Origin of the sequence: Novosphingobium sp. 32-60-15 (assembly GCF_002280675.1) — a bacterium.
GTDB lineage: Bacteria > Pseudomonadota > Alphaproteobacteria > Sphingomonadales > Sphingomonadaceae > Novosphingobium.
Map to the genome: position 1 here is coordinate 171,568 of NZ_NCEN01000003.1, position 57,671 is coordinate 229,238.

General features: G+C 58.2%; 54 protein-coding genes (1 of these 54 running past the window's edge). 18 read left to right on the forward strand and 36 right to left on the reverse strand.

The window, feature by feature from the left end; genetic code table 11:
- Positions 1-561: 561 nt before the first annotated feature.
- Positions 562-1,008 carry a DsbA family protein gene (locus tag B7Y89_RS03695; RefSeq protein WP_292935852.1) on the forward strand — a complete coding sequence of 149 codons (447 nt, stop codon included), beginning with the start codon at positions 562-564 and terminating at the stop codon, positions 1,006-1,008.
- A gap of 223 nt (positions 1,009-1,231) precedes the next feature.
- Positions 1,232-1,759, forward strand: coding sequence for a cytochrome c family protein (locus tag B7Y89_RS03700; protein WP_292935853.1), 528 nt, complete (start codon positions 1,232-1,234; stop codon positions 1,757-1,759).
- 99 nt (positions 1,760-1,858) lie between these two features.
- Here the strand turns inward: B7Y89_RS03700 and hemA are convergent, their stop codons facing one another.
- The 14 genes from hemA to bchF are packed head-to-tail and all read right to left on the reverse strand — an operon-like array spanning position 1,859 to position 17,271.
- Complete coding sequence (gene hemA / locus B7Y89_RS03705; protein ID WP_292935855.1) at positions 1,859-3,079, reverse strand: 5-aminolevulinate synthase; 1,221 nt, start codon at positions 3,077-3,079, stop codon at positions 1,859-1,861.
- Positions 3,080-3,111: 32 nt separating this feature from the next.
- Positions 3,112-3,891 carry a putative photosynthetic complex assembly protein PuhE gene (gene puhE / locus B7Y89_RS03710; RefSeq protein WP_292935857.1) on the reverse strand — a complete coding sequence of 260 codons (780 nt, stop codon included), beginning with the start codon at positions 3,889-3,891 and terminating at the stop codon, positions 3,112-3,114.
- Complete coding sequence (gene acsF / locus B7Y89_RS03715; protein ID WP_292935859.1) at positions 3,885-4,985, reverse strand: magnesium-protoporphyrin IX monomethyl ester (oxidative) cyclase; 1,101 nt, start codon at positions 4,983-4,985, stop codon at positions 3,885-3,887. Before acsF ends, puhE begins: the two co-directional genes overlap by 7 nt.
- Positions 4,982-5,272, reverse strand: a complete 291-nt coding sequence (locus tag B7Y89_RS03720; RefSeq protein WP_292935861.1) for a hypothetical protein — start codon at positions 5,270-5,272, stop codon at positions 4,982-4,984. Before B7Y89_RS03720 ends, acsF begins: the two co-directional genes overlap by 4 nt.
- On the reverse strand, positions 5,269-5,751 hold the full coding sequence (gene puhC, locus B7Y89_RS03725; protein ID WP_292935863.1) for a photosynthetic complex assembly protein PuhC: 483 nt from the start codon (positions 5,749-5,751) through the stop codon (positions 5,269-5,271). The genes B7Y89_RS03720 and puhC overlap by 4 nt, the downstream gene beginning before the upstream one ends.
- Positions 5,748-6,413 (reverse strand): photosynthetic complex putative assembly protein PuhB, encoded by a 666-nt coding sequence (puhB, locus tag B7Y89_RS03730; protein ID WP_292935865.1) that lies wholly within the window; start codon positions 6,411-6,413, stop codon positions 5,748-5,750. Before puhB ends, puhC begins: the two co-directional genes overlap by 4 nt.
- Entirely contained in the window at positions 6,410-7,174 is a 765-nt protein-coding gene (puhA, locus tag B7Y89_RS03735) for a photosynthetic reaction center subunit H (protein ID WP_292935867.1), read from the reverse strand. The genes puhB and puhA overlap by 4 nt, the downstream gene beginning before the upstream one ends.
- Positions 7,175-7,195: 21 nt before the next feature.
- Entirely contained in the window at positions 7,196-8,620 is a 1,425-nt protein-coding gene (locus B7Y89_RS03740; protein ID WP_292935869.1) for a BCD family MFS transporter, read from the reverse strand.
- Positions 8,620-9,336 (reverse strand): magnesium protoporphyrin IX methyltransferase, encoded by a 717-nt coding sequence (gene bchM, locus B7Y89_RS03745; protein WP_292935963.1) that lies wholly within the window; start codon positions 9,334-9,336, stop codon positions 8,620-8,622. The genes B7Y89_RS03740 and bchM overlap by 1 nt, the downstream gene beginning before the upstream one ends.
- On the reverse strand, positions 9,336-10,232 hold the full coding sequence (gene bchL / locus B7Y89_RS03750) for a ferredoxin:protochlorophyllide reductase (ATP-dependent) iron-sulfur ATP-binding protein (RefSeq protein WP_292935871.1): 897 nt from the start codon (positions 10,230-10,232) through the stop codon (positions 9,336-9,338). The genes bchM and bchL overlap by 1 nt, the downstream gene beginning before the upstream one ends.
- 10 nt (positions 10,233-10,242) lie before the next feature.
- The gene (locus B7Y89_RS03755; RefSeq protein WP_292935873.1) at positions 10,243-13,830 is read right to left on the reverse strand and encodes a magnesium chelatase subunit H; all 3,588 of its coding nucleotides are present in this window, start codon (positions 13,828-13,830) and stop codon (positions 10,243-10,245) included.
- On the reverse strand, positions 13,820-15,409 hold the full coding sequence (bchB, locus tag B7Y89_RS03760; RefSeq protein ID WP_292935875.1) for a ferredoxin:protochlorophyllide reductase (ATP-dependent) subunit B: 1,590 nt from the start codon (positions 15,407-15,409) through the stop codon (positions 13,820-13,822). The genes B7Y89_RS03755 and bchB overlap by 11 nt, the downstream gene beginning before the upstream one ends.
- Positions 15,410-15,412: 3 nt before the next feature.
- Complete coding sequence (locus B7Y89_RS03765) at positions 15,413-16,693, reverse strand: ferredoxin:protochlorophyllide reductase (ATP-dependent) subunit N (protein WP_292935877.1); 1,281 nt, start codon at positions 16,691-16,693, stop codon at positions 15,413-15,415.
- Positions 16,690-17,271, reverse strand: coding sequence for a 2-vinyl bacteriochlorophyllide hydratase (gene bchF / locus B7Y89_RS03770; protein ID WP_292935879.1), 582 nt, complete (start codon positions 17,269-17,271; stop codon positions 16,690-16,692). Before bchF ends, B7Y89_RS03765 begins: the two co-directional genes overlap by 4 nt.
- Positions 17,272-17,626: 355 nt before the next feature.
- On the opposite strand from bchF, the gene B7Y89_RS03775 reads away from it, so the two are divergent.
- Genes B7Y89_RS03775 through B7Y89_RS03805 form a run of 7 tightly spaced genes read left to right on the forward strand, consistent with a single transcriptional unit; the run spans position 17,627 to position 24,056 of the window.
- Entirely contained in the window at positions 17,627-18,397 is a 771-nt protein-coding gene (locus B7Y89_RS03775) for a cobalamin-dependent protein (protein ID WP_292935881.1), read from the forward strand.
- A gap of 13 nt (positions 18,398-18,410) precedes the next feature.
- Positions 18,411-19,829 carry a transcriptional regulator PpsR gene (ppsR, locus tag B7Y89_RS03780; RefSeq protein WP_292935883.1) on the forward strand — a complete coding sequence of 473 codons (1,419 nt, stop codon included), beginning with the start codon at positions 18,411-18,413 and terminating at the stop codon, positions 19,827-19,829.
- A 56-nt stretch (positions 19,830-19,885) separates the two neighbouring features.
- Positions 19,886-20,788: a chlorophyll synthase ChlG gene (gene chlG / locus B7Y89_RS03785; RefSeq protein WP_292935885.1), complete on the forward strand. Its 903-nt coding sequence runs from the start codon at positions 19,886-19,888 to the stop codon at positions 20,786-20,788.
- Positions 20,788-22,101, forward strand: coding sequence for a BCD family MFS transporter (locus B7Y89_RS03790; protein ID WP_292935887.1), 1,314 nt, complete (start codon positions 20,788-20,790; stop codon positions 22,099-22,101). Before chlG ends, B7Y89_RS03790 begins: the two co-directional genes overlap by 1 nt.
- Positions 22,098-23,306 carry a geranylgeranyl diphosphate reductase gene (locus tag B7Y89_RS03795; protein ID WP_292935889.1) on the forward strand — a complete coding sequence of 403 codons (1,209 nt, stop codon included), beginning with the start codon at positions 22,098-22,100 and terminating at the stop codon, positions 23,304-23,306. Before B7Y89_RS03790 ends, B7Y89_RS03795 begins: the two co-directional genes overlap by 4 nt.
- Positions 23,303-23,785 carry a TspO/MBR family protein gene (locus B7Y89_RS03800; RefSeq protein WP_292935891.1) on the forward strand — a complete coding sequence of 161 codons (483 nt, stop codon included), beginning with the start codon at positions 23,303-23,305 and terminating at the stop codon, positions 23,783-23,785. Before B7Y89_RS03795 ends, B7Y89_RS03800 begins: the two co-directional genes overlap by 4 nt.
- Positions 23,786-23,801: 16 nt before the next feature.
- Positions 23,802-24,056, forward strand: coding sequence for a hypothetical protein (locus B7Y89_RS03805; protein WP_292935893.1), 255 nt, complete (start codon positions 23,802-23,804; stop codon positions 24,054-24,056).
- Between the two features lie 375 nt (positions 24,057-24,431).
- Here B7Y89_RS03805 and pufC read toward each other — a convergent pair whose 3' ends face one another.
- From pufC to B7Y89_RS03855, 10 genes are all read right to left on the reverse strand, one after another.
- Complete coding sequence (gene pufC, locus B7Y89_RS03810) at positions 24,432-25,499, reverse strand: photosynthetic reaction center cytochrome PufC (RefSeq protein WP_292935895.1); 1,068 nt, start codon at positions 25,497-25,499, stop codon at positions 24,432-24,434.
- Positions 25,496-26,470, reverse strand: a complete 975-nt coding sequence (gene pufM / locus B7Y89_RS03815) for a photosynthetic reaction center subunit M (RefSeq protein WP_292935897.1) — start codon at positions 26,468-26,470, stop codon at positions 25,496-25,498. The genes pufC and pufM overlap by 4 nt, the downstream gene beginning before the upstream one ends.
- Positions 26,471-26,484: 14 nt before the next feature.
- Positions 26,485-27,309: a photosynthetic reaction center subunit L gene (pufL, locus tag B7Y89_RS03820; protein WP_292935899.1), complete on the reverse strand. Its 825-nt coding sequence runs from the start codon at positions 27,307-27,309 to the stop codon at positions 26,485-26,487.
- Positions 27,310-27,412: 103 nt separating this feature from the next.
- Positions 27,413-27,595 carry a light-harvesting antenna LH1, alpha subunit gene (pufA, locus tag B7Y89_RS03825; RefSeq protein ID WP_292935900.1) on the reverse strand — a complete coding sequence of 61 codons (183 nt, stop codon included), beginning with the start codon at positions 27,593-27,595 and terminating at the stop codon, positions 27,413-27,415.
- A 67-nt stretch (positions 27,596-27,662) separates the two neighbouring features.
- Positions 27,663-27,818 carry a light-harvesting antenna LH1, beta subunit gene (pufB, locus tag B7Y89_RS03830; protein ID WP_292935902.1) on the reverse strand — a complete coding sequence of 52 codons (156 nt, stop codon included), beginning with the start codon at positions 27,816-27,818 and terminating at the stop codon, positions 27,663-27,665.
- Between the two features lie 133 nt (positions 27,819-27,951).
- Positions 27,952-29,397 (reverse strand): chlorophyllide a reductase subunit Z, encoded by a 1,446-nt coding sequence (bchZ, locus tag B7Y89_RS03835; protein WP_292935904.1) that lies wholly within the window; start codon positions 29,395-29,397, stop codon positions 27,952-27,954.
- Complete coding sequence (bchY, locus tag B7Y89_RS03840) at positions 29,394-30,956, reverse strand: chlorophyllide a reductase subunit Y (protein ID WP_292935906.1); 1,563 nt, start codon at positions 30,954-30,956, stop codon at positions 29,394-29,396. Before bchY ends, bchZ begins: the two co-directional genes overlap by 4 nt.
- A 3-nt stretch (positions 30,957-30,959) precedes the next feature.
- Positions 30,960-31,961 (reverse strand): chlorophyllide a reductase iron protein subunit X, encoded by a 1,002-nt coding sequence (locus B7Y89_RS03845; RefSeq protein WP_292935908.1) that lies wholly within the window; start codon positions 31,959-31,961, stop codon positions 30,960-30,962.
- On the reverse strand, positions 31,958-32,923 hold the full coding sequence (gene bchC, locus B7Y89_RS03850; RefSeq protein WP_292935965.1) for a chlorophyll synthesis pathway protein BchC: 966 nt from the start codon (positions 32,921-32,923) through the stop codon (positions 31,958-31,960). Before bchC ends, B7Y89_RS03845 begins: the two co-directional genes overlap by 4 nt.
- Positions 32,924-33,046: 123 nt before the next feature.
- On the reverse strand, positions 33,047-34,174 hold the full coding sequence (locus B7Y89_RS03855) for a methyltransferase (RefSeq protein WP_292935910.1): 1,128 nt from the start codon (positions 34,172-34,174) through the stop codon (positions 33,047-33,049).
- Between the two features lie 82 nt (positions 34,175-34,256).
- Between B7Y89_RS03855 and crtD the strand changes: the two genes are divergently transcribed.
- Positions 34,257-35,819 (forward strand): 1-hydroxycarotenoid 3,4-desaturase CrtD, encoded by a 1,563-nt coding sequence (gene crtD / locus B7Y89_RS03860; protein ID WP_292935911.1) that lies wholly within the window; start codon positions 34,257-34,259, stop codon positions 35,817-35,819.
- Between the two features lie 23 nt (positions 35,820-35,842).
- Positions 35,843-36,688, forward strand: coding sequence for a hydroxyneurosporene dehydrogenase (locus B7Y89_RS03865; RefSeq protein ID WP_366415609.1), 846 nt, complete (start codon positions 35,843-35,845; stop codon positions 36,686-36,688).
- 7 nt (positions 36,689-36,695) lie between these two features.
- On the opposite strand, the gene B7Y89_RS03870 is transcribed toward B7Y89_RS03865, so the two are convergent.
- From B7Y89_RS03870 to B7Y89_RS03895, 6 genes are all read right to left on the reverse strand, one after another.
- On the reverse strand, positions 36,696-36,857 hold the full coding sequence (locus tag B7Y89_RS03870) for a hypothetical protein (protein WP_292935912.1): 162 nt from the start codon (positions 36,855-36,857) through the stop codon (positions 36,696-36,698).
- The gene (gene bchO / locus B7Y89_RS03875) at positions 36,854-37,744 is read right to left on the reverse strand and encodes an alpha/beta fold hydrolase BchO (protein WP_292935914.1); all 891 of its coding nucleotides are present in this window, start codon (positions 37,742-37,744) and stop codon (positions 36,854-36,856) included. The genes B7Y89_RS03870 and bchO overlap by 4 nt, the downstream gene beginning before the upstream one ends.
- Positions 37,741-39,498: a magnesium chelatase subunit D gene (locus B7Y89_RS03880; protein ID WP_292935916.1), complete on the reverse strand. Its 1,758-nt coding sequence runs from the start codon at positions 39,496-39,498 to the stop codon at positions 37,741-37,743. Before B7Y89_RS03880 ends, bchO begins: the two co-directional genes overlap by 4 nt.
- Entirely contained in the window at positions 39,495-40,511 is a 1,017-nt protein-coding gene (gene bchI / locus B7Y89_RS03885) for a magnesium chelatase ATPase subunit I (protein ID WP_292935918.1), read from the reverse strand. The genes B7Y89_RS03880 and bchI overlap by 4 nt, the downstream gene beginning before the upstream one ends.
- 48 nt (positions 40,512-40,559) lie before the next feature.
- Entirely contained in the window at positions 40,560-41,831 is a 1,272-nt protein-coding gene (locus B7Y89_RS03890) for a DUF3422 domain-containing protein (protein ID WP_292935920.1), read from the reverse strand.
- A 160-nt stretch (positions 41,832-41,991) separates the two neighbouring features.
- A complete protein-coding gene (locus tag B7Y89_RS03895; RefSeq protein WP_292935922.1) occupies positions 41,992-42,897 on the reverse strand; it encodes a cobalamin-dependent protein in 906 nt (301 codons plus the stop codon).
- Between the two features lie 233 nt (positions 42,898-43,130).
- Between B7Y89_RS03895 and B7Y89_RS03900 the strand changes: the two genes are divergently transcribed.
- A complete protein-coding gene (locus B7Y89_RS03900; protein ID WP_292935924.1) occupies positions 43,131-43,532 on the forward strand; it encodes a BLUF domain-containing protein in 402 nt (133 codons plus the stop codon).
- A 61-nt stretch (positions 43,533-43,593) separates the two neighbouring features.
- On the opposite strand, the gene B7Y89_RS03905 is transcribed toward B7Y89_RS03900, so the two are convergent.
- The 6 genes from B7Y89_RS03905 to B7Y89_RS03930 form a co-directional block, all read right to left on the reverse strand.
- Positions 43,594-44,508 carry an alpha/beta hydrolase gene (locus B7Y89_RS03905; RefSeq protein WP_292935925.1) on the reverse strand — a complete coding sequence of 305 codons (915 nt, stop codon included), beginning with the start codon at positions 44,506-44,508 and terminating at the stop codon, positions 43,594-43,596.
- Positions 44,509-44,650: 142 nt separating this feature from the next.
- Positions 44,651-45,412 carry an arsenical resistance protein ArsH gene (gene arsH, locus B7Y89_RS03910; RefSeq protein WP_292935927.1) on the reverse strand — a complete coding sequence of 254 codons (762 nt, stop codon included), beginning with the start codon at positions 45,410-45,412 and terminating at the stop codon, positions 44,651-44,653.
- Positions 45,409-46,488 carry an ACR3 family arsenite efflux transporter gene (gene arsB, locus B7Y89_RS03915; RefSeq protein ID WP_292935929.1) on the reverse strand — a complete coding sequence of 360 codons (1,080 nt, stop codon included), beginning with the start codon at positions 46,486-46,488 and terminating at the stop codon, positions 45,409-45,411. Before arsB ends, arsH begins: the two co-directional genes overlap by 4 nt.
- Positions 46,489-46,491: 3 nt before the next feature.
- Positions 46,492-46,926: an arsenate reductase (glutaredoxin) gene (arsC, locus tag B7Y89_RS03920; RefSeq protein ID WP_292935931.1), complete on the reverse strand. Its 435-nt coding sequence runs from the start codon at positions 46,924-46,926 to the stop codon at positions 46,492-46,494.
- An 8-nt stretch (positions 46,927-46,934) separates the two neighbouring features.
- Positions 46,935-47,297, reverse strand: a complete 363-nt coding sequence (locus B7Y89_RS03925) for a metalloregulator ArsR/SmtB family transcription factor (RefSeq protein WP_292935933.1) — start codon at positions 47,295-47,297, stop codon at positions 46,935-46,937.
- A 157-nt stretch (positions 47,298-47,454) separates the two neighbouring features.
- Positions 47,455-48,822 (reverse strand): HlyD family type I secretion periplasmic adaptor subunit, encoded by a 1,368-nt coding sequence (locus B7Y89_RS03930; RefSeq protein ID WP_292935935.1) that lies wholly within the window; start codon positions 48,820-48,822, stop codon positions 47,455-47,457.
- Between the two features lie 219 nt (positions 48,823-49,041).
- On the opposite strand from B7Y89_RS03930, the gene B7Y89_RS03935 reads away from it, so the two are divergent.
- The 6 genes from B7Y89_RS03935 to B7Y89_RS03960 form a co-directional block, all read left to right on the forward strand.
- Positions 49,042-51,240, forward strand: coding sequence for an ATP-binding cassette domain-containing protein (locus tag B7Y89_RS03935; RefSeq protein WP_292935937.1), 2,199 nt, complete (start codon positions 49,042-49,044; stop codon positions 51,238-51,240).
- A gap of 202 nt (positions 51,241-51,442) precedes the next feature.
- Positions 51,443-52,018 (forward strand): hypothetical protein, encoded by a 576-nt coding sequence (locus B7Y89_RS03940; RefSeq protein ID WP_292935939.1) that lies wholly within the window; start codon positions 51,443-51,445, stop codon positions 52,016-52,018.
- Positions 52,019-52,049: 31 nt separating this feature from the next.
- Positions 52,050-53,735, forward strand: a complete 1,686-nt coding sequence (locus tag B7Y89_RS03945) for a hypothetical protein (protein WP_292935941.1) — start codon at positions 52,050-52,052, stop codon at positions 53,733-53,735.
- Positions 53,732-54,085 carry a PilZ domain-containing protein gene (locus B7Y89_RS03950; RefSeq protein ID WP_292935943.1) on the forward strand — a complete coding sequence of 118 codons (354 nt, stop codon included), beginning with the start codon at positions 53,732-53,734 and terminating at the stop codon, positions 54,083-54,085. The genes B7Y89_RS03945 and B7Y89_RS03950 overlap by 4 nt, the downstream gene beginning before the upstream one ends.
- A gap of 238 nt (positions 54,086-54,323) precedes the next feature.
- Positions 54,324-56,228: a TolC family protein gene (locus B7Y89_RS03955; RefSeq protein ID WP_292935945.1), complete on the forward strand. Its 1,905-nt coding sequence runs from the start codon at positions 54,324-54,326 to the stop codon at positions 56,226-56,228.
- 158 nt (positions 56,229-56,386) lie between these two features.
- Positions 56,387-57,671, forward strand: part of the annotated coding region (locus tag B7Y89_RS03960) for a calcium-binding protein (RefSeq protein WP_292935947.1) (this coding region is incomplete at its 3' end). Its footprint extends 5,951 nt past the window's final position; 1,285 of its 7,236 annotated nt are in view.

The following is a 57,671-nucleotide window of genomic DNA, read 5'->3' on the forward strand; positions in this document are numbered from 1 at the left end:
TGATGATTTTTGCCGATCATGATCGTTGATCAAACAATAGTACTGAGCATGCGCATCCGTGCGTTGTCATTTCGATCCAGCATGGGGGCAATCATCCGCCTGCGCCGGCAGCGGGTTGAACGTGGATGATATGCAGCCAAGCCCCGGCCCATCGCGCTCGGGTGAGCTACCCCGCGCAATTTCCACAGTCATAGCCTAAAGCCGTAGCAGCAAGGCCCGCAACAAGGACATGGCGCGCGCTTGGAACAGCCGCTTTTCCTTGTCATCTATCATACCGAATGGAATTAATTTCTGTCTGCACAGATGATTCCGTATCGCGAAAGGACCTTGCAGGACACAGATTGGGCGGGCTATTTGGCGGACTGAGGAAAGCCGCATGAAACCGTTGATCCAAGCCCGTATCGATGCCAGCACATGAGGCTCAGTACCTTGCGTGACGCGTTTGTTTTCGCTCTGTTTGCTCTGGTAGCGCCTGTGCCCGTCGCAGTAGCGCGCGAAACAGCATTTCCTGCCATGTCAGAAGAAGTGTTGGCACCCAAGACCCTGCCAAAGTCCTACGATGTGACCGTCATCGTCTTTTCCGACTATGGCTGCCCTTATTGCAAGAAATTGCACGGCACACTGGCGCAACTCCTGGCGCGAGATCCGAAGGTGCGCATTGTCTGGCGCGATTGGCCAATTTTTGGCGGAGCTTCGCTGTTGGCAGCGCAGGCGGCGATCGCCAGCCAGTGGCAGGGCAAACATGCCGCTTTCAACGCGGCTCTCTTCGCACAGCCCGGAAGAATTACCGAAGCTTCCGTACAGGCTGCCGCAAAGGTCGCCAAAGTAGACTGGACGCGGCTACAATCGGACATGAAGACGCGCATGAAAGAGATTAATACCGTGATCGCGCGCAGCAATGCCGGGGCACAGGCTTTGAAATTTGAAGGCACGCCGGGCTTGCTGATCGGCAATGCGCGGTTCGGCGGAGCGGCCTCTCTCATCCAACTCATGGAAGCGGTGGCGTAAGCCCGAAAAGACGGGGTGGGTTGATGTGAGCGGCGTGATGACTGAAGCGCAGGTCCGCGCGAAAAAACTGCCGATCACCCCTAGGCAGCTTTGCCTCCGGTATAGCAAATTGTTGCTCAGCGCCTGACCCTTATTACCGTGTTGCGTCACAGGTTGTGCTGTGTTTAATTATCTTAAGCGTCGTTGCGAACGCGTTGTAAGTTTTTCGGAAAAGGGGATGCAAATGAAGCTGAAATTTCAATATCTTGCGCTGACCGCCGCGACCATGCTTCTCGCCTCGTGCGGTGGTGGCGGTAGCGAAGAAAAGGCAGCAGCGGATTCGGCGGCAAAGCCTGCGGAAACGACCGCAGCCGCGGCGGCCCCTGCCGCTGCTGGCGCTGCAAGCGCCGCTGCACCCACCGCGGATTCAACCGACACTCTCGATGGAGCCAAGTTGGCGTCGGTCACGCCTGACGCAGCGCACGGCAAGCAGATCTTCATGCAGTGCAAGACATGTCATGCTGTTGAAGCTGGCAAGAACATGATCGGGCCATCACTGGCGGGCATCATCGGTCGCGCTGCTGGGACTGTTACAGGCTTCAACTACTCCGCCGCCAACAAGAACAGCGGCATTACGTGGAGCGAAGAAAAGCTGTTCCAGTATCTGGAAAAGCCAATGCGCGTTGTTCCAGGCACCAAGATGGCGTTCGCAGGCCTGCCAAAAGCGCAAGACCGTGCGGACGTGATCGCCTATCTCAAGGCACCAAACTGATTAGCACATATGCAGCGTAATGCTGTAAATATTGCTCAAATCAAAGGGCGCGGACCTTGCGGTTCGCGCCCTCTCATTTTGTTAGGCTTGATTGCCTGATCAGGCAGCGATGGCGCGCCGGGCCAATTCGCATTGTGACCAGATGTCGCTCAGTGCTTCGATCAAACGATCAATATCGCCATCACTGTGCACGGGTGAGGGGGTAATGCGCAACCGTTCGGTTCCGCGCGGCACGGTGGGATAATTGATCGGCTGAACATAAATGCCGTGATTGTCCATCAACCAGTCGCTGATGCGCTTGGCCTTATGCGGATCACCAACCATTACCGGGATGATGTGGCTGGGGTTTGGCATGTGCGGAATACCCATCGCATCAAGACGGCGGCGCACCACGGCCACGCGGTCCCGTTGGCGGGCGCGCTCCATCTGGCTTTCCTTAAGGTGCCGGATGCTGGCTGCGGCTCCTGCAGCAAGGGCAGGGGGGATGGCCGTGGTGAAGATGAAGCCGCTGGAAAATGTGCGGATGAAATCGCACAGCGCAGAAGATGCGGCGATATAGCCACCCATCACGCCGAACGCCTTGCCCAGTGTGCCTTCGATCACCGTAATCCGGTCCATCAGACCTTCTTGTTCGGCAACGCCGCCGCCGCGCGGACCATAAAGGCCCACGCCGTGTACTTCATCAATGTAACTCATCGCACCATGGGCTTCGCATACGTCAAGGATATCCTTGATCGGCGCGATGTCCCCATCCATCGAATAGACGCTTTCAAACGCCACCAGCTTTGGCACTTCGGGGCCATAGGCTGACAGCAGTTCGTCAAGGTGCTTTGGATCGTTGTGGCGCCACACTTTGCAGGTGGCGCGCGAATGGCGAATGCCTTCGATCATCGATGCGTGGTTCAGCGCATCGGAAAATACGACGCAGCCTGGAATCTGCGCGGCCAATGTGCCAAGGCCTGCCCAGTTTGAAACATAGCCGCTGGTGAACAGCAGTGCCGATTCCTTGCCGTGCAGATCGGCAAGTTCGCGTTCAAGCAGCACGTGATGGTGATTATTGCCCGAGATATTGCGCGTGCCACCTGCGCCAGCGCCGCATTCATCCAGAACCTTGTGCATCGCATCCAACACTTTGCGGTGCTGGCCCATGCCAAGATAATCATTGGAACACCAGACTGTTACGTCTTGTGTCTTATCGCCCACATAACGGGTGGCGTGCGGATAGGACCCGCAGTGACGTTCAATCTCGGTAAAAACCCGGTAACGCCCCTCTTCGCGGACCGCATCCAGTTCACCCTTGAAATAGGCTTCAAAATCCATAGCCGTCCGTCCTCTTGCTTATCCTTATAGGGTCAATTCGCCGTCCGGCGCGTTGGCAGGGCCCAGCCCCACAGCGCGCCATCCCGAAACGGCAGTGCGAGAAACAAATGCTCAAGTGCACCCAGCGCCGTCAGCGTGAACAGCAGGCTGGCACCCGCCGCTTCAGCACTTCCGGAAGGCGCATTCAGTGCCACGTTACCCAGCCAAACCGCCGTGGCGACAATGGCCGCAATCGATGCTGCCAGCATCCAAGTATAACGGCGCGGGCCGAAATAGCTTTGCAGATATGCCAGATGGGGTGGCAGGATCTCTGTGCTCATATTGGGCACGCCAAAGAAGATATTGATTTTGGTGCTCAACCGCATGACCAACATAAGGCCAAACACCATCGCGCCGGCCTGGTTGGTGGCAGACCAACTGGTTAAAATCAGCCCCACAGCCGTGCTGGCCAATGCAACCTCATGCCAGATCAGCGCAGATGTGGCGTGGAAAAACCGCTTCCAGCCGCGCGCATCCGGCGGGCAGGGGGTGCGGCGGGGGCCGGTAATCGCGCCCGTCAGAAAGCTGATCTCATGCCAAGACCAAATCAGGATAGCCCCTGCAAATGCCGCATAAATCCCGGCAATTGTTTCAAGGTGCATTGAAAAGAGGATCAAGGCCAGTCCGCCAACTGCGGCAACCCCTGCCAGCGCAATGCTGCGTGCAAAGGTGCCGCGGTCACGGTTATCGATCCACGCAACAAAGCCCGTCGCGAAAAACCAGATCGCGATGGTTGCCACTATGGGCAGAATATGGCCACTCCAACTTACCACGCTGGCTGCAACCGGATCGTTGCGGGCAGTGCATTGCTGTGTGTGCGTTGAAGGTACATTTTTGCAAAGCTCAACCCGGCGCCCGCCATGCCCGATGCGCGCATGGCCAATCCGACGAGGCCGCCGCGTGCCTTTCCGGCTTCGATGCGGCGGCTGGCTGCAAGCAGGTTGTCCATGTTGCGGCGGAAGGCAGGGGCATCGGTATCGAGTTCCACCGGGAAGACCTGGCGGCTGATCTGTGTGCAGATTGTGAACACGCGGTAATCATAAGCGGTCGGATCAAGTCCGAGCGCTTCATGGAACACCGGGCGGGCGTGATCGCGCACATACATCGTGGCGTAGACTGAAAGCAGGAAGAAACGTACCCACAGCTTGTTCATGCCTTTGAGCAGCTTTGGATCGGCGCGCAGCAGCATGGCAAAGGCCTCACCATGGCGAAACTCGTCGTTGCACCACTGTTCAAACCAGTTGAAAATGGGGTGGAACCGCATTTCAGGCTTGGCTGCAAGCTGGCGGAAGATCGCGATGTAGCGTGCATAGCCAATCTTTTCAGACAGATACACGGCATAGAAAATGAACTTGGGCTTGAAGTAGTGATACTTCTTGGCCTTGGTCAGAAAGCCAAGGTCAATGCCGATGCCTGAATCCTTCAGCGTTTCATTGATGAAGCCTGCATGGCGGCTTTCGTCGCGTGCCAGCAACTTGAACAATTGCTTCATGTCCGGGTTCCTGGTGCGGCGGGCGATTTCGGCATAAAGCACGCAGCCTGAAAATTCCGACGTCAGTGAGCTGACGAGAAAATCGGTAAATTCAGCACGCAGGGCCGGTTCAAGGCTTTCGATCGCGCCGTCAAAGCTGACGTCCTTCTTGAAGTGGTGCTTGTTGGGATCGCTGACCATTTCAGCCATCAAGGCGTCCCATTCCGCACGGACGGGGGACACGTCAATCGCGTCAAGCGCTGCAAAATCGGTGGTGTAAAAGCGGGGGCTGAGCACGGTTTCGTGCGTCGCCATAGCCATCGTGTCTGGCTTGGCAAATGCTTGGCGCGCAGCAAAAGCGTCGGGTGCGGCTTTGATCGCAGTATGGGCGTTCATTTCAGGCTCCCAGGATTGAAACTGACTTCGTAAAGTTCGGACAGATCGAAATAAGCGGCCAGGCGTGTCCAACCGCGCATCAGCGGACCGGCACGCACGACAGTAGCCACTCGATCAAACACCACACTTTGCCCGAATGTGATGCGAATGGGATCACCATGAACGCGAACCCGGTCGCCGGGATAAATGGCGATATCGTTGGCCAATTCGACGTGCGCGTGGAAGTTTTCCTCGCTCTGCTCGATGGAAATGCGGCAGGGCACATCAAAGGCGCGGGCTTGCTTCATGCGCGGGCGCTCTTCAAAAAGCGGGCAAAGGCCTTGCGGTTTTCAGGGCCGAATGACCCCAGTTCTATTGACCGTCCGGTGGCCGTATCGACAAGCGACAACGAGCCATTGTCCCAGCGCGTCAGGGAAAACGGGGCTTCGGCTCCAAGGCCGCTCATCCGGCGTTCGCGCGCAAGGCCGCGCATGACGCCGCGAATAAATCCGCCACCGTCGTTTTCGCCAAGCAAGACTGCCAGTGTTTCCTTGGTATCGGCATCAATGACGGCAACTGCGCCGTCTTCACGATCAGCGAACGACAGGTTCCTGGTTTCGACTGCTGCAACGCCTGCTTGCGCGCGTACAATTGAAGGCACTGCTTCACGCGGAAAAACTCCAAACGAGACGGCAGCAGTCAGCATCAGCGTGATGGAAACCAGCCCTCCGGCCAGCAGTAAAACTTGCCGGGAGACTGTCGATTCGTGATCGTGGACGAGGCTCATGCCGTAGCTCCTTGTAAGGCGTTAGCCATCGCAGGTGCAGTCTGGTTGCGGCCTTGCGCAGGCTTTGCCTTAGCAGGTTGGAGATTTGCGGCATTTACAGCAATCTCAACCGGGGCAATGGCTGCACATGCACGGGCCAGAATGTCTGCCGCGCGAGCCGCATCAGGCAAAGCCCGCAGCATCGGTTGCGGCTTTGCGAGTTGCATGGGCCGGGCATGTGGCCACAGGACAGCATAACCAAGGCGATGTTTGCCCAGCAACGTCAGGGCAATATCACCATGGCCCGCCGGTTGGGGCCGCAGGTTTGCCGATGCGATCTGTCCCAGCGGCAGGTTGATGCACTTGTTCAAGGCGATGCCGATGCGCGCAACCACGCGGCGGTTGGTGATGGTATAGACCGTGGTCCGCCCCACCAGCACCGCAAACAGCGCCAGCAGTGCATGGACGATTACGCCAGCGATGACGCTGGTGACCGCGCCGAACATGCTGCCGCTGGCAATGCCAACGAGCGCCAAGATGGCGAAATAACCGGCAACATAACGGGTATAGAGTGCACTGCGGGCAAAGGTGCGCCAATCGGGCGAACCCTGCCACAGGATCTCTTCGCCAGCCGGAAGATCACCGGGAAGGCCCCGGATCGGCTCATGATCATATTCGGTCATATCAGCGGCTCCAACCGGTCGGCGTTGGCATAGAGATAGCCGGTGCCGAAGTAGGCAACGATGCGCTCTTCTTCATAGCGCGTGATCTCGCCGGCAGCGGCAGGAACCGGTGCGCCGGCAAAATCGGCAGCGTTTACAGCGTTCAGGATGACACGGTCACGGCGGACAATCGCCATTGCCATTGGCGCCAGAACAGTGGTGGTGCCGGTGTCGATGGTAAGATAGCGGATGACGCTTTCCGCGCGATCGACCCACAGATCAGTTACGACACCTGCCTTGGCATCATCAGCGCCATATACCGGAAGGCCACGCGGATCAGTGCTGAGTGGCGCAACATTCATGCCTGCCAGATCACCGATCGGAATGATGCGCGGATTGCCATGCGCATCAAGGTCGGCAAACTTGGCGCGGTTGGCATAAGAGCCAGGACCGACGCCAGCAGCAAAGACATCGCCTTCTGGCGTATAAGGTGCACCACCAAAGTTTTCGCGACGCTTGGCCGCGATGTTCACCGGCTCACGGTCCCATGTCGGGAACGATACTTTGCCCTTGCCGAACGGCAGGATGAATGTTTTCGCTTCGGCCGTGCTGATAGGTCCGCCTTCGGAATCCGGACTTCCGGTAATGGAATCTTCCAAAGGATAGCCTTCTCGCCGGTCTTCACGTCGCAACCACACGACGAGCAGAAGGAAGAAGAGTGCAAAGGTGCCAAGGGCAACCTCGGCTGCATCAATCGTGCCTACAATATTACCATTAGTCATCGTAGTATCCTTCCCGTCGTCTCATGTGGGAAATTCTGTCAGGCCGAAGCCTGCGTCGGCTGTCCGCTTTGTCAGCGTGCTTTGACCGACAAGCGGACCAAGCACGACAAGCGTGGCAAGCAGCAGACAAATTTCGATTGCGTAGATTGTGCCGTAACCTGTGGCACGGTGGGCCAGTGTGTGACCCAGCCCATCGGACACGGCCAAGCTGGAAATCAGATCGCGCAAGATGCCACCCATAGCGATCGCAACGCCAGCGCAAGTGGTTTGTACCGCACCCCAAGCACCAAGCGCGAGGCCGGCAGTATCATTGCGGGCAAGCGCCATTGCGGCTGTCAGAGTGCCGACCGAGAACATCCCGGCGCCTGCACCAATGCCCAGTGAACCAAGTGCCAACGTTACAGGGCTATCGAGCGGGGCAGCAAAGATTACCAGCAGGAACGCCGTGATTCCTACGACCACGCCGTACCCCGCAATCCGCAAGCTGTCTGTGCCACTGTCCAGCCAGCGCCCGGAAAAGGCAAAGCTCGCCATTGCACCCAGCGCCCAGACCCCGGTCAAACCTGTGGTGGCACCAACCGAAAGCCCGAGGATTTCGCCGCCATAGGGTTCGAGCAGGGCATCCTGCATGGCAAACGCCGTAGAGCCGAGGCCGACCGCGCACAACAGGCGCAGCGTGATCGGTTCAGCCATGAATTGCGCCCAGACCTTCGCAAATGGCAGACGTGGTGTGAGCGCTGATGCAACTGCCGGACTGCGCGCCTCCTGCTTCCACAAGGCAACCAGATTCAGCACAAATGTGAGGACTGCGGCAGACTGGATCACTTGTACCAGACGCGTTGGCGTGAAATCTGCCAGAATGCTGCCGATGATCAGCGATGCTACCATCATCCCCACCAGCAGGGCGAGATAAAGCAACGCCACGGCGCGCGGGCGGCGGTCTTCGGGGACCAGATCCTGCGTCAGAGCAAGGCCCGCGGTCTGCGTGACATGCATGCCGGTGCCCGCCAGCAAAAAGGCCACGCTGCTGGCGACAACGCCCAATACAAACAATTCCGGCCGCGCCATCAGCAAGAGCGCGAACGGCATGATGGCCAGTCCGCCAAACTGCATCAATGTGCCGAACCAGATATAAGGCACGCGCTTCCAGCCAAGTACCGAACGATGGACGTCCGACCGATGGCCGATCATGGCGCGGAACGGTGCCACCAGAAGCGGGATGGCAATCATCAGCGCCACCAGCCAGGCCGGGATGCCCAGTTCGACGATCATGACGCGATTGAGTGTGCCGTTGAGCAGCACCATGACCATGCCGACGCTGACCTGAAACAGTGACAAGCGCAGGAGGCGTGACAGCGGGATTTGCGCGCTGGCCGCGTCTGCAAACGGCAGCCAGGTGAGTGCCACCCGGCTCCATTTCACAGCAAGGGCTTCGCGCTGTTGCATCACAGTTTTACCAATTCCATGGCGTGTGACTTGTAGAAACCGCTGGAAATCCGGCCGCTACGGCCAATTTTCCATCCCTTCAGGCGGGACAGGCGCTGGCGCAGATCGTCTTCGGCCACCGGCACGATGGCGGGTGAACGGTTCGACCGGGGGAACACTTTGCCCACTGTATGCATCGCACCGAGCAGAGGTGTGAACGGTGCAAACGTGAACAGGATCGATCCGTGGCACTGTCTGGCAAGGCCGGTCAGCGTATCAACCATGTCTGCGGCGGTGTAGTGGATCAATGAATCCATGGCGACGACATGATCGAATGTGCCCAGCGCAGGATCGAGCATATCGCCGACGTGCCAATCAATCCGGCCATGGCCCAGATAGGATGGTGCACGTTCGCGAGCGATTTCCACAAGGCCGCCGGCCACATCGATTGCAGTAACCACGGCACCCCGGCAAGCGGCTTCGACGCTGAGCGATCCGGTGCCGCACCCTGCATCAAGCAGATTGGTGCGGCGCAAATCAGCAGGCAACCACCCGAGCAATTGCGCGCGCATTGCATCACGTCCTGCACGCACTGTCGCGCGGATGCCGCTGACTTTGGTGTCAGACGTCAGATCGATCCATGCTTTGCGCGCCGTTCCATCAAAATAGGCAGCGAGCTTTTCGCGCTGCATATCATAACGGGTTGCCGATTGACGGGAGGGTGCCTGCGTAGCCATCATTCAAACCCCAGAAAATCAAAGATATCGCGATCTTTCATTGCCATCGCTTCGAGCGGATCGACGCCATCCCAAAGCAATTGGGCAAGGCGCAGATATTCAAGCTGGGCACCGATCACTTCGGGTGAATCGTCCATTTCAAACAGCGTGCACTTCTTCAGGCGGCTGCGACGGATCGCATCCAGATCTTTGAAGTGGGCCAGACGCTTCATGCCGATGGCATCGCTGAAGCGGTCGATTTCATCTGTTGCAGCAGAGCGGTTGGCGATGACGCCTGCCAGGCGCACATTGTAATTCTTGGCCTTGGCACCGATGGCGGCAACAATGCGGTTCATCGCAAAGATGGAATCGAAATCATTGGCGGCAACGACAAGGGCCCGTTCGGCATGCTGGAGAGGGGCCGCAAAGCCGCCACACACCACATCGCCCAGAACGTCAAAGATCACCACGTCGGTGTCTTCAAGCAAATGGTGCTGCTTCAGAAGCTTGACAGTTTGCCCGACGACGTAGCCGCCACAACCGGTTCCGGCAGGAGGCCCGCCAGCTTCAACGCACATTACGCCGTTGTAGCCTTTGACCACGTAATCTTCTGGCCGCAGTTCCTCGGCGTGAAATTCCACGCTTTCCAGAACGTCGATAACCGTAGGGATCAGCGACTTGGTCAGGGTGAAGGTGGAGTCATGCTTGGGATCGCAGCCGATTTGCAGCACGCGATGGCCGAGCTTGGAAAATGCAGCTGAAAGGTTCGACGAAGTGGTCGATTTGCCGATTCCGCCTTTGCCGTAGACGGCAAAAACCTTGGCGCCCTTGATCTGGTCCTGCGGGTCCATTTCCACCTGCACGGATCCTTCGCCGTCTGGCGGGCTGAAGCGTGCGCGGGGGTCTAAAAGGTTCATGTCATTCTCCTCATTCGCCCGCAAACACGCCCTCAAGGCGGTCCTCGAGTTCATCGTTGGCGATGCGCAGGGCTTCGAGAGTTTCTTCGTTCGGTTCCCAAAGCTTGCGCTCACATGCTTCCAGCAAGCGACTGGCGACACGGGCGGAGCTTTTGGGGTTAAGTTTTGAAAGGCGCTCGCGCATTTGCGGATCGAGCACGAATGTTTCGCTGATTTGCTGATAGACCCACGGTGCAACCTGGCCTGTTGTGGCAGACCAGCCGACAGTGTTCGTCACATGCATCTCGATGTGGCGCACACCTTCGAAGCCGTGCTGCAACATGCCTTCGAACCATTTGGGGTTCAGTGTGCGGGTGCGGGTTTCCAGATCAATCTGTTCCCCCAGAGTGCGCACTTTTGTGCTGCCCTGGGTTGCGTCAACAATATAGACCGGAGCCGTTACGCCGCCTTTGGCCCGCGTGATGGAACGGCTAACGCCTCCAAGGCCATCAACATATTGATCAAGATCGGTGATCCCGACTTCAACGCTTTCAAGGTTCTGGAAAACGAAATCGACACCGCGCATTGCGCTTTGCATCAGGGCGCGCTGCTGAACTGCAGCGCCTTTGACGCCGTATGCAAAGCCTTTGCGCGATTCAAACGCGTTGGCCAGTTCATCGGGGTCGCTCCATACGCCACTGTCGATCAACTGGTTGACGTTGGCGCCATAGGCCCCTTCCGCGTTGGAAAACACGCGCAGTGCGGCGGTCTCCATATCGCAGCCATGTTCGGCCTGATGGGCCAGACTGCGCTTGCGGACAAAGTTCATGTCCAAAGGTTCATCAGCGGTGGCAGCAAGCAGGGCCGCTTCGGCCAGCATCCGGGTTTGCAGCGGCAGCAGATCGCGGAAAATGCCCGAAAGTGTCACCAGCACGTCAATGCGGGGGCGGCCAAGTTCAGCCAATGGTATCAGTTCAGCGCCGGACAACCGGCCATAGCTGTCAATGCGGGGGCGGGCACCCATCAGGGTCAGAGCCTGGGCAATCTGCGCGCCCTCGCTCTTCATGTTGTCGGTGCCCCACAATACCATCGCAAGGCTTTCGGGATAGGGATCACCTGAAGCCAGATGCCGCGCGATAAGCCGTTCGGCCTGTTCGCGGCCCTGTTCGCAAGCAAACTTGCTGGGCATGCGGAACGGGTCAAACCCGTGGATATTGCGGCCGGTGGGCAGGATTTCAGGGTTGACCAGAATATCGCCGCCCGGAGCAGGTTTCAGATAGCCACCATCCAGCACATGAATGACGGCGCCCAGTTCATCGCATGAATCAAGGGCTGCGTTGATCTTGGCGCGATCCGCCGTGGGGTCGGATTCTACAATCGCATCAAGCAGTTCTGCACGTTCGGCACCATGCGAGTGCTGGCCCAGAATGTGCAGGCCGTGCGGGATCAGCGTCCGTTCCAGCTCGTAGAGGCTACCGCTCAGGCTTGAGATATCATCGGCTGCAATATCAAGCCGCGCGCACTCATCACGGATCATCAATTCAAGCGCGGTGCGCTCTTCGCCATCGGGGGCTGCGCGCCAGCGCTCCACGCTGACTTTAAGATCGGCAAAGCCCTTGTACAATCCGGCCCTTGCCAACGATGGCGTGAGGTAGCTGACGAGGGTTGCGCCCGAGCGGCGCTTGGCCAGAATGCCTTCGGACGGGTTATTCGATGCATAAAGATAGAAGTTGGGAAGATCGCCCAGCAAGCGTTCGGGCCAGCAATCGCCGGTCATGCCGGTCTGTTTGCCGGGCATGAATTCAAGCGCGCCGTGCGTGCCGAAATGCAGCACCGCGTGCGCGCCAAAGTCCTGCCGGATGTAGCGATAGAAGGCGGCGAATGCGTGTGTCGGGGTAAAGTTACCCTCAAACAGCAGGCGCATCGGATCACCTTCATAGCCAAAGGTTGGCTGCACGCCGACAAACACGTTGCCGAACTTCGCGCCAAAGACCTGGATATGCGAGCCGTCCGACTGGACCTTGCCGGGGGCGGGGCCCCATTGAGCTTCAATTTCGGCCAGATGCGGTTCACGGCGAACATGATCATCAGCGCTGATCCGCGCAGCAACATTGGCATCGGCGCCGTATTGTTTGGCATTTCCGTGCAGGATAGCTTCGCGCAAAGCCTCCACACTGGCGGGCAGGGCTACATTATACCCCTCATCGCTCAACCGTACGAGTGTGGCGAACAGCGATTCAAAGACGGCGAGGTGTGCAGCAGTGCCGGTGGCACCTGCGTTTGGAGGGAAATTGAAGATGGCAATCGCCAGCTTGCGCTCGGCACGCTCGGCCCGGCGCAGGGCTATCAGTTTGGAAACTTTGGCGGCCAGCGCTTCAGCGCGTTCGGGGCACGAACGCATTTCGCTGATCTGGCCATGCGCTTCAAATTCGCAGGCGCGTACGCAGCCGGTACAGATTGTACCGCCGGTATCGGCCCGCCCACCAAAGACCGAAGGCAGGATGGCTCCGTCCAGTTCAGGCAGCGCGACCATCATTGTGGCTTCAAGCGGCAAGAGGCCAAGGCGGCGTTCGCGCCATTCCACCAGCGTCTGGAACTCTACTGCATGCGCCGCGATATAGGGCACATCCAGCTTTGCCAGAGCCGCAATGGCACCTTCTGAATCATTGTAGGCAGGTCCGCCAACCAGCGAAAATCCGGTGCAGTTGACGATCGCGTCAACAGTGGTCACGCCGTCCTTGGTGAAGAACTGGTCAATCGCCGGGCGTGCATCAAGTCCGCTGGCAAAGGCAGGAATAACGCGAAGGCCAGTGGCTTCCATGGCGGCAATCAAGCCATCGTAATGGCCTGAATCATTGCCGAGCAAATATGAGCGCAACAAGAGCAGGCCGACTGTTCCGTTCGTGCCCTTTTTGGTGGGCAGCAGGCGGATGCTTTCCGACATGCGCTGTTCTGTGCGTGGGTGATAAACGCCGACTTCCGGATATTCGCGCGGCTTGGCAGCGGTGGTCATGCCGCGCCGCGTAAGGCGGTCGCCTGCTGCATAGCGGTCAATCAACGCGCGGGTCATCGCCACGACATTTTCCTCAGACCCTGCCAGCCAATACTGGAGCGTGAGAAAATAGGCGCGGACGTCTTGTGCAGTACCCGGAATGAAGCGCAGAATTTTGGGCAGGCGGCGCAACATGCGCATCTGGCCGGCACCGGAATTGCCGCCGGGCTTGCTTGATCCGCGCAGCTTTTTCAGCATGGCCAGCGGCCCCTTGGCGGGCGCGTCCATGCGATAATTGCCCATACGCGTCAGGCGCACGACTTCACCGGCTGACATCAGGCACACCATCGCATCGCAGTTTTCGCGGCGCTCTTCGAGTGTGGGCAGGATGGCGCGGATATGGTCGTCCAGGAACAGCATCGTCGCGATCACGATGTCGGCTTGCGAAATGGCATTCTTCGCTTCGCCCAGCGCATGGGCATTGCGGTCCCAGTCCGTCGCAGCATGGATGCTGATCGAAATGTTGGCGGCGGCCAGCTGTTCGTCCGCTCGTTCAACCGCACCTTTAAGGTGATTGTCGAGCGTTACGATTGCAACGCGCACGCGGGGGGCTGAACTAGCGGGCATAATGAGCCTTTGCATCATAGAGTGTCGCCAAATCGATTTCTGCCCGGCCGGATGCCGAGGCAAAATTTTCAGTATTGCGACGGGCCTTGCCGCGAACGAAGAAGGGGATCTTCTTCAATTCACGTTCGGCCTCAGTGGTCCATGCGGCAGTCCCTTGGGCAGGCTGAATGGTTGAAGGGGTGTCGAGATCTTGCGCGGCTACAAGCGCAGTGTCTTCAACAGGTTGGGCCGCGTCAGCGGTCTTGGGCAGCGTGCGATGCAAGTGCGATGCACCGGCATCATCGGAAAATTCGAAGTCATCGCGGAACATCGTGAGCAGATGTTCCTCAAGGCCCATCACCAGCGGATGAACCCAGCTATCGAAAATGACATTCGCGCCTTCAAAGCCCATTTGCGGGCTGTGGCGCGCGGGGAAATCCTGCACGTGGACAGGCGATGAAATGACGGCGCAGGGAAGGCCAAGCCGCTTGGCAATATGGCGTTCCATCTGTGTGCCCAGCACCAATTCTGGCGTAGCAGCGGCAATGGCGTCTTCAACAGCCAGATGATCGTCAGTGATCAGGGCTTCAACGCCATATCGTGCAGCAGCGGCACGCACATCACGGGCAAATTCGCGGTTGTAGCAACCAAGGCCGCAAACTTCGAAACCCAACTCCTCGCTGGCAATGCGCGCAGCGGCCACGGCATGGGTGCCATCGCCAAAGATAAAAACGCGCTTGCCGGTCAGATAGGTTGAATCGACCGAGCGGCTCCACCACGGCATGCGCGATGCATTGTCGGCAAGGGCCGGGGCTGGATCAACGCCGGCAAGCGTTGCGACTGCGGCAATAAATTCACGCGTGGCGCTGACGCCAATTGGTACGATGCGCACAGCGGGCTGGTTCAGCGTACGCTCAAGCCAGCGCGAAGCTTCGTCGCCAATCTCGGGGTACATCACGATGTTGAAATCAGCCGCACCCAGCCGGATGATGTCCGCTGGCGATGCACCCAAAGGCGCCACACAGTTCACCGCAATGCCCAACGCATCAAGGATCTTGCGCACTTCTACCAGGTCATCGCGATGGCGGAAGCCAAGCGCGGTTGGACCCAGAATATTCACCAGCGGCTGGCGGCCTTCGCGCGGGGCGGGGCGCAGGTCTTTATCAACCAGCTTGCGCACGATTTGATAGAAGGTTTCTGCCGCGCCCCAGTTTTCCTTGCGCTGATAGCTTGGCAATTCCAGCGGGATCACGGGGCAGGGCAAATCCATGGCTTCGGCAAGGCCAGCCGGATCATCCTGAATAAGTTCAGCGGTGCATGACGCGCCAACCATCAAGGCTTGCGGCTTGAAGCGGTCTACGGCTTCGCGCACGGCATCCTGAAACAACGTCGCGGTATCTTTGCCCAGATCGCGGGCCTGGAAGGTGGTATATGTAACCGGCGGGCGCTTGGCACGCCGTTCGATCATCGTGAACAGCAGATCGGCATATGTGTCACCCTGCGGCGCGTGGAGTACATAATGCATGCCCTCCATCGCGGTTGCCACACGCATCGCACCAACGTGGGGCGGGCCTTCATATGTCCAGACTGCCAGTTGCATTGCCTAGACCTTCAAAATGTCGCGCCGCCGCAGCGGGCGGGCAAAGAGTTCAGCAAGATCGCCTGCCTGCTCAAAGCCGTGGATGGGTGAGAAGACGAGTTCGATCGCCCACTTGGTGGAAAGTCCTTCGGCCTCGAGCGGATTGGCAAGGCCAAGACCGCAGACTGTCAGGTCGGGGCGATCAGCGCGGACCCGGTCCAGCTGACGATCCAGATGCTGACCTTCGCTGATCCGCGTACCTGCAGGAAGCAGCGCCACTTCGCGCGCAGTATGGTCCCGGTGTAGATAAGGTGTTCCTACTTCGACAGGAATCATGCCCAATTCGTTCGAAAGGAACCGCGCCAGCGGCACTTCCAACTGGGAATCAGGCAGGAAAGTAATGCGCTTGCCGGTCAACCGCTCGCGGCTGTGTTCAATCGCCCGCTTTGCGCGTTCGCGGCCCGGCGCAATAACCCGGTTGAAGTGCATCGGATCAACGCCAAAGGCCTCTGCTGCTGCGCGCAACCAGTCGGTTGTGCCTTCGGCGCCGAACGGGAACAAAGCGTCCAGCCGTGTTGCTCCACGATCTTCCAGCGCCAATGCAGTTGCACCAAGGAAGGGTTGAGCCAGAAGATAGAGCGTTTGCGGGCCCACGGCGGGCAGATCAGCCACTTTGCGGGCAGGTAGGCTGCCGACATTGGTGATACCCAATTCTGCAAATAAACGCATGAACTGGTCTTCGACGATGTCGGGCAGAGCGCCAACGATCAGCAGGTTTGGCGCAGCATCACCATTGGCCGCCGGCATTTCTGGAACCAGCGTGGCAAGGCAGGCATCTTCGCCTTCGGTGAAGGTCGTTTCGATCCCGCTGCCTGAATAGTTCAGGATGCGCGTTTGCGGAGCGTTCAAAGCGTCAAGGCGCTGTGCGGCCTTGTGCAGGTCCAGCTTGATAACTTCTGACGGGCATGAGCCGACGAGGAAAAGTGTCCGGATATCAGGGCGGCGCTTCAGCAGTCGCTCTACAATACGGTCAAGTTCGTCGTGGCAATCGACCAGGCCTGCCAGATCGCGCTCTTCCATGATTGCTGTGGCAAAGCGCGGTTCGGCAAAGATCATCACACCCGCAGCTGATTGCAGCAGATGCGCGCAGGTGCGTGATCCGACGACAAGGAAGAATGCATCCTGCATCTTGCGGTGCAGCCAGATGATCCCGGTTAAGCCGCAAAATACTTCACGCTGGCCGCGTTCGCGCAGGACCGGCGCGCAATCAGCGCCTTGGACGGGGATGAGGACTTCGGTCGTCATGCTGATACCGCCATCTGTACTGTGGGAGCCTGGATGGCCGTCGCTTGCAGCCGCGCGGCGCGCAGCTTCAGCAGAAATTGCCCGGCGTTGATGAGATACGTCGCATATCCTGCCAGCGCGACGAGCATGCGCTGCTCAACCGTGCCAAACCCGCCGAAAAGCATGGCCAGATAAGCCGTGTGCAGGGCCAGAACGAGCATGGAGAAAACGTCTTCCCAGAAGAAAGCCGGTACAAACAGCCACTTGCCGAAGACGACTTTTTCCCAGATCGAACCGGTGATCATGATCACGTATAATGTGACGGTCTTGGCTACGATCGATGCATCAGCAGCCCATGCGCCTTCGCCTGATGACAGATAGCGCACCACGAGCACTAGGCTGATCAGGAACACGACAAACTGGAAAGGAGCAAGCAGCCCCTGGACCAGCGTCCACCGTGTCGAGTCGCGACGTTCGCGCTCTTCAGGGGTGTAGAGAGCCCCATGTGCCTTTGCGGCTCCGGCTGCCTGATCAAACCCCTTACCGCGTGGGCGGTTAGTGGGTCCGGTTGGGCCGGTATGGTATGCATCCCCTCGCATGGTGCGTGGTCACCTTGTTTGTCCGAGTGGGAAGAGTACGCCCTCATTGACGAGAGTGTCAATCTATCTTGACGACAAATAATAATGACACTTTTCGGTTTGTCAGTTCCGGTAAAGACGGGTACGCTTTTACTCCCGGTCGGAGTCGGGTTGTTCACCAATACCGACCAGGCAGGGCGCAAACCGCGCCGATACCACACCGGGAGAGGCCGTTATGGCAACGGTAATGGGTGCAGGATCACAAAGCCGGCAAGGCAGGTCTTCATCGACCGCGCGATCAAATAATGGCCGAAGCCACGCGTGGACTCACAACACCAACGGGCACATTGCAGGTCGGTCACCTTCACCTGCTCCGTTGGACAATTTGATCCAGGAACAAATAATTCCGCGGCTTTTGCTGGCGCATTCTCACGCCGGACCGCGCCAGAATGGCGATGGTCAGGGGACGGTCAGCGCAGAAGATGCTGCCAAGTTTGCATCGCTCCCGCTCGAACTCGAAGCGGACGAACTGCTGGCCGTTGTCGAAGGCTTTCTTGCACGTGGCGCTGCTGTTGAATCCATTTTTGTCGATTTATTGGCACCTGCCGCCCGCAAGCTTGGGCAGCAGTGGGAAGAAGATGGCTGCGATTTTCTGGACGTCACGATGGGTTTGTGGCGGCTTCAGGAGGTCATGCGCGAAGTGGCCGTTTGTTATCCTTCAGCGGTAACTCCAGAAGAGCCGCCGCGTTCAGCCTTGTTTGCGCCCATGCCCGGCGATTGTCATAGCTTTGGTGGATTGATGATCGAAGAGGTCTTTGCCCGGGCAGGCTGGCAAACCGACGTTTTGATCGAATCCAAACGTAAGGAATTACTGCAAATAGTGGCCGAACGGCATTTTGATCTCGTAGGATTGACCGTCAGTAACGATTGTCCTACCGGCAACTTATCAGAAATGATCTTGGCTATTCGTAGCGCATCAAGGTCTCCCGCAATCCAAGTTTTTATTGGCGGACGAATGGTCAACGACAATCCCGGAATAGTTGCTCTGGTAGGTGCTGATGGCACTGCAACAGATGCGCGTTCGTTTTTGGCGTTGGCTGAGGTGAAAATCCTAGGATCGGGCCGGCTCGATCTTTCAGTCGCTTAGCCCGACGCAGGACATGGCAGCGCGAAAAAACAGCCTCGAAGGTAAACAGCCCTTCGCTCGTCTGGATCAGCACTTCAAATCGCTGACTGGCGAAGTTGCGGCAAAATTTGCCATGCTGGCAGGCGATATTGCGCTTATCATTGATGATGCGGGAGCGATCATTGATGTTACCGCCGATCCTGTTGAATTTCCTGATTGTAACGCGTGGATCGGGCGTTCTTGGGTCGATACGGTTACAATCGAAAGCCGACCCAAAATAGCAGAGATGCTGGCCAATGCAGACCGGGGTGTTACCCAGCATTGGCGCCAGGTAAATCACATCGCCAGTGATGGCAGCTTGCCCGTGCGCTATGCCGTTGTCAGCATGGGCGCGGGTGCGGGATGTATTGCGTTTGGCCGTGATATGCGCGACGCGGCCGGGCTTCAGCAACGGTTATTGCAAGCGCAACAATCGCTTGAGCGTGATTATCTACAACTGCGCCAGCTTGAATCGCGCTACCGTCTGCTGTTCGATCAATCAGCCGAACCGGTCATCATCATTGATGCTGATACTTATCGTGTTCGTGAAGCCAATCCGGCAGCGCATAAGCTGTTTGGCGCGAAGCCGGGCACATTGCAGGGCGGAAAGTTCACGGCATTGTTCTCGAAACCCGCGCGTGAACCGCTTATTGCGTTTCTGGGCTCGGTAATGGTTTCAAGCAGCGTACAGCCGATTGACGCAGAACCCGTTGACGGCGGCGAAAAAGTACTCCTGTCGGCAAGCGCATTTCGCCAGCGTGGCGGCCACTTTTTGCTGGTCCGCTTGGCAAGTTCCAACCGCATAGCCGGTGAAACCTCTGCTGCAACGCTCAGCGTTATCGAAGCTATGCCTGATGCGTTTGTATTGACCGATGCCAATATGGTCATTCAGGTCGCCAATGCGGCGTTTGTTGAATTGGTCGGCGCAGCTACGGTCGATCAGCTTCGCGGTCGGCCGCTCAGTGAATTTGTCGGTCGGCCCGGGATTGGCCTCGATCTCATCGATGGCCAACTTGCCAAGCACGATATCGCCCGCAACGTCAGCACAGTGATTGGCGCGAAGGATGGTTTTGAGGGTGAGCCTGTCGAACTGTCAGCCGTCCGCACCGATGGTGACGATCCCGTCCACGGCTTCGTGATTCGCCCGATCGGCCGTCGCCTGCGCGATTTGCCAGCACCAAACGATACCCCGCGCTCGGTTGAACAGTTGACCGAGTTGGTTGGACGCATGTCCTTGAAGGACATCGTGCGTGAAAGTACCGATTTGATCGAGCGGTTGTGCATCGAAGCAGCGCTTGATTATACAACGAATAACCGCGCCTCTGCCGCTGAAATTCTCGGTCTCAGCCGGCAAAGCCTCTATTCGAAGCTCCATCGCTATGGTCTTGGCAATCTGGTTGACGCGATAGATTGACACATCAAGTGTCAAATTAATTTGACGCTTTTGTCTGTCAGGCGTAGCCTGATTTCATGGCACAATCAGCAGTCTCTACCACTCTGACGCCGCCTCCGGCGGTCCGCGATGTCGTGGAACTTCTCAAACCCATCACGTGGTTTCCACCAATGTGGGCACTGTTGTGCGGCGTGGTTTCGTCGGGCGTCCCGATTAGCAGCCGCTGGGCATTTTTGCTTGCGGGCATCGTCCTGACGGGGCCATTGGTATGCGGCACAAGCCAGGCGGTTAACGATTGGTTTGATCGCCATGTTGACGCCATCAATGAACCCAATCGCCCGATTCCGTCTGGCCGCATCGCTGGAAAATGGGGCCTTGCCATTGCCGTGATTTGGACTGTGCTGTCATTGGCAGTTGCTGCAATGACCGGTCGCTGGGTTTTGGCCGCGACTTTTGTCGGCCTGATCTGCGCATGGGGTTACAGCGCGCCGCCGTTCCGCTTCAAGACCAGTGGCTGGATTGGTCCCGCTGTTGTCGCCCTGACATATGAAGGGTTAAGCTGGTTTACCGGCGCCGCCGTTATGGCAGGTGCGTTACCTGAACCCCACGTCCTGGCCACGCTTGTCCTTTACAGTGTGGGTGCTCACGGCATCATGACACTTAATGATTTCAAAGCGGTAGAGGGTGATCGTGCCACTGGCTTACGCTCGTTGCCGGTAGTGCTCGGTGAACGCCGGGCAGCCTTGTTGGCATGTTTCGTCATGGCCGTGCCGCAGGCAATCGTGGTCGCGCTGATGCTGGCGTGGGGCCATGTAATTTCGGCTACGGTCGTTTCCGTCTTCCTTGTTGTGCAATTGGGCTTGATGCCGCGCTTGGTTTCGGCCCCGGCGCGCAATGCGCCCTGGTATAACGCCACAGGCGTTTCGCTTTATGTTTTGGGGATGATGGCCGCATCGCTCGGCCTTGGGGGATATGTCTGATGCAGCGCGGTTTTGGCTGGCTATCGATCATTCGGCTGGGCCTCGTTCAGGCTTCAATCGGGGCGATGGTGATGCTTGCCACATCATTGCTTAATCGGCTGATGGTGCTGGAATACGGACTTGCTGCAGCGATCCCTGCAGGGCTTGTGGCGTGGCATTATGTGGTGCAGCTTTCGCGCCCGATCTGGGGCCATGGTTCCGACATGGGCCGCCGCCGTACGCCTTGGGTTTTGGCCGGTATGGTTGTGCTCGGCCTTGGTGCGTTGCTGGCGGTGCATGGCACAACCATGCTTGCCCAAGACCGGACGCTGGGCCTGACCTTGGCCATCATTGCATTCACACTGATTGGGGCAGGGGTGGGTGCCGCTGGCACATCTATGCTGGCAATTCTGGCATCGAGTGTTGCGCCCGAACGGCGTGCCGCAGCCGCAGCAACCACGTGGATCATGATGGTGATGGGCATCGTCATTTCCGCAGGAACAGCCGGCGCACTGCTTGATCCTTATTCCGAACAGCGGTTGATGATGGTTGCCAGCGGTGTTGTTCTGGCCGCAATTGTCGTTTCGAGTATGGCGATGGTCCGCTTGGAGAAACCCTCGTTGCGGCTTGATTTGCGTGACAGTGACGGACCTCCGCCCAGTTTTGGCGAGGCTTTGCGCGAGATCTATGTAGAGCCTGAAGCCCGCCGGTTCACCGCATTTATCTTCGTTTCGATGCTGGCCTACAGCATGCAGGATTTGATCCTCGAACCCTTTGCCGGGTTGGTATTCGCCATGACGCCAGGCCAATCGACCAGCCTTTCCGGTTTGCAGCATGGCGGCGTATTGATCGGCATGATCGTAACCGGATTGGGCGGCAGCGCCTTTGCCGGGCGCAAGCCAATAGAATTGCGGATATGGACGATGCTGGGCTGCGTTGGCTCGGCGTTGGCTCTTGTCGGGTTGGCCTTGGCGGCCCGGTTTGGTCCGGGTTGGCCGCTGACCGCCAATGTTGCGGCGCTCGGCTTTTTTAACGGTGCCTTTGCTGTCGCAGCCATCGGATCGATGATGGGGCTGGCTGGTGCAGGCAAACGCACGCGTGAAGGCGTGCGCATGGGAGTTTGGGGCACTGCGCAAGCGATTGCGTTTGGCCTTGGCGGGCTATCTGGCGCGATGGGTGTCGATATTGCCCGCAATGCGATGGGGCGTGATGGCATGGCCTTCCAGCTCATTTTCGCCGTGGAGGCAGGCCTGTTCATCCTGTCCGCATTGCTCGCCATGCGCGTAGCAACGGTTCGGCAACGGACCGAAAACCAAAGGTCTGTTCAGATATGACACAGGATCAAAACGCGGTCGAGTTCGATGTTGTCGTGATTGGCGGAGGCCCGGCAGGAGCAACCGCAGCGTGGGATCTGGCGCGCGAAGGGCGCTCTGTCCTTTTGCTGGACCGCGCTGGCCGCACCAAACCCTGCGGCGGCGCTGTGCCACCCCGATTGCTCGAAGAATTCGAAGTGCCGCAATCCTTGCTGGTGGCGCGTGCGCGATCCGCGCGCATGGTTGCGCCATCAAACCGCGCAGTCGACATGCCCGTGGGCGAAATCGGCTATGTCGGCATGGTAGACCGTGATGTGTTTGACGAATGGCTTCGTGCGCGCGCAGCAACCGCGGGTGCAGAACGGCGGATCGGTACGTATGACCACATCGAGCGGGACGGTGGCCAAGGCGCAGTGGTCTGTTACAATACCGAGCGCGGCGGTGAAATGCACAAGGTCCGCACGCGGCTGGTCATTGGCGCCGACGGAGCGAGATCGGGCGTCGCGCGTGAGAGCATTCCAGGCGCAGAACGCAACAAATGCGTATTCGCCTATCACGAAATCGTGAAATCGCCCGCCAGCACGCCCGAAGGCTTTGACGGCACACGGTGCGATGTCTTGTATCAGGGCAAATTGTCACCCGATTTCTATGCCTGGATTTTCCCGCATGGCGAAACTGCCAGCATCGGCGTGGGAAGTGCCAACAAGGGCTTTTCCTTGCGCGGGTCAGTCAAGCAGTTGCGCGATGATATGGGATTGGAAGGTTGCGAAACAATCCGTCGTGAAGGTGCGCCAATCCCGCTCAAGCCATTGAAGCGTTGGGACAATGGCCGTGATGTGCTTGTCACAGGCGACGCCGCTGGCGTGGTCGCGCCGGCATCGGGTGAGGGGATTTATTACGCGATGGTGTGCGGGCGGATTGCGGCACAAACGGCGCAAGCCTTCATCGCCACGGGCAATCCCGCTGTTCTTAAACGCGCGCGGCGCAGCTTCCTGCGTGAACATGGCCGCGTGTTCTGGATTTTGGGGATGATGCAGTATTTCTGGTATTCCAGCGACAAGCGGCGTGAGCGGTTTGTCGATATGTGTGCAGACCGTGATGTCCAGCTTTTGACGTGGCAGGCCTATATGAACAAGAAGCTGGTACGCGCCAATCCCATGGCCCACGTGCGGATCTTCATCAAAGATTGTGCGCACCTTTTGGGTCTGAAGCCTGTCGCGCAATGACGCGCAATTGGATTTTGCCGGTCAGCGTCGCGTCGTTGGCCGCATTGGGCGTTGCCTTGTTGGGTGGTACGATCACGGATCTTGGCCCATGGTACGAATCCCTGAACAAGCCTGATTGGAACCCGCCGCGCGCGGTGTTCCCAATCGCCTGGACAACAATCTTTTCATTGGTGGCAGTGGCTGCCGTAGCGGCGTGGCGCGCAGCGCCCAATTCGCGGATGTCGGACACGGTCATCGGGTTGTTTGCGCTCAACGGCTTTTTGAATGTGCTGTGGAGCCTGCTGTTCTTTCGTCTCCAACGCCCTGATTGGGCCTTTGCCGAATTGGCGCTGCTGTGGCTGTCGATTGCGCTGATGATTGTCTATTGCAATCGCTTTTCGCGCTTGGCGGCCTTGATGCTGGCCCCATATATAATCTGGGTGACGATTGCCGGGGCCTTAAACTGGCAAATCATCCAGCTTAACCCTGCCTTCGGTTAAGGGCCTGATCGGCATCATGTCATGGTTTGAGGCACTTTTCGCCAGTGGGCGGGCCGCAGATATCATCCTGGCCGTTTTGGCTGTTGAAGCCGTCTGGCTCGTTTGGCGCGGGCGGGATTGGCACAGTGTGGTGCTGATGCTGCTCCCCGGCACACTGATGATGATCGGCCTGCGCAGCGCGCTAATCGGTGCTGATTGGCCGTGGATCGCGCTACCGCTCGCCCTGTCGTTCCCCGCGCATCTGGTCGATCTGGCAGCCCGAAAAAACTGATCCCACGCGCGACAGGGCAGGGGAAGACCAACCGCTAACGGCTTCTCTTGTTACGTCACCGTGAACATGTTTAGCTCCGCTGGCCTACGGCTCAGGGGCCATCTCTCCATGCAAGCCGACGGTGCGTATTCAGAAATGGATGCTGACACAAGTTCAGCATGACGGTTGTTTGTTCACGTTGCCGAACCGGATAATTGCCAAGCAAGTTCGGGGTCCAAGGGTGTCGCTTTCCTTCCGGAAGGGAAGGTTTGGGGTGGATTTAAGATGGGTGCGTTTGCAAAAGGCACAATCGCCAAAAAGAAAGGGTTCGGCGGGCCAAGCCTGCCGAACCCTTAAAGAGCATCCCCACTGACAGGGACGCTATCCCTATATAACTTACTGCGTTGTGGTCGCTGCCACTGGTGCCGCAGCAGGGGCTGCAACGGCGGGAACAGTAGCCTTTTCAGGCCCCCAAAGTGCAGGATAGTCCTTCGCCATCTGGTATCCGCCCATGGGCTTGTTCTTGCCCTGGTGGCAGGTGGTGCAGTTCACCTTGAACGGATCACCTTCTGGTCCCTTGCGTTTGGCAGGGAACACACTGGCAAGCGGGCTGATGTAATTGCTGTTCACATCGCGCACCATGCGCACGCCGTACCATGCGGTTGCACGCTGCGGATTGCTGCTCGACCAGCTCTGGAACGAGTTGGCATTGTGGCAGAACGTGCAGTTTACGCCCAGTGATTTGGACACGTGCATCATCAGCGCATAAGACTTTTCGGTATCCATCGTGGATGTCTTGTTCGCCGCCGTTGGATGCATACCTGCAGAGTTGACGCGGATATTCTGGTCAACCTTGGGATCACCGGTGAGGTAAGACGCCAATGATGCATTGGGCAGCGAGGCATAAGCAGAGGCGGGAATGGGATCATTCTGCCCGTGCTTGTTGCCGATGATACCGTTCTTGGCACCGCCTGGCATCGTCCAATAGTTGGCAGGTACTGGCTGGCCGCGATGGCATGTCCAACAAGTCACACCTGTCTTGGCAACGTGCTGGCCCCATTTCTGGTTCAGATTGCGCGTCATCTGCAACATCTTGCGCGCTACGACTTTGGTATAAAGCTCGTCCGAAGCCATATTGGCCGGATTGTGGCAATAGTTGCAGCCCTGTTCCGGCGCGACCCACTGTGTCAGAGCAGCCATGGTATAGGAGAACTGCTCTTCTGACACATCGCCCAGAACTTGCACGTTCTGATAGGCAGCGCCTGCGCGCGGGCCTTCGGTTGATGGCATGTCATAAGGGGGAGGTGGCACGACATCGGCGTCAGCAGGCTTTGCGTTCACCTTGATGGTGTCCATGCCCGTGCCACGATAGCCGTTCTGGGTTGAAGTCTTGGGCGCCAATTCGCAGGCGCTCAGCGCGAGCGAGGCCAAAGCCACGCCCGCGATTGCTAGGATCCGTTTCATTGTCCTGCGCTCCCCAATGTAGTGGGATCGACCACGCCGGTATCAGGATAGGCCGGAGCATAACCGTGCTCTTGCGCCCACAGATACCAGTTATCTACGACCGTACCGGTCAGCAGGATACCAATCCCGCCTGTCAGCGTCGTCAGCACGGCAAACCACCACGCCCAACGGTGGATTGATTCCATCGTGGCGTTGAAGCCCATCGTCCAGCGCCAGAACAAAGCGGCGCGTTCCGATGCGGTGCCACGATCGGTGATCTGTTCAATCTCGCGCTCACCGCCGTAACGGCCAACCGCAAGGATCGTCGCGCCGTGCATCGCAAACAGAAGCGTTGATCCATAGAGGAACGCGATCGAGAGTGCGTGGAATGGGTTGTAGAACAAGTTGCCATACCGGATTGAAAACGCTGCAGTCCAATCAAGATGCGGGAAAATGCCAAACGGTACGGCTTCCGACCAGCTGCCCATAAAGGCGGGACGGATGAAGCCCAGAACCAGATAGAGCCACACTGCCGACAGGAACGCCCATGCAACGTGCGATCCCATGCCCAAAGCGCGCGCTCGGGTATATGTCCGTACCCACCACAGCAGTATCGATGATGTCAGCAGGAAGCCTGCAAGGATCCACCAGCCGCCCTTGGCCAATGGCACAAACGGGCTGAAGCCATATTCGGGGCCGGGTGGTTCAAGCGAAAGCCATGGCAGCATGCGCACGAACTGGATGGGGTCCCAGTTGACCGAGGCGAGCATGTTGAGCCCGATAATCTCGATCGCGAAGAAGCCCAGGATCAGCGATGCAACGCCAGTCCAGCCGAGATAGACCGGACCAAGCTGTGCATGGCCGATCAGCCCCATGATGTGATTGAAAGTGGTCGCCTGGATGCGGGGTTCGTTGCCGGGGGCCAGGGCTACGCCTGCCTCCGGCTCGCCACGCAGCTGGACCTGGGTGAATATGTTTTGATAGGTCGCCATCGCTCAATGCTCCTTCACGACCAGATCGGCAGGTTAAGCCACCAGGTCCACCATTCCGGCCAACCTTTGGTCCACAGCGGGCCACTGATGACAATGCAGACCGCGCTCCAAAAACCGGCGTTAAGCGCCAGCAGCAGACCAACACGGTGAATGCCCAGCGTACCCACCGAATAGCCGATGAGATCACGGAAAAACGAATCTTCGTATTCCGGCGACTTAACTTCACCACCCTCGGGTGGGTTGACCGCCGACAGCACCAGCGCACCATGCAGCGCAAGCGCCAGTGTGGTGGTGAAGAAGAACGATACGGCAAGCATGTGAGCCGGGTTATAATGGAAGTGCAGATACTGGTATCCCGTGTTGGAAACCCAATCGAGATGGCTGAAAATCCCGTAAGGGAAGCCAAAGTGCCAGCCGCCGAGAAGAACCGGACGGATCACTACCAAGGTGAAATAGGCAAAGATTGCCATGCCGAAAGCGACGGGCACATGATAGCCCATGCCCAGCTTGCGGCAGATCTCTACCTCGCGCAGCGCCCACGATGTGAACGACACGAGCGCGCAGACCGTAATGACCTGCCAAAACCCGCCTTCTTTAAGCGGCGCCAGCGCCAGCCCGTATTTAAGGTCGGGTGGCGCGATCGAAATCAGCCACGGGTTCCATGTCGAGCCTTGTGAGGCCGCATAAAAGATGAGGGCAGTGCCGAGCGATGCGAAGATCGCAGTCACTACGCCGAAAAAGCCGACGTAGAACGGGCCCACCCAGAAATCGAACAGGTCGCCACCGATTAAAGTGCCGCCGCGAACGCGATATTTTCGCTCGAAACTCAGGAGTGCCATTGCTCTACCCCTCCCCACCGTCGCGCGGCGGGCTTATGTGATTAGTATGATGAAACCCCAGAGGCGGCGGTGATTAAGCCACCGCCTCTTGAATGGGGAGCCGTCAGGTCGACGCCGGTGCGGCGGCAGCCATTGCAGCGCCTTGCGCCGAATTCGGACCGTCGAGCCAGTTGAAGGTGTCGGTGCTGAGCAGGATGAAGTGAATCACCAGTGCAAGCACGAACAGGAATGCAAACAGTGCGACAAGCGCCCTGCGCGGATCGAAAATAAGCCAGACTCTCCACATGGTCTCTATCCTTGTGTAAGATGGTAGTATCCCACGACGCATTGTGCCGCAGGATTAGCGGGGTGGTTCAGAGCCAGGGCTTCCACATCCACACAAGCGCATGAGCGGCAACAGCAACGGCGGTGAAGCCGATGAAGCTGGTCATGAACAATTTGTGGAATTCCTTGGCTTCTTCTGGGGTGAGGTAGGTTCTCAGCCCGAAGCGATCATCAGGATCACTCATAGCCCAATCTCCAATTCGTTGTTGGTGATAAAGAGGCAACTGGCCTCTTTTGGTATCCGCGCGGAGAATTCCGCTTGGATGGGGTGGTCCGGCAGTCCCTTGCGGGGAGCCAGAAAAAGGGGTGCTGTGCGCATCATGCGATTTGCGCCTCAAGCAGGGCATCAGCCAGACGTTCAGCCGATACGCGGGCCTCGCCAGCGCGGCGGGCTGCGGCTTCTGCGGCATCACGCAAACGCTTTGCTGCTGAAATGCGGATCAGGACCGGCTGCGCTTCAACCAGTTGGTCAAGCTTGGCTTTGGCATCATCATCCCATGCCAGTTCGCGATGGTCGCGCGCGGGTGTGGCTACAACCTTGTCGAGTTGCGTGGAGAGCGGCAGGATGTGGAACAGCGCATCGAACAGCGCATTGCACACTTCCTGGATAAGATACGTCGCGCCCGAATAGCCCATGAAAGGCGTGCCGATGTGGCGCCTGATGGCTGCGCCGGGGAAGCTGGCCGGGATATAAATCCCGCGTCCACCGCTTTCGGCCATGTACATGCGTTCATTATAGCTGCCGAACACGATCAGCGGCGGGTTGGTATGAATGGCTTCGCGCACGTCTTCGTTGCGCGGCTTCACCCCGGCACAGCGGGAAAACGCGAAATTGCAAGGCAGACCCATATCTTCTTCAAGGAAGTTACGAATCCCGCGCGCATAAGTCTCATTGGCCACGATGCCAAAGCTGGCAGTGGCAAAGAAGTCCTGCGTCACCGATCGCCACAGATCCCACAAAGGCTTGATTGTGGTGTGCTTTTCGCGGGTGATGAACGGTTCGGGGTCCAGCCCCAATTCCGCGCCCAATGCGCGCAGGAAACTGGTCGTGCTCGAAAGTCCGATTGGTGCCTGGAAGAAGGGCCGCTCCATCAGTTCGCAAAGATTGCGGCCAAATTCGCGGTAAAGGCACACATTGGCCTGGGCATCGGCAAGGCGGCGCACATCGGCCAGATGGCTGCCCAGCGGGAAGGCCATGTTGACTTCGGCACCGATGCCCTCGATCAGGCGGCGGATTTCCGCCAGATCGCTGGCCATGTTGAACATGCCATAGGCCGGGCCGATGATATTGACCTTGGGTTTTTCACCCTCTTTGACCGGCTTCATTGCCGGCACGGCTTTCGGGCCGAATTCTGTCCACAGCCAGCTGAGGGCACGGTCGGCCGCTTGCCATTGGTCTTCGTCAATCGTGCGCGGCAGGAAGCGTTTGATGTTCGTGCCCAACGGCGTCACACCACCACCGATCATCTCGGAAATGGAACCGGTGACAACTACGGCGGGAAGCTCGGGATCGAGCGTTTTCCACGCCCGCATCATCGCCGCTTCGGTGCCGGTCTTGCCCAGTTCTTCTTCGCCAAGGCCGGTGACGACAATCGGCAATTCGTGCGGTGGCAGGCCGTCGGTATAGTGCAGAACCGAGGTGACCGGCAGGTTCTCACAACCTACCGGACCATCGATGATCACCTGCAACCCTTTGATTGCTGTGAACACATAGACTGCGCCCCAATAGCCGCCAGCCCGATCATGATCGAGAACCAGTGTCATGAGCCTACAGCCTCCGCTGCCTTGCGTGCAGCTTCATTCAGCGCTGCATATTTCTTTTTGAATTGCGGGCGGTCCTGCGGGACATCTTCCCACACGCCTGCGCCGATTCCGGTACCAACGCCGTCGAAAAACGCGGTCATCTTGTCAAAGCGGGCCTTGTTGGCCATCGCCGCGTTCACCACTTGGACCAGGCTGCCAGCGCCAGCCACACCCATCAGCGGACGGGCCGAGATCAGATTGGTGAAGTAGAGTGCCGGAATTGCCTTTTGTTTGGCATGTTGCACAACCGGCGTAGTGCCAATGGCAAGGTCAGGGCGGAATTCTTCAACCGCAGCAATGTCTTGTTCAAGGCTGGCGCGGAAGTTTACGCGTACGCCCCGGCTTTCCAACCATTCGCGATCAGGATCAGACCAGCGCGTACGCGGGCAGGCGCTACCGACATAAGGCACATCCGCACCGCTTTCGATGAGCAGGCGGGCAACCAGAAGTTCAGAGCCTTCATAGCCTGAAACCGTGATCCGGCCTTTGATCGGATTTGCTGCCAGTGCGCCACGGATGGCAGCAACAAAGCGGTCCTTGGTCAGATCGATCGTGTGCTGCGCAATGCCGCAAGCAGCACCGATTGCGTCAAGCCATGCTGCGGTGCCATCAGCGCCCACGGGGGCTGAGCCGATGACCGAGCGCCCGGCGGCTTCAAATTCACGCACACTGGCGGTGTAAAACGGATGGATTGCGGCAACGGCTGCACAATCCAGTGCAGAATAAAGTTCGCGCCATTCGCGCGTTGGCACGACCGGACCTGCGGCAAGGCCCAGCGGCTCAAGCATCTGGCCAATACCCATCGGATCGACCGGGAACATTTCGCCCAGCAGCGTAATCGTCGGCTTGTCCGGGCGATTGGCGGGGGCAGGGACGGGGCCTTCTTCCACTTCGCTGCGGGCATAATTCAGCATGGCACCGGCCAGCACGTCTTTGGCTTCGGCATGGGTTGGAATGCCAAAGCCCGGCACATCAATGCCAATAATCCGCACACCGTTGATCTGCTTTTTCAACAGACGCAGCGGAACGCCGCTGGCGGTAGGAACGCAAAGATTGGTGACGACAATCGTATCGTAAAGTGCAGGATCAGCGAGGTTCTCGACCGCTTCCTTGATGTCTTCAAACAGCTTGCCGGTAACCAGCGATTCCGAATTGAACGGAACGTAGCCGACGGTGCGGCGCGCGCCGTAAAAGTGTGATGTGAAGGTCAGTCCATATACGCAGCAGGCCGATCCCGAAAGGATGGTTGCTGTGCGCCTCATGCGCAAGCCTACGCGCAAGGACCCGAAGGCGGGGCACATGCTTTGCGGCTGATCGTGAGGGCCAACAGGATAATCGGCAGCATAACGGGTAAGAAGTTCGCTTCCCTGCGCCTTGTTTGTGGCATCACGCAGGACATCGGCCTGTGCGTGGCATGCGCCACCCTCGATCGGCGCAGCTGCAGCCACAGCGGAATCGGCAGGTGCATCGAAATCGAGCCGGTCAGGTTCACGCGCCCTGTCTGAGGTGAGGGTGGTCATGACTCAAACCTCGTCATAAATCACCTCAAGCGAAGGCTTCGTTTCATATGTCCCGCCGCGCATGTCAGCCTGTGTCGCCGGAAGCAGCTCGACGTTGCCACCGGTTTGTTCGGGGGAAAACAGGCCCAACAATCCGTCCTGGTCGAGAGGGCGGGGTTGGCGCGGCGGTGCCTGTGCAACATTGGCGGCAAGCTCTGCAAAGAGGCTGCCCCACTGTCCGTCAGGCTTTCCGATGATTTGATAATTGGCGGATTTGCGGCGGATGTCTTCGTCTGCCGGGATCGCGCAAAGTACAGGAATGTCGACAGACTCGGCAAAAGCCTTGGCCTCGCCCGTGCCATCATCCTTGTTGATGATCATGCCGGCCACGCCGACATTGCCACCCATCTTGCGGAAGTATTCAACCGCCTTGCACACGTTGTTGGCAACATAGAGCGATTGCAGATCGTTCGATCCGACGACGATCACCTTCTGGCACATGTCGCGGGCAATCGGCAGGCCGAACCCGCCGCACACCACATCGCCCAGAAAATCGAGCAGCACGAAATCAAAGCCCCAGTCATGGAAGCCCAGCTTTTCCAGCAATTCAAAGCCGTGGATAATCCCGCGACCGCCACAGCCACGGCCCACTTCCGGCCCGCCCAGTTCCATCGCGAAAACACCGTCACGCTGGAAGCAGACATCTTCGATGCGCACTTCTTCGCCAGCCAGTTTCTTGGCCGATGACGTTTCAATAATGGTTGGGCAGCTTTTGCCGCCGAACAGCAGGCTGGTGGTGTCCGATTTCGGATCGCATCCGATAAGCAACACGCGCAAACCCTGTTGCGCCATCATGTAGCTCAGGTTTGACAGCGCAAAGCTTTTGCCCGAACCACCTTTGCCATAAATGGCGATGATCTGGGTTTCCTTGCGCACTTCACCGGTGTGAACCGGATCGGGTTCGATTGCGGCTTCATCCCGCAGGCTTTGATCGCGCTGGACCATTTCATTATCGAGCATAGTCATGCGCATTTGCTCCAATCGAGGACCATCTTCAGACAGTCGGCATCGAGAAAGGCATCAGGATAGGCACCTTTCGCATCTTGCGCGGGTCGCACATCGGTGATCACGCCGGACAGGTCGAGCGCGCCACTTTCGATAAGGGCGCGGGTTGATGCCAGATCATCCGGCCCCCATTCTGCGGCCACACGGAAACGCGCTTCCACCTGGAAGGCAGGCGCAAACGCGAAACTGGGGCGGTTGGCGTAAAAGCCAGCCAGAACGATTTCACCCTTTTTGCCCAGCCGTCCGACCAGCGCATCAAGGCCATCGGCATCGCCGCTGACATCATAGATCGAGGTGTAATTGCGGCGGTCGTCATCTTTCGGGGCGATGACGTTATAACCCACAGCGCCCGTGCGGCGGGCCGGATTACGTTCCCACACGGTCGGGGCAGGCGCGCCCGATGCAATTGTCAAACGTGCAAGCAAGCGTCCCAGTGCGCCATGGCCAATGATCAGGTCAGGTGCGTCACCACCCTGCATGGCGTGAAGCGCCGTGGCTGCCAGTGCGAACAAGACGCCATCTGCGCCCAGTGTTTCGGAAATCGGGAAGGCGCGGGCTGAAGGTACGATTACGCGCTGTGCCGTGCCGCCAAACAATCCGCGTGCATCGGCATAGCAAGTGGCGCCGGGAACAAACACCCAATCACCAATGCGGCCTTGTGCATCGGCACCGGAGTCAACAATTCGGCCCACCGATTCATAACCGGGCACCAATGGATAGCCCATGCCGGGGAAGGCGGGCATCTCGCCGCTCCACAGCAGCTTTTCTGTTCCGGCGCTAACGCCGCTCCAGTGAATGTTGATCAGCACGTCTGATGGGGCAAGGCCGGTGAAGCCTGAAATAGCGGAGTCCGAGCCGGTTAAAGCTAGCTTGCGAAGCGCGATCCGCCTCGGAGCCTCTAATATGACCGCCAGTGCGTCCATATTCCGGTCCATCCCCTTTCCGGCCATCCGGCCACGCCTTCGTATCCGGATGGGATACTGTGAGGCATGCTTCACAATACCCTAACAGCAAAGGGTGTCAAACAGTTTGGACGGTTTTATGTGTCAAGTTGAGCTGACAATGAGACTGGCAATAATAGGCTGCCGGGTTTTGACCTGCTGCCACCGTGCGAATCCAGCACTTTGCAGCATTTCGCCGTATTCATCGGCCGAGCGTGGACGGCCAGAATTCATCGCCCAGAGGTACATCCCGAAATAGGCATCCCCCATCGCTTGTGCGCCGGGTGTCTTGGCCATGGGTTCGGCAATGATCAGGCGTCCGCCAGGGGGTAGGGCGCGGCGAATTGCGCGCAGCAATTCAAGGCTTTGCGCATCATCATGGTCATGCAGAATGCGCACCAATGTGATGCAATCATACCCCTGCGGGATCGAGTCGTTGAAAAAATCCCCGGGGTGCAGCGCGACTCGCGAGGCGAGGCTCGCCGACTCGATCAAACGTGCAGTGCCCGCAATAACCGGCGGCAGATCGAACACGCCAAGCGCCAGATCGGGGCAGGCATCCGCCACCGCGCGCGCAAACGCGCCATGCCCGCCACCCACATCAAGCAAGCGTTTGTGCCGGTCAAAACGATAAGCCGCTATCGCCTCGCGCGCGACCATGTCCTGTGATGTTGCCATCAATTCCGAATAGCGATTTGCCGTATCCCCGGGGATTTGCGCGCCATAGCGCCAGAAGTCGGCCAGCGCCGTCGGCTTTGAACGGTCACGCTGCAACAAGGCAACCGGATCAGCCAGATCGGCATAGAGCAGCGGATGATGGCGGATCATTGCCAAAGCACCATCGTTCGTGCGCAGCGCTGCGCCTTGCTGGCCAAGCATCCACCAGCCCGGTGATACTTCCTGTGCCAGATCAAGCGCCGTGGCCGCCCTTACAAGCCGCAGCGCGGCATCGCGGCTTAACCCTGCATGCGCAGCAATTGTTGCAGCATTGCAGGGTTCCTTCTCGAGCAGGTCGAGCAGCTTGACCTCGACCACCGCCAGCAACACCTGCGTATAGCTAAACCCCGCAACAAGATCGAAAACTTGCGCCGCTCGCCGCCGCGCCACGAAGCTGAAGGGCGGCACACGCGCGGCCCAATCCTGGAAGCCGACGCTGCCCAGAACACGGTTGCGTAAGGCGATCCAGCGCCGCTTCCATTCCGGTGGCCCCAGCCCGGATTGCTCACCGTTCATTTTCATATGTCCAAAAGATTGGACATTTAAAGTGTAAAGGTCAATTGTATTCCCTCAACGGGCCATTGTGGGAGTGCCGGCCTTGGCATCACAAGTTGCAATCATCGGTGCAGGCATGGGCGGGCTGGTTTCGGCCTGCCTGCTTGCTGCGCGTGGTGTTGGCGTCACGGTGATTGAAAAGGCAGAACATCCCGGTGGAAAGGCGCGGCAAATCGCGGTTGATGGCAAGCTTGTCGATGCCGGGCCAACCGTGTTCACCCTGCGTGATGTGTTTGAAGACGTGTTCCGCGATTGCGGCGCAAACCTTGCCGATCACGTGGCGATTCGTCCGGCTGAGGTCATTGCCCGCCATGCGTGGGGAGCTGGTGCCCGGCTTGATCTGTTTGCCGATCCTGCACGTACCGAAGCGGCCATTGGCGACTTTGCCGGGGCCGGCGCCGCCGCTGGTTTTCGCAACTTCCGGGCCGAAGCTGCGCGCATCCACGGCATACTCGACAAATCGATGATGCGCGGCAGCAAAGTGTCGTGGCCGCTTCCGCTGATGTGGCGCATCGGCCTTTGGCGGCTGGGTGATCTGGTCGCGATCCGCCCTTATGAAAGCATGTGGAAGGTATTGGGCGAACATTTCGCTGATCCGCGCCTACGCCAATTGTACGCGCGCTATGCTACATACTGCGGTTCGTCTCCATTCGATACGCCCGCCACCTTGATGCTTGTTGCCAATGTCGAGGCGCAAGGCATGTGGCTTATCGACGGCGGGATGAGCGCGCTGGCCGACGCCTTGATGAACTTAGCCAAATCGCACGGTGCGCAGTTCCGCTTTGGTGTGGCCGTAGACCAGATCGAAACGGCGCAAGGCCGTGCATCGGGCGTCATTCTGGCCGATGGGCAGCGGATTGCGGCCGATGCAGTCATTGCCAACGCCGATCCTGCGGCCCTTGCTGCAGGCCGCTTTGGTCCGGCAGGGGCAAAGGCGGTCAGGGCCTATCCTGCGCGCAAGCGGTCTCTATCGGCCATGGTCTGGCTCGCCCATGCGCGCACCAGCGGCTTTCCTCTGGTGCGGCACAACGTATTCTTCTCATCTGATTACCCGCGCGAATTTGCCGACATCAAGTATGGCTCACCCCCAGATGATCCCAGCGTCTATGTCTGCGCGCAGGATCGTGGGGCCGATGCAGCGGCTATCCAGCCTGATGGCCGCGAACGGTTGCAGATCATCGTCAATGCCCCCGCCAATGGCGACAGCCACACGTATACAAACAAGGAGATGGACCGATGTACCGAGGCCATGAGGCGCAGCCTGCGGCGCTGCGGTCTGGAACTGGAGGAGGCGTGGCCGCATACGCTGCTGACGCCGAACACATTCGAGACGTTTTTGCCCTCGACCGGCGGAGCGATCTATGGACGAGCCTCGCACGGCTGGGCGGCATCCTTCCTCCGGCAGGGTACGCAGACCCGGATCCCTGGGGTCTTCTGCGCGGGTGGAAGCACCCATCCGGGGGCCGGGGTCCCGATGGCCGCCTTGTCCGGGCGGCTGGCGATGAAGGCAGTGATGCAAGACCTCGCTTCGATGCGCAAATTCCATCCGGTGGCTACGGGTGGTGGTATGTCGATGCGCTCAGCGATGATGGAAAGCACGGGCTGACGATCATCGCCTTCATCGGCAGTGTGTTTTCGCCCTATTACAAAAAGAGCGGCCGACCCGATCCGGTCAATCATAGTGCACTCAACGTGGCGCTTTATGGCCCCGGCGCGCGCTGGACCATGACTGAACGCCCGCGTGAAGTAGTGTCTCGTGATGCCGATATACTGGTCATCGGCCCAAGCACCGTACGCTGGACGGGCGATGCGTTGGAAATTGACATCGTTGAACGTGACAAGCGGCTTGGCATCCCGTGGCAGCGCAATGTGCGCGGAAAAGTCCGCGTCATCCCCGAAGCGTTGAACGCGCGCGCATTTGCGCTTGATCCCTATGGGCGGCACCGCTGGCATTGCCTTGCGCCGCGCGCCCGGATCGAGGTGGATATGATACAGCCGGGCCTGTCATGGAAGGGCAGCGCTTATCTGGATTCCAACTTCGGTAGTGAATCGCTGGAGGAGGGCTTCCGCGTCTGGCACTGGTCGCGCGCGCACAGCCGTCATGATGGCGGTCAGCCCGATCATGGGCGTGGCGCGGTGGTGTGTTATGAAGGCATCCGCCGTGATGGCAGTGCCTTTGCCAGCGCATTGCGGTTTGGCCGTGATGGAACACCGCAGGAGGAAGACGTTCTGCCCCCGGTTGCGCCGTTGCCAAACACTCTGTGGCAAATGGAACGCAAAACACGGGCCGATCGCGGCCATGCCAGCGTGATCCGTACGTGGGAGGATGCGCCGTTCTATGCGCGGTCCACACTGTCCACGCGTTTGTTTGGTGAACCCGTTGTAGCGGTGCAGGAAAGCCTTGATCTGGACAGGTTTGCCAATCCGGTTGTGCAGTTCATGCTGCCTTACCGGATGCCAAGATCACCTACCTGAGCGGGCCTTATAAGGAGCTGTCGTCTGGTTCAGATGGCAGCTTTGCCTGTTTGCTCTTTTCCTTATCGGCCGCAATCTCGCGATTGACTGACCATAGCTGGTAGAAACCGAAGCCCAGGGTGATAACGCCGGTAAATACCAGTTCCACCCATCCGAAATGTTCGCTCATGCAGCGCCTCTTTCTTGTTCGGGCCGTGCTGCGAAATCGCGGATAAGCGCGGCAGCGGTCTCGGGCCGTTCCTCATGGGCAAGATGGCCAAGTTCGGGCAGCACCTCAAGCGTGCAATTGGGCATGATCCGCGCGGCTTTTTCAACCGAGGCCAATGGAACGGCGCTGTCGCCGCGTGAATGGACCAGCAGCACCGGATTGGGCACACCGGGCAGCATCGCGCCCAAGGCTTCCAGATCCCAATTGGCCATCATTTCCAATGCGCCGCCGCAGTGATGATGATTGCCCAGTAATGTGGCGTAATGGGCAATGCCCGCAGCGTCGATTTGTGATCCGGTGGCCTTGCCCAGAAACTTCTGCGGCTCTCCTGCGCGTCGTGCTGTGGCGGCAAAAATGCGCGGAACGAACGGGTTGATGAACAGCATTCGCGCCAGTTGCGGAAATATGCGCGCAGCCAAGCCGGGAAACGGCATCAGCGCCGGATTGAAGCCGACCACCGGCACTGTCAACGCGCTGTCCCGGACGGTCTGCAATGCAATCGCTGCACCTGCTGAATGTCCCGCGATCAGCACCGGCGTTTGGCCAAGTGCAGCGAGCAAATCGGCCAGAGCGCGGGCCATGCCTTTCAAGGTCAGACCGCCAGCAGGTCTGCCCTTGGTAAATCCATGCCCCGGCAAATCGGGCGCGATCACGGTGAAGTCGCGCGCCAGAAGCGGCATGACATCGCGCCAGCTATGCGTGGCAGCGCCCGTACCATGCAGCAGCAGCAGTGCAGGGCCATCGCCCATCACTTGCACGTGCCAGACCAGCCTTGGCGTTTCGACAAATCGGCTTGCGGCACGGTTGGGCCATTGCCTTCCGTCGGTTTCCCAGCGCAGCGCGCTCATCGTCTTACCCTTTTTGCAGGGCGCAGTTCGGGCTGTGCAGTGGCCAGCGCTGCCTGCAACTTTCGCGCATCGGCCATCGGCAAAGGCAAATAGCGCGCGCGCATTGCTTCTGCCAGCTTCTCTGCATCAGCGCGGGGACGGGGCGAAATGTCGATAACCAGCGCATCGCACCCCGATGCAGCCATATTGCGCGCCGCCGCCAGTGCATCTTCGCGTGCTTGCGGGCGGCCCGGTTTGCCGTCGGCGGCAATATTCGCGCTGCCATCGGTCAGAAAGACAAACATCGGCGTGCGCCCGCGCGAGATTATGGCATCGCCCAATTGCCGCGCCAGCGTAATTCCGGTGGCCAGCGGTGTGCCACCACCGCCCGGCAGTTCGGCGAGCGCGCGTTTGGCGCGGGTCAGGGAACGGGTGGGCGGCAGCAACACGTCTGCACCGCTGCCGCGAAATGCAATCAGCGCAACTTCGGTCCGTTTTACATATGCCGCCGCAAGGATCAGTTCGACCGCACCTTTGGCTTCTGCCAACCGTGCCACAGCCGCCGAACCGGACGCATCGACGCAGAACACGGTCACAGTTGTTGAACGTTCTTCAAACCGGCGCACCCGCAAATCATCGCGGCGAAAGCGGATCATGCCGCCTTCACGCACCGACGGTTCGCGCTGGCGGATCGGTTGCCAGGGGATAGCCGCGCGCAATGTATCAACCAAAGCCAGCCGTACGCCACCACCGGGCATACCCGGCCGCGCGCTCAAAGGCCGTCCGCGCAACTTGGAGCCTGTTCGCCGCCCCGTCCCGCCACCACGCGCAGATCGCATCGCACGGCCTGATGCAATTTGGTCCAGAACATCGCGCGGGATAGCCGCTTGTGCGGCTTCCAGCACACGGTCTTCGGGCGGCGCGTCATCCTTTTGCTGATCTTGCGGATCATCATTCTGGCGCGGTTCGTCGTTATCGGGTGGTGGGGGAGGCGGCGGTGGTTGATCTGCGTCGCTCTCAGGTTCAGGCGGCAGGCGTGTGGCGCGCGGTGCCAGGACCAGCCGTGCCGCCGCTTCCAGATCGGCAAGTTCAATGCTGTCGCGCCCAGCCAAAGCCGCATGCGCCCGCGCGGTCGCCGCTGCAAACAGCAAGGGCCTGATCGAGGCCACGCCCAATGCTTCAGCCGTCGCAGCCAGTACCACCAATGCATCATCGGGCAGGTCTTCGACCGCATCCAATGCAAGAGCGTTTTCGCCAAAATGCGGCGCAGCCGTCATCATCCGAACGCCGGAAAGATCACATTCAAACGCAACCCGCTCCAGCAACGACAGTGGCGGGCGTTCATCGCTTTCCACGCCGTCATCCAGCAGGATCAGGGTAAGCGCCTGAGCCGGACTTGGCGCGCTATCAAGTGCTTGCGCCAAACGGCCAGACAAATCCTCGCGCAAACGTTCAGCCATCGGCACCGTCAACACACCGCCTGCGGCTTCGGCCAAGAGCCCGCGCTGGCGGACGACTTGGCCAGCGGCAAGGCTGGCGGCAACATCGGTGCCTCCTGCCAGCCGGTCATCATCAATATGGCCGGGCAAGCGGCGCCACGGCTGGTCTTGCGGCATTTGGGCGCGCAGGGTTTCGATCACCAAGTCGCGCGCCGGACCACCACCGCGCAAAGCAATTCCGCCCAGAGCATGCGGTGCCAGTGCCAGTAGCCGCGCGGCGAGGTAGGCGTCGTGCAAGGGGCCTGACCCGGCTTCGCCGTTCGGAGCAGGCGTCATCCGAAGTGTTCGGAAATGGCCCGTTCAATCCGGGTGGTCGATCCGGTTTCGTCGAGAATATCGCGGCGCAACCGATGACGCAGCGCCATCGGTGCGATTTGCAGCAAATGTTCACGGCGCACAGTCTTGGCACCTTTGAGTGCGGCGATGGACCTGGCAGCGCGCATCAACGTCAATTCGCCGCGCAAGCCATCAACGCCCACCGCGCTGCATAACGTGGCGGCATCAACCAGCACATCGTCAGGCACTTCCATAGTCGGCAGTTTGCGCTGTCCACGTGCAATCTGGCGCAGGATCTTGTCGTCTTCCTGCGCCCAACGTTCACCAAACTCCGCCGAATTGCCATCATGTGCCGCACAACGGCGCATAATCTCCACGCGGTCATCAATGGCGCGCGGGGTGCGCACTTCCACGGCAAGTCCGAACCGGTCAAGCAGTTGCGGGCGCAGTTCACCTTCTTCGGGATTGCCGCTGCCGACCAGCACAAACTTTGCTTTATGACGGACCGAAAGTCCTTCGCGCTCAACCACATTTTCGCCGGAAACAGCAACATCCAGCAGCAAATCAACCAGATGGTCTTCCAGCAGGTTGATTTCGTCAATGTAAAGGAAACCGCGATGCGCGCGGGCAAGCAGGCCGGGTTCGAACACCTTTTCACCGGTGCGCAGCGCGCGTTCCAGATCAAGCGAGCCGAGCACGCGATCCTCTGTTGCGCCCAGCGGCAGATCAACAAAGGGAACCGGCTGCTTGTGGGCTTTGACGCCGCCAGCCGTTGCGGCGCAAGGCACCGGGCAGATGCGCGGACCATCAGCGGGGGCACAGCCAAAGCGGCAGCCATCCATGACCATGATCGGTGGCAGAAGCCCTGCAAGTGCGCGGGCGGCGGTGGATTTGCCGGTGCCACGATCGCCAAAAACCATGACCCCGCCAATGGAAGGGTCAACGGCCGCGATCAGAAGCGCCAGCTTCATCTCGTCCTGGCCGACAATTGCAGAGAAAGGAAAACGTGCCATGTGTCCAATACTCTGGACAAGTCCAACCGTCAGGACAAGCGGTTTCTCTTATTGTTCGAATTTGCCCAACAATCGTTTCTTCAAGCTGCGCATAGTGAACCAGACGGTGGCCACCACCGGCACGACCAGCACACCGACAACGGTATCGCCCGATACGCCCAGCATATGATGCGGCACGGCGTGGAGCGCATATTTGATAAGCCCCAACAGATAATAGCTTAAAGCAACCGCCGAAAGGCCTTCAACCAGTTGTTGCAGGCGCGCTTGCATGGAAATGCTGCGTTCCATGGATCTCAGCAATGAAGCGTTCTGGTTCTCGATCCGCGTATCAATCCGCGCACGCAGCAGCGAGGCCAATTGCTCTGTCCCCTTGGCCAGACGCTCGATCCGCTCGGTCGTGGCAAGGCAGGTGTTCATGGCCGGGCGAAAGCGGCGCTGAGTGAAGTCGGTCAGCGATGCAAACCCCTCAATCGGGCGGCTGTCGATCTGTTCAAGCCGTTCTTCAACGATCTGGCCATAAGCGCGCGTTGCATCCAGCCGGAATGACATGGACGTGGAAAACGAGGCTAGGTCCAAGGACAGGCCGGACAATTCCTCCATCAAGCTGTCATCGCGCGATTCGTTGTTGGCAATGCGATCAGCCAGATCACGCAGACGCACTTCGGCAGCGTCCAGTTTGGGCCAACATTCGCGCGCCACAGGCAAGCCCAGCAGAGCCTTGTTCCGATAATTGCCCAGCTCCTGCATCCGCTGCAACTGGCGGGTGAGGTCGCGCTGGTCAGCGCCATTGGCAGCAACAATCAAGCGCCCAAAGCCATCATCCATGATGCGGAAATCGGACCAGATGCGGATGGTGCCGCCCAGCGTGCTGGACACCAGTTCATCCCGGTTGAGCGAGAGTTTTTCAAGCAGAGCAGCCACTTCGGCATCGGTGTTACCCAACCAGACGCGGGTGCTGCGCACAATCTGACCGGGCAATTGCAGCGCCCATTCAATCGCGGCGCTGATGTCGGTATCACTGGCGGGATCAAGAAAACCGGCCTCATCGCAATTGCTGGCAAAGAGCGTCAGGCTGCTGCCTTCGCTTTGCCGCTCCCACGTGAAGGATACTTTGGCGTTGATTGATCCTTCGCGATGCGAGGGGTTGCCCACCAGATCCTTTTCGCCAGATTGCGCCTCTACGGCGGCAAGTTCGGCGGCGCGTTCATCATCGGATACGGCCAGAACCCATTGAATGATATGGCATGGCACCGGCAGCATCGGCCAGCGGCGCAGATGCATTTCACCCACGGCCCGTCGTCTGAGTTCATGATCGCGCACAGTCGATTTCCCCCCGGCTCGTGGCGCGAATCCGCAGCGGGATTTCGCACGTCAACACCGTCCCACAACAAAACTATGGCAACAAGCACTGGTCGCCAAACACATTCAGCATGTGTTACGCCGCCGTTACGTCAACAAGCGTCCAAGTGGCGATTGGCCGTCAGCGAGTGTGTTCAGCGCGGCTTGCAGTAATGGATAGATCAAACAGCTTTTGCGCGGTTACGACAGCAGCGGGCGCATTAGGGGCCGTCGCGTCTGCACCGACTACGCTTACCAAAGCGGGGTTTGCGGTGAAAGATGGGCCGCCAACCATAATGCCAATGTCCCGATTTTGTGAATGCTTGCGCAGCTTTGTGATGGTCGCTTTGAGGCTATCGATCATTCCGTCCGATGCCAGCGTCAATCCCGCCACGGCAAACCAGCCTTCAGTCACCGCTGAAACAATGTCCTCGACCGTTCCGGACAATTCGGTGTGGACTTCCCACCCTGCGGCCACAAGAAAGCGTTCGACCATGGTCACGCCGAACGAATGTTGATCCCCCGGAGTCATCGCCATCAGAACCGTTCGCCGACGGTCCCATGCGGCAAATTCATGCGTATTGTTAAATATCGCCAGCAGCTTTTGCAGTCGCGCAACGCCTAGCGTTACATCGATAAAGTCGCATTCGTCCCGATCCCACATTTCGCCCAAATGGCGTGCGGTCGGTTCCAGCAATTCAACAAAAAGCGTCTCCATCGACAGGCCGCGATCGCGCAACACAACAATATAGGCAACGGCGGCTTCCAGATCACTGCCCAAGATGATGTCTGCAAGATCAGTGATATCGCTACTGCTCGGAGCAAGAGCCTTGATCACGTCTTCAATCGGCGGAGCATCAGGAACAACATCGGCGTGAATGCGGAGCAATTGGGGTATTACGCGGTTTGAAATCAGCCGTGCCAGCTTTACCTGGCGTGCAGCAACATCATCTCGGCGGTAAATCTCTGATGCAATGAAATGCGTCTCAAGCCGGTGAAGGCTCTGCCGGTCAATCGCCGGAAACGCAGACCTCGCCACCTGTCCCATGGTGCTTCCCTTTTTTTATGCTGATCCCGTAATCAGAGTCGGCAAGACACCACAAGAGTGATCGGCTGTCGAGGCCTGATCAACCCTATGCCCCCTTGGGCAAAACTATGTCTTGTTTGCATTCCATCACGTGGAACGGGGCGGTGTGCTATAGCCTCCGGGGAGGCGGACCATCGGACGCTTGTTCCGGTCTGTGCGATGGCGTAGCGTTTTGAGATGGAGGCACTTGGCCAATGGTGACGCAATTGATTTATATGTCGCAGCCGTTCGGGTACGACAGCGCTACGCTTTCGAGCATATTGGCCACCGCCCGCCGCAATAATCCGCAGCACGCAATTACCGGTGCGCTGATATGTCGCCAGGACATTTACCTCCAATTGTTGGAAGGACCCGCCCAAGCCATTGATAGTCTTTTCGAAAGCATATTGACCGACAATCGGCACATGGACGTCACGTTGTTGAGCCGAGCCGAAGTCGAAGCGCGGATGTTCCCGGATTGGGCCATGTTGCATGATCCGGCGCATTCCTGGCATTGGTCGACTGAAGAAGTGAGCAAGGGCGCAATTGTGAATGCCTCGTCCGACGTCTTGCAAGGCATCTTTCGTCAAGCGCGGGACGGTAATTCAGTTGATTGAACGTCGACATGGCCTGAGCAATTTAAGAGCCTCACGTGAGGCCTGATCTGCGTATCCCGATTTACGGGTTTGTTCCTGCAAGGAATTTCTCAACCGGCTGCAATGATTGCGTGGGATCTTCTTCAAATGGGACATGGCCGAGATTTGGCAAGCGTACGAGTGTCGCATCGGGCATAAGTTTAAGATAATCGGCGGCATTGGTAACCGGAATCATGCCATCTTTTTCGCCCCACAGCAGCAGCGTTGGTGCGGTAATTGTTGCCAGTTTTGGCGCCGGGTCTTGCAGAACGGTTTGCTCCATGCGCGCCAAAATTGCGCGCCGGACGCCCGGCGCCAGCATCATGGCATGATAGCGTGATAAACTCGCATCGCTCAGCTTTTGTGGCTGCGCATACGCAGCCGCCAAATTGGCTCTCAACATGGTGCGCGGCAAAACATAGGGCAGTGCCTGCATAAGGAGCGGGACTTCGGGGGCTTTGCCGTATTCAAACCCGGGGCTGGCAAACCCGTCAGGCGAAATCAGCACCAATCGAGAAACCCGGTTCGGATGCATTGCAGCAAAGGTCCATGCAATCCGTCCACCCAAGGAATTGCCGATTATGTGGGCCTGCTTGACACCAAGTTGGTCCAGCAATGTGACCAGAATTCGCACGGATCGTTCGTCGCTGTAATCCCCTGTAGGATCCGGTCCGGTTAGGCCGAAGCCGGGCAGATCGAAACGAATGACCCGGTAACGCAAGGACAGCGCCTTTGCCCAAGGCTCCCATGTGTCAAGGCTGGAGCCAAAACCATGCAGCATAATGATTGCAGGAGCGTCCCGTGGTCCGGTATCGCGTAACCGCAGGCGTACACGGTCTGCGTTGCGATAATCGCCGACATATTTCGCGGCAAGCAATTCGCGTGGTTTGTCAGGTGAATAAAGCCACGCTGTTAGCCCTGCCAGCGCCAACAAAACGACACCAAAAGCCCACCGCATGATTGTGGACGCCGAGTTCCTGCTACCAAGGTCCGGATGCTTCATATGCCAGTGCTACCCGACCTTGGATCGAACTGACATCTACAAAACACATGAGCCAACGAGAAGTCGGCGCGTCCTCAATTTGCCTAAGTCGCTCTGGTTAATCAGATTTGGCCAGACCTGCAGTTTCTACGAGCGTAGCGACGGGTTCATTGCGGTCCTTGCGTTCGGAATAGCGGTCAACCAATTGATCGGCATGCGGGCGCAACAGTACGGTGAAGCGCACCAGTTCTTCAACCACATCAACAATCCGGTCGTAATACGCAGATGGCTTCATGCGACCGGCTTCGTCAAATTCTTCATAAGCTTTGGCGACTGACGACTGGTTGGGGATGGTGACCATCCGCATCCAGCGTCCAAGAATGCGCAAAGTATTGACGCTGTTGAATGATTGCGAACCCGCGCTCACCTGCATCACCGCAAGCGTGCGGCCCTGTGTGGGGCGCATACCTTTATAGGCGAGAGGCAGATGATCAATCTGCGTTTTCATGATGCCGGTGATCTGCCCGTGGCGTTCAGGGCTGCACCATACCTGGCCTTCAGACCAAAGCGAATGGGCGCGAAGTTCGGCAACTGCGGGGTGGTCATCATCCTTTACCTGATCGGGCAGGGGCAGGTCGGACGGATCGAAGATGCGCGTTTCGCAGCCGAAGTACCGCAGCAGCCGAGCACTCTCTTCAACAACGAGGCGGGAATACGAGCGTTCGCGCAAGGAGCCGTAGAGCAGCAGGATGCGCAGCGGAGGCGTCAGGTTGCCCAAGCCGAGCGCGGGTTTGAGATGCGCATATTCAGATCTGAACGCGGGCAGATTATCAGGTTCGGCAAGGTGGCGCAGACGCTGATGGGGCGTATGATCTGTCATGCTGCTTTACCGGTGAACCGGTCCTTTGTGGCATTGGCTAACGCGACGAGCGACAGCATCACCGGCACTTCTACCAGTACGCCAACCACGGTTGCCAACGCGGCGCCACTCGACAATCCGAACAGGCCGATGGCGACCGCAACGGCGAGTTCAAAGAAGTTTGAAGTGCCAATCATTGCACAAGGTGCCGCGATGTTGTGCGGGATTTTCCAGGCGAAGGCCCAAGCGTAGGCGATGCCAAAGATGCCGTATGACTGGATGATAATAGGGATGGCAATCAGTGCAATCAGCATGGGATTGGCGACAATTGTGCCCGCTTGAAATGCAAAGAGCAGAACCACGGTGGCGAGGAGCCCGATGACAGACCATGGCTTCAGCCGCGCTGTAAAGGCGTCCACTGCCGCTTCGTCGCCGCCATGTGATGCGATCACGCGCTGACGGGTAAAAGCGCCAACGGCGAGCGGGATCACGACATAGAGCACGACCGACAGCAACAGGGTTTCCCAAGGCACAACGATGTCTGTCACGCCCAGCAATATGGCAACGATGGGGGCAAATGCTGCGATCATGACAAGATCGTTCACGGCAACTTGAACCAGCGTATAGGCCGGATCGCCCTTGGTCATTTGCGACCAGACGAAAACCATCGCGGTGCAAGGTGCTGCACCCAGTATGATAAGCCCCGCGATATATTGCTGCGCATCCGCTTTGGGCAAAAGTCCGGAATAAAGGTGATCAAAGAACAGCACCGCAAGAGCGGCCATGGTGAACGGTTTGATCAGCCAATTGATGACGAGCGTGATGATCAATCCGCGCGGTTTGCGGCCGATATCGCGGATGCTGGCGAAATCAACACCCACCATCATCGGGTAAATCATCGCCCAGATCAGCACCGCGACCACAAAATTCACCGACGCGAATTCAAGCCCTGCCAACGCCGAGACGGCAGTCGGAGCAACATTGCCAAGGACAATGCCGACAACGATGGCCAGCCCCACCCACAGCGATAGCCAGCGCTCGAAGATGCCCAACGGAGATGAAACCGGTGCGCTGGCTGTTTGAGCATCACGTGCCATGGCTTAACGCTCTGCCCTTACGCGATTGCCAGCGGCATCAATCACTTGCTCGCCGTCTTCCTTGGCAAATGCAGCGCGTTGGCCTTCGGGGAGAAGGTCGAGCACTTCTTCTGAAGGACGGCATAGCTTTACGCCCAGCGGTGACACCACCAGCGGACGGTTGATCAGGATGGGGTGCTCGATCATCGCATCAATCAATTGTGCATTTGTCAAATCAGGATTGCCGAGGCCAAGCTCTGCATATGGCGTACCCTTTTCACGCAGCAGTGCACGTGCCGGAATGGCTGCGCGAGAAAGCAGGCTTTCAAGCATGGCGCGCGAAGGCGGCGTTTTGAGGTATTCAACCACATGCGGCTCAATCCCGGCATTGCGGATCATCGCCAGGGCATTGCGCGATGTGCCGCATTCGGGGTTATGGTAGATGATGATGTCAGCCATAAAGGTCCTCAAGCGTTTTGAGTTGGGAATGGGTTGCAGTTCAATTGCGTGAACAGATCGCCGCACATTTCGGGCGCGCCCTGGCAGCAATCCTGCAGCAGAAACACGAGCAGGCGGCGCATGCCGGGGTAATCGGCGCGGTATCGGATAATACGGCTTTCACGGGTAGATTGGACCAGACCTGCGCGTTCAAGCGTAGCCAGATGATGCGACATGGTTGAGGGCGGCACGCCCAGTTTTTCGGCAATGGCTCCTGCGATCATGCCATCATGTCCGGCTGTTACCAGCATGCGAAACACCGCCAGCCGCGTTTCATGGGCAAGCGCGCCAAGCGCATCGATAGCCCAGTCTTGCGGTTCCAGTTCGCTCATCGATTCCACCTTTTGAGTAAAATCGAAATACGGGTGCTGGAGCGCAAGTCAATCTACATTTCGACAGTTATCGAAACAATCTGGCCTTGGCCATCAAAGCGGGTGGCAGATTTCCAGTGAAGCTTGCAACGTCATGCAGCCAAACCACGCTGCCCGATCATTCCCGCAAAGCAGAATTCTTGATGCGGATGAGCGGGCCCAAAATGTAATCGAGGATTGTCTGCTTACCCGACAGAATGTTTACCTCGGCGGTCATGCCCGGCAACACAGGGCGGCCATTGCCAAAGTTTGTGGCATCGGCGCGCAGGCGTGCGCGGTAATAGGGTTCACCACGCGGGTCCTGCAAAACGTCGGGCGACACGTCATATACTTGCCCGGTAAGGCTGCCGTATACGGCGGAATCATAGGCCGAAATCTTGATTGACGCTGGCAGCTTTTCCCAGACCTCGCCACGATCTTTGGGGGCGATGCGCGCTTCGATCATAATGATCTTATCCACCGGCACGATCTCGGCAAGCGGCTCTCCCCCCCTGATGACGCCGCCTACGGTCTGGATGAACATCTTGTTGACGACGCCCTCCATCGGCGCGCGGATCTCTTCGCGCTGCGCCTTGTCCTGGAACGCCAGCATGGCTTCATCGGCTTTGGCCAATTCGAGCCTAAGGCGCGATGCCTGCTCTTCAGTTTCCTGTACCATGCGGGTCCAGACTTCGCCTTGGCGGGCTGACGCCGACGAAATCTGTGCGCGTGTCTCGGGTATCTGGTTCTGCACGTCGGCTATGCGCGTGCGCAGCGACAAAAGGGCCGAGCGCTTTTCCAGCACGTCCCGTTCCGAAATGGCTTCGGCTTGATACGCCCTTTCCAACTTACCCAGTTGCACCATCAACAAGGCTTCTTCGCTGCGCAAATTGGCCAGTCGTGCACTAAGCGATGAAAGCTGGGCACGTTTGGCATTGGCTTCACCCGATGCAATGCCGTCAACTGATCCGCGCTGTTGAATACGTGAGGCAAACAGGGCTTCTTCGGATCGCGCAATTTCAGGGGCGAGCGCGGCAAGCGCAGGCGGTGTCACGAAATAGCGCGCACCGCCAACTTCGGCATCCATCCGGGCAAGCATGATCTTTTTGGCAGTGACATCAATCCGCGCGTTTTCAAGGTCCGATGCCGTAATCTGGTTTTTGACCAGCATAAGGATCTGGCCTTTTTCAACGCGCTGGCCTTCTTGCACAAGGATCTGCTGCACAATCCCGCCTTCAAGGTGCTGGATAACCTGATTTTGCACCGATGGCAGAACCCGGCCAGAGCCGCGCGTCACTTTTTCAATTTCGAAGACACTGGCCCAGCTCAAAAAGCTGATGATCATCACGCCAAGCACGACCAGAAGCCTGCTTGATCCGCGTGTCTTGATCCGGCCGCTCCACGGTTTCAGCGCTGTTTCCTCAGCGCTCAGGCCCATGACTTTGCCGGAAAACGCATTGGCCAATTCGCGGCTCGATACGTTTTCGTATAGGAAGGCACCGCCCATCTTGCGAATAATGCGGTCTCGAATTCCTGCAAACGACATTAACGTGGCCCTCGTGTGATCGTGAGCAGTTACGCCTGTTTATGCTTAAAGGCTGAAAACTCCGGCGTATGGGAATCTGCGTATTACCCTGTGAACCCCAATTTACCTTTGTTTGGTTAATTCCCTGACAAGGAAATTGGGGCTCCACCACACATGCAAACACCCGTTGCCAGAGTTCAAATGAGTTTGCTGGACCGCGCTTTCTTGTTCTTCATCGGCAAGGCACCGCGGCACGGCCAGCAGACTCATGAGCGGCAATTCTTGAACCCGCTGACGGTCATGGCTGCTCTGGAACGGCTTGCCGCGCATTGCGGATATTCGGCCAGCGCCGACATGCTGACGGCTGCGCTGCCTGTGAAAGACGGCTTTTTCGATCCACGCTATGTGCCCATCGCATTGGGCAGGATTGGCATACAGACGCGCGATTTTGGCGCGGGTCTGGGTGATATTGGCGTAGAAGATTTGCCCTTGCTGGCGATGGCCGGTGGCGATGGTGCCATTATCGTTACAGGCGCTCCAAGCCGAACCACCTTTACAATTATTGACCGTGACGGTGAACGCGAGGTCCTGCGTAGCGACTTGAGCGTGCTGGGTGATACCACCCTGTTGGCGTGCGGCCACGGTGATCCGCAGAACGGTTTGGACTTTGAGGACGAGCGCAGCTTTGTCCGCAAAAATCCCCGGCTTTGGATGCTGGGCGTTTTCATGTCAGAGCGTCGCCGCCTTGGGCAGATGGTCCTGACGGCTGCTTTGCTTAACTTGTGCGGCCTGGCGCTGCCTTTGTATATGCGGGCAATTTACGACAACGTGGTCCCGAACCTTGCGATTGAATCGCTTTGGGCACTGTCGGCTGGCGTCGTATTGGCTTTGGTGTTTGAATTTGCGTTCCGCCAGATCCGCACCAGCTTTGTTGATGCCGTCGGCGTACGGGTTGCGCAGATTGTGCAGAACCGCGCGATGAACAGTTTCATGAGCGCCAAGGTTGGCCGCCAGAACCTGAGCGTCGGATCAATGATGAACGCCTTGCGCGACGTTGATTCCATTGCACTGTTTGTGCCGCAATTGATCGTTACCTTCTTGATCGACGTTCCGTTCTTTCTGGCGTTTGTCGCGCTGATTGCGTTGATCGGCGGCTATACCGCGTTTGCGCCTGTGATTGGCGCTGCTTCGCTGCTCGCCATTGGTATGGTGGCAAGCTTTGCGGCAAGGCTTTCGGCCACGCGCTGTTCCAAGCTTATGCATGCGCGCAACAACCTGGTGGTTGATGCCGCTGGCGGGATTGAAACGATCAAGGCGAATATGGCCGAAGGACACTTCCTTGGCCGCTGGGATAAAGTTTCCGATCACATTGGCGTGACCGCAAAATCGGCGCGCAAATGGAATGATCTGCCACAAGCCATGGCTACTTTGCTGGTGCAGCTCGTCACGGTCATGGTCGTGATCATCAGTGTTTTCCAGATCAAAGCCGGTGTCATGACAACCGGCGCACTGATTGCAGTCAGCATGCTGACCAGTCGCGCGATGGCACCTGTCACAACAGCGGTGTCACTGTTGTCCAAGGCGCAGCAGGCGCGGACGCAACTGGCGGGTCTGGCGGATCTTCTGGAGCTTGAATCCGAGCGTGAAATTCCCGATCCGGGTGTTCGCCAGCAGACGATCAAGGGCGATTTCAGCCTGTCTTCGGTCAGCTTCAAGCATGAAGACAGCATAGCGTTCGCGTTGCAGGATGTGTCTTTGACCATCAAACCCGGCGAGAAGATCGCACTGATCGGCCGCTCGGGTTCCGGCAAATCGACACTGCTTCAGGTCCTTGCCGGAATGCTTGAGCCGCGATCTGGCCAGTATCTGATCGATGGTTATAGCGCTGCGCATTATGCGGTTTCGCAAATTCGCCAACAGGTGGTGTTGTGCAGCCAGGATGCGCAATTGTTTGATAGCAGCATCTGGGACAACATCCTGCTGGGGCTGGACGAACCGTCGGCAGACGTTGTGACCAAAGCGGTGCGCGCGGCAAATCTCGACAGCTTTGTCGAGCGTAGCGTTGAAGGGTACAACCGCAAACTGGGACCAGGCGGCAAGAACCTGTCGGGCGGGCAACGGAAAAGCATTCTGCTGGCCCGGGCGCTCGTGCGTGATCCTGCCGTTTTGCTGCTGGATGAACCGACCGAAGCGATGGACGTAGGCAGCGAAAAGACGGTCATGGCCGGCTTGCAGCAAGCAACGCAGGACAAAACCCTGATCATCGCCACGCATCGCATTGCGCTGCTCGATATCGTGGACCGGGTGATCTGGCTGGATAACGGCAAGATCATAGCGGACGCACCCAAGGCAGAAGTCATCGCCAAACTGCAATCCCGCCCCATGCCGAGGGCCGCATGAAGCATCAGCGGCACATCCAACTCGCTAAGACAGCAGGGAAAACCTAGTGGCAGGCGCATCATCAGATGGGGAAGTCAACCATTGGCCAGCGTTCGTGGACGTGCTCACGACGGTGATCATGGTTGTCACGTTCCTGCTCGTCATCATGAGCGCGGCCGTTATGGTTCTGTCACAGCGCGTCGTTGCGCAGTTGAAGACCAGCATGGCGGCCGAAATGGCGGCCAGCGGAAAAGCGAAGGGCGCTACGACCGCTCAAAGTGCGGCCAGCGCGCAGCAGAAGTCTCAAGGAACGCAGATCGATGCCGAAAAGGGCACTTCAGTGGCCGAACTCGGCGATGTTTTGCGTACGCAGAACCCGGTGACGGGACGCGACGAGCTGACCATTCGCACACGTGAAAGCCCGGACCTGCTGAAGGTCAAAGTAAAAGCCATGGAGCAACCCAAGGACACGACCGGTGTCGAGGTTAAAACCGCCGATACGCTTTTGCAGATCGACTTTGAACCAACGGCCATCAGGTACAGCGCGGACAATACAGACGCTATCGTCAAGTTTGTTGAAAAGCATGCCAATGGCGGCATGAAGTTCGAGATTTGGGCGCTGACGCCGCAAGATGCCTCATTATCGGAAGCGCAGCGGATCGGCTTTTATCGTGCTGCTGTCACACGCAATTTGTTGGTGAAGGCAGGCATCAAACCTTCCAGCATCGCAACCCAGGTGCGCGTAACCGATTTGCGGTCGAAGGAAGGCCATACTGTTCGCGTCGTCATCAAACCCTGAAGTGCAGCAGGAACCGAGAAAGCTTCAAGTCATGGAAAAAAAGATACGCTCTGACCTTCTGAAAATGATTGCGATCATGGTCGGTTTGGTCGGTATTGGCATCTATGCCCGTGACTTCGTGATCGAAGGCATCATGGCGAAGGCTGCCCTGAACCTATCGATCTTCGGCCTTTTCGGTGTGGCGGCAGGCATTGCCTTCAAACACGTTCTTGGCCTCAAGAACGAAATCCTCGCCATGAAGGCGTTGAAGATTGATTACGGGTCGCAGGAACAGCGCCCCGATGATCCGTACAAGACCCCGGCGATTGTGTTCAAGGAGCCCTCGCTGCTTGGCCAGGGCTATCGCATGATTGCCGAGGAAATGGGCAAGCAAGAGACGCTCAAGATCTCTGACGCTTCGGCCCAGCTTATCCTGCATGACGTTGATATGCGCATCAATGATCGCAAATCGACCTTGATGTACTTCTCGGGCCTGATGGTGTTCTTGGGCCTGCTCGGCGCGTTCATGGGCCTGATGAAGACGGTGAGTTCGGTCAGTGAACTGATTGGCTCGATGGATTTGAACGGCGGGGCTGACAGCTTCGGCAAGATGATCGAAGGCATGAAGGCGCCGCTGAACGGCATGTCCGTCGGCTTCTCGTCTTCGTTGTTCGGCCTTCTGACATCGATGGTTCTGGGCGCGCTCGAACGGTTCATGACCGGTTCGATGAAAGTCGTGCGCAATGAATTCGAGCATTGGCTATCCAACGTTTCATCATTGGAGACAACCGCTTCGGAAGCGGCGGGACAAGGGCAGGGCGGCGGTTCTACTGCGGGCGTTGTGCGTGCGCTTGAGCTTGGCGGGCGTCAGTTGCGTGATTTGCGCGAAACTATCCTCGATACCGCGATGGTGGGACAGGAAACCAATCGCGCCGTGATGGGCCTTGCCCAATCAATTCAGGTGCTGAACGGTTCGCTTGCCCGGATCTATGACCCCGAGCCTTTATTGAGGCCGATAACGGACTGCGTGGCAGATCTTGCGCGCAACCAAACCGCTTTGGTGCAGCAATTCCAGGGGCTGCATGATCAGGCCGCCGAAGACCGGCGTTTTATCCGCGAAACGCTTGCAGTAATGCGCAGCCAGCACGTACCGGCACAGGCATTTGATCATGAGCGCCTGCACAGCCAGCTTGAACGGATCGGCACGCTGAACGAACGACTGCTTGAGATTGGTCTGGCTAACAACAGCCGTGAATTGAGCGCAAATGCGCGGACCGGCTTGCTCGGATCGTTTACCCGCTGGATCTTGCGCATTGGCGATGACCGTGCTGTTGCCAAGGCGCGTCGTGAATTGTTGCGCGACATTCGCCAGATGCACACGGCCCAGCGCCGCCTTGTCAAAAAGGTCGATGCCGCACTTGGCCAAAGTGTCGAACGGCTGGGACAGGACCGCGAGGTCAACGCCCGCCATCTGGCGCAGCTTACCGGGACGACCGAGACGAATACCGAAATTCTGGCTGAACTTTCGCGCCGGCTTGGCAGTATTGAAGAACTGGCGGGGCAGGAGGACGGTGCGAGTTCACCTGCCGCAGACCTTTATGGCGCGCGGCTTGAACTGGCGGTTTTGCGGCAGCGACTGCAGGCAGCGCAGGAAGAGGGCGGTCGGCAAGTTGAGGAAACACATGCGCTGGCTGAAGATAACCGGTTGCGTGCAAATGATGGAGGGCGTTCGCAATGATAACATTTGGTAGCATTTTCAAGCGTAAACGCCCCGGCTTCAGCCGTGCGGCGCAGCGGTATAATTGCCGGATTGAGGGCAACATTGTGGTCGGTGACCGGCTGGTCAACTTTGAGGGTATCGTGACCGACTTTTCCAGTGGTGGGGCGCAGTTCCGGCCCAAGCTGCTGTATATCATGGATCGGCGCGATGTTCCGATTACGCTTACCTTTGGCGGTGTCGAGATTGCGGGCAGGATCATGAGCACAAGCGCGGCAGGATTTGGTTTACGCTTTGATGAGCCTATTAGTGAATCACAAATCGAAGGTTTGATCGGCTTGGCAAACAAGCAAGCTGAATCAGTCCACTGACACATGTTAACGAGCGCAGGAATGGCTGGTCAAAATGCCTGCTGCGGCACGCTGAATTGGTTGATCACGCGATTGTAAGTTTATGATATAATGCCATATTTATCGGAATTGACGCGCTCGTTGGGCATGGTTCCATGCTAAAAGCATATGCGCATTCTTACTTATAAAGCCTCGAACCAAGATTAACCACGTCGGTTCATAGCTGTCCGCATAGGTTTACTATGCGGGGAAATAACACGTGGTTGGGCAAATACGGACAAGTTCGTTTTTCCCTTTCGGCAGAGCGGCAGGCTTCGGTTATCTTTCCGGCACTGTTGTCATAAGCCTTACAGCTTCAGGCGTTGCCTGGGCCAATTCTGCGCCGTCTGATCTGGCCGGAGCGCCAGCCGTGACCGATCACATGGTGGTGGCAGATTCCATCTTCACCGATGATGCCTCGGTTACCTATGGTTATGAACTGCCCGCCCGCACCAGCAGCATGGTTATCGATAGCCCCGGCGCGATTGTCAGCCTGGGAGCGCAACCGATACAGGTGTCGGCGACAATAGCCGAGCCTTTGCTTCCCGGTGTTGGCCTGCCCATGCTGCAAAAGGCGGTGTTCACAGACGCCGAATTGCCGGCAATAGCGCCAACGCCGATGGTTCCGACCGAAATCCCGCAATTTTCAGAAGGGGTTCAAGATGCGGCCCGCGCTGATGCCGGACCCGTTGAAACCATCCCTGCACAAACCGCTGCATCAGCGCCTGTTCCAGCGCCGCCTGTTGCAGTGCCAGCGGTTCCAGCGCCAACGGTTGCCGCTGCAACCGAACCAGAGCCGGTTATGGCGATGCCTGACCCGCAATCACCGGATAATGCGTCCGAGCGTCCGCAAGGCATTGAATCCTTGCGTGATGCGATCATCGAGGCGCTTAAGGCCAACCCTGAAATCCAGATCGCGCTCGCCCGTCAGGATGACGCACGATATGGCGTTCACGAAGCCTGGTCGGGCTATTTGCCAAAAGTTGACATGCAGGTTGCGCTGGGTGGGGAATTGACGATTCCATCAACCGGTGACCAGACAACGCTTCGGCGTGCCGAAGGCGTAGTGACGCTTAACCAGAATATCTGGGACTTTGGCACGACGATTAACGATATCAAGCGCGCCCGCGCCACGTACCGCAGCGCCCAGTGGGGCACGCGTGAGCGGATCGAGGCGATTTCGTATGAAATCAGTGCCGCGTACCTTACCATGCTTGAGCGTACGAAGCTGATCCAACTGACCGAGTCCGAGATTGCCGCCACGCAGAAGATCCTTGATATGGTGGTTATTCAGGAAGATCTGGGTTTGACAAGCTCTGCCGATGTAAGCCGCGCCAAAACGCGCTTTCAGGCGCTTCAGGCCGAGCTGATTGACCGGCGCAGCGCGTTGACGCAGGCAGAAGAAGCATACCGCAGGCTGACGTTCCATCTGCCGGGCAAAGTGGTCGATCTTCCCACAACAAACGGGAAGCTGCCAACCAATCAGGAAGATGCGGTGGCGCTGATCGAGACACAAAGCCCGCGCTATGCGCAGGCCAAGGAAGACCGCCGTTCACTGGAGCGCCAAAAGGCGAGCCAGACAGGTACGTTCCTGCCCAAGATCGGCGTGATGGCGCAAGGAAACTGGCGTGATGACGTATCGGGACCGACCGGCCTGAACAAGGATGTGCGGGCCATGGTGACGCTGTCCTACAGCTTCTTCAATGGTGGCCGCGACATTGCCGTGCGCAACCGCATTTCTGCGCGGCTGCGCGAAGCCGATTACGAGCTTGATCGGCGGCGGCGCGAAGTGGAACAGGATTTGCGCATCGACTTTAACAGTCTGGCATTTGCGCGCGAGAAGATTGCGACCATTGAGTCCGAAATCGTCTCGGCAGAAAAGACCGCAGACGTTTACCGGCAGCAGTTCCGCGAAAGCCGTCGTTCGGTCTTTGACCTGCTTGATAGCCAGCAGATCCTGCACGCTGCAAGAGCGCGGCAATATTCCAACCAGATTGCCCTGCAATTGGCCGAATTCCGGGTCTTGCAGAAGTTGGGCGGCCTGTTCGATCTGCTGAGTTCGGGCGAGCCACTGCCAAACATTGTGGCGCAAAGCCCGCAGCAAAGACCGGCAAGACCGGACTGACGCGTAAAGCCGCAGGTTCTCAATTCAATTGTGCATGGGCGCGATGCCCAATCGTCAAGGCAACCTCTCTAATTACGGTTAATACGTATATTCATACGAACCAGACCGTAGCCGTTTCAAGAGAGACTTGACCCACCAATAGGTTAGGCATTCAGCGAATGGTCAAGGCACGCGAACTCAAAAATGGCGCGAAGACAAAGCTCTTCCCCAAGAATGCTGCGCAGCTTGCCGATGAACCTGCAACCGGCGGCGAAAAGCTTACCCAGGCAGGGCAGGGCTATGGCACCGCCAAAGTTGTAAATCTTGGCGCAGATGACCGGGCCGAGCTGGGTATTGCCTATGGTCCGTTCAAAGTTGAGATCGTCGATATCGACGCGATCCTGACGTTTGCTGATGGCACGAAGATCATCATTCCCGGTATGGCTTTGGCGGCATTTTCCGGCCGGAAGCCTTTGCTGGTTTTTACAGACAAGGAAGTTTTGGCCGAAGCGTCGATGGCCGACGTTGGCGAAATTCGCGAAAGCGCGGTCGCCATTGATTTTTCACTGTCGTCAGCCGATGCAGAAACCCCCAGCGATAACGAAGCCAAAGCCGATGGCGAAAAGCCCCCTGCAGGCGGCGCTGTCCAGCCCGGTGATGCAGCTGACGCACAGCAGAACACCGCTGCGCAGGAAGAAAACAAGCACAAGTCTGATGCCGAAGCATCACGCCTGACCGACAAGATCAGCAGCACCCAAGCTTCTGCCGGGGCACCGGCCAACGTCAATCCGCCATCAAAAGCATCCGATACGCCAGCGCCTGATGATGCACTGGGGCCTGCGGGTCTTGGCAAACTTGTGCCAACCCTTCAATTTTCCCTTTTCAACAAAGAGGGTGTGACCACCACGACCGAAAGCGGTGTCACGACCGTTACCGGATCAACCGGTGGTGCGGGCAGCGCGACCAATGCAGCCTTTGCGCCGCAATCGGCCAAAGAAACGATCACCGGAACCGCGAGCGGTGACCTGATCTATGCTGACAATCTCCAGCAGGCTCCTGCAGGCGCATCATTGCGCGTGCTTACGGTTGAGGCGATGGTCCCGGCGGGCAGCCTTGACCTGTTGCAGGTTACCATCCCGTCGCTTCCCGATGGCTATACAATTGCCAATGCGGTCAAGACCGAGCGTGGCTGGGTGGTGGATATCGATGCAGGCAGCATCGAAAAGGTCACCACCATGACCGACGCGACGACGGGGCTGACAGTTCCCGTTCCATCGTCGCAATCGCGCTTCACATTCGAACTTGAACTGATTTATCAAGTGCCGGCAGATGGCGTTGCCACGGCATCTAGCGGATTTCAGGACGAATTTTTTCTTCCCGTCCAGCTTGGCCTGTCAACCGACGGCAAGACTTCGGTAAACGCGGTTTCGGTGTCGACGTCGTTCGGCATCAAAGTTGTTGCTG

Bases quoted from the DNA above. Each gene is read 5' to 3' on its own strand.
- B7Y89_RS03895 (WP_292935922.1), bottom strand. From the start codon at position 42,897: ATGGGACAGGTGGCGAGGTCTGCGTTTCCGGCGATTGACCGGCAGAGC.
- B7Y89_RS03740 (WP_292935869.1), bottom strand. From the start codon at position 8,620: ATGCAACAGCGCGAAGCCCTTGCTGTGAAATGGAGCCGGGTGGCACTC.
- bchO (WP_292935914.1), bottom strand. From the start codon at position 37,744: ATGAGCGCGCTGCGCTGGGAAACCGACGGAAGGCAATGGCCCAACCGT.
- pufB (WP_292935902.1), bottom strand. From the start codon at position 27,818: ATGAGTGATCCTGATGATCGCTTCGGGCTGAGAACCTACCTCACCCCA.
- B7Y89_RS03900 (WP_292935924.1), top strand. From the start codon at position 43,131: ATGGTGACGCAATTGATTTATATGTCGCAGCCGTTCGGGTACGACAGC.
- arsB (WP_292935929.1), bottom strand. From the start codon at position 46,488: ATGGCACGTGATGCTCAAACAGCCAGCGCACCGGTTTCATCTCCGTTG.
- B7Y89_RS03700 (WP_292935853.1), top strand. From the start codon at position 1,232: ATGAAGCTGAAATTTCAATATCTTGCGCTGACCGCCGCGACCATGCTT.
- bchM (WP_292935963.1), bottom strand. From the start codon at position 9,336: ATGGCTACGCAGGCACCCTCCCGTCAATCGGCAACCCGTTATGATATG.
- B7Y89_RS03755 (WP_292935873.1), bottom strand. From the start codon at position 13,830: ATGCCCGCTAGTTCAGCCCCCCGCGTGCGCGTTGCAATCGTAACGCTC.
- bchI (WP_292935918.1), bottom strand. From the start codon at position 40,511: ATGGCACGTTTTCCTTTCTCTGCAATTGTCGGCCAGGACGAGATGAAG.
- pufA (WP_292935900.1), bottom strand. From the start codon at position 27,595: ATGTGGAGAGTCTGGCTTATTTTCGATCCGCGCAGGGCGCTTGTCGCA.
- B7Y89_RS03880 (WP_292935916.1), bottom strand. From the start codon at position 39,498: ATGACGCCTGCTCCGAACGGCGAAGCCGGGTCAGGCCCCTTGCACGAC.
- B7Y89_RS03905 (WP_292935925.1), bottom strand. From the start codon at position 44,508: ATGCGGTGGGCTTTTGGTGTCGTTTTGTTGGCGCTGGCAGGGCTAACA.
- B7Y89_RS03935 (WP_292935937.1), top strand. From the start codon at position 49,042: ATGAGTTTGCTGGACCGCGCTTTCTTGTTCTTCATCGGCAAGGCACCG.
- hemA (WP_292935855.1), bottom strand. From the start codon at position 3,079: ATGGATTTTGAAGCCTATTTCAAGGGTGAACTGGATGCGGTCCGCGAA.
- arsH (WP_292935927.1), bottom strand. From the start codon at position 45,412: ATGACAGATCATACGCCCCATCAGCGTCTGCGCCACCTTGCCGAACCT.
- B7Y89_RS03930 (WP_292935935.1), bottom strand. From the start codon at position 48,822: ATGGGCGGTGCCTTCCTATACGAAAACGTATCGAGCCGCGAATTGGCC.
- B7Y89_RS03790 (WP_292935887.1), top strand. From the start codon at position 20,788: ATGCAGCGCGGTTTTGGCTGGCTATCGATCATTCGGCTGGGCCTCGTT.
- B7Y89_RS03945 (WP_292935941.1), top strand. From the start codon at position 52,050: ATGGAAAAAAAGATACGCTCTGACCTTCTGAAAATGATTGCGATCATG.
- bchF (WP_292935879.1), bottom strand. From the start codon at position 17,271: ATGCGAGGGGATGCATACCATACCGGCCCAACCGGACCCACTAACCGC.
- puhA (WP_292935867.1), bottom strand. From the start codon at position 7,174: ATGACTAATGGTAATATTGTAGGCACGATTGATGCAGCCGAGGTTGCC.
- B7Y89_RS03765 (WP_292935877.1), bottom strand. From the start codon at position 16,693: ATGACGACCGAAGTCCTCATCCCCGTCCAAGGCGCTGATTGCGCGCCG.
- pufC (WP_292935895.1), bottom strand. From the start codon at position 25,499: ATGAAACGGATCCTAGCAATCGCGGGCGTGGCTTTGGCCTCGCTCGCG.
- B7Y89_RS03805 (WP_292935893.1), top strand. From the start codon at position 23,802: ATGTCATGGTTTGAGGCACTTTTCGCCAGTGGGCGGGCCGCAGATATC.
- pufL (WP_292935899.1), bottom strand. From the start codon at position 27,309: ATGGCACTCCTGAGTTTCGAGCGAAAATATCGCGTTCGCGGCGGCACT.
- B7Y89_RS03950 (WP_292935943.1), top strand. From the start codon at position 53,732: ATGATAACATTTGGTAGCATTTTCAAGCGTAAACGCCCCGGCTTCAGC.
- B7Y89_RS03925 (WP_292935933.1), bottom strand. From the start codon at position 47,297: ATGAGCGAACTGGAACCGCAAGACTGGGCTATCGATGCGCTTGGCGCG.
- B7Y89_RS03870 (WP_292935912.1), bottom strand. From the start codon at position 36,857: ATGAGCGAACATTTCGGATGGGTGGAACTGGTATTTACCGGCGTTATC.
- B7Y89_RS03855 (WP_292935910.1), bottom strand. From the start codon at position 34,174: ATGAACGGTGAGCAATCCGGGCTGGGGCCACCGGAATGGAAGCGGCGC.
- bchY (WP_292935906.1), bottom strand. From the start codon at position 30,956: ATGACCACCCTCACCTCAGACAGGGCGCGTGAACCTGACCGGCTCGAT.
- chlG (WP_292935885.1), top strand. From the start codon at position 19,886: ATGGCACAATCAGCAGTCTCTACCACTCTGACGCCGCCTCCGGCGGTC.
- B7Y89_RS03720 (WP_292935861.1), bottom strand. From the start codon at position 5,272: ATGAAGCAAGCCCGCGCCTTTGATGTGCCCTGCCGCATTTCCATCGAG.
- B7Y89_RS03845 (WP_292935908.1), bottom strand. From the start codon at position 31,961: ATGACTATGCTCGATAATGAAATGGTCCAGCGCGATCAAAGCCTGCGG.
- bchL (WP_292935871.1), bottom strand. From the start codon at position 10,232: ATGAACCTTTTAGACCCCCGCGCACGCTTCAGCCCGCCAGACGGCGAA.
- puhB (WP_292935865.1), bottom strand. From the start codon at position 6,413: ATGACCGAATATGATCATGAGCCGATCCGGGGCCTTCCCGGTGATCTT.
- ppsR (WP_292935883.1), top strand. From the start codon at position 18,411: ATGGCAGCGCGAAAAAACAGCCTCGAAGGTAAACAGCCCTTCGCTCGT.
- B7Y89_RS03795 (WP_292935889.1), top strand. From the start codon at position 22,098: ATGACACAGGATCAAAACGCGGTCGAGTTCGATGTTGTCGTGATTGGC.
- arsC (WP_292935931.1), bottom strand. From the start codon at position 46,926: ATGGCTGACATCATCATCTACCATAACCCCGAATGCGGCACATCGCGC.
- B7Y89_RS03800 (WP_292935891.1), top strand. From the start codon at position 23,303: ATGACGCGCAATTGGATTTTGCCGGTCAGCGTCGCGTCGTTGGCCGCA.
- puhC (WP_292935863.1), bottom strand. From the start codon at position 5,751: ATGAGCCTCGTCCACGATCACGAATCGACAGTCTCCCGGCAAGTTTTA.
- bchC (WP_292935965.1), bottom strand. From the start codon at position 32,923: ATGGACGCACTGGCGGTCATATTAGAGGCTCCGAGGCGGATCGCGCTT.
- acsF (WP_292935859.1), bottom strand. From the start codon at position 4,985: ATGAACGCCCATACTGCGATCAAAGCCGCACCCGACGCTTTTGCTGCG.
- bchB (WP_292935875.1), bottom strand. From the start codon at position 15,409: ATGCAACTGGCAGTCTGGACATATGAAGGCCCGCCCCACGTTGGTGCG.
- bchZ (WP_292935904.1), bottom strand. From the start codon at position 29,397: ATGACACTGGTTCTCGATCATGATCGGGCTGGCGGCTATTGGGGCGCA.
- pufM (WP_292935897.1), bottom strand. From the start codon at position 26,470: ATGGCGACCTATCAAAACATATTCACCCAGGTCCAGCTGCGTGGCGAG.
- B7Y89_RS03940 (WP_292935939.1), top strand. From the start codon at position 51,443: ATGGCGGCCGAAATGGCGGCCAGCGGAAAAGCGAAGGGCGCTACGACC.